Raw genomic sequence first — 56,949 nt, forward strand, 5'->3', positions numbered from 1 at the left:
CACCGCCATCACACGTCCCGGCGCTGGAAGACGACGAACGCGACGGCCAGCACCGCGGCGACGCCGAGGCACATCCCGCCCAGGTTCAGCCAGGGGTGCGGGTGGGCGGGATCCGGCACCGTCGCGAACACCGCGGCGCCGCCCAGCGTCGGCCAGAAGTCGAGGAGACCCCGGAGCCACGAGGGGAACAGCCCGGCGAGTCCGGGCACCAGCAACACGACGCCCACCAGCGTGGTGATCGCGCCGGCCGTGGCGCGCAGGATCGTGCCGAGGCCGATCGCGAGCACCGAGATCGCCGCGAGGTAGAGCCCACCGCCCACCACGGCCGAGAGCACACCGGGGTCGTCGAGCGCCGCGCTCGGCACGCCCTGAGCCGCGAGGAACGCCTGCCCGATCAGGAAGGTGGCGAACATCAGCGCCTGGCTCGCGACCACGGCGACGGCGGTGGCCACCACCACCTTGGCCGCGAGCAACCGGTGCCGGCGCGGCGTGACCGCCAGCGACGTCCGCACCAGCCCGGTCGCGTACTCGGAGGTCACGACCAGCGTCCCCAGCACCCCGATCACCAGCTGCGCCACGAGGTACGCGGTCAGGCTGCGCTCGGTCGGGTCCCAGGCCGCCTGTTCGGCGGGCGACAGGCTTCCGTACGCCTCGCCCGCCCTGCTCGTCGCCAGGACCGTGATGCCGAGCTCCACGGCGGCCAGGCAGGCGAGCGTGTACCAGGTGGAACGCAGGCTGCGCAGCTTCACCCACTCCGCGTGCAGCGCGTGGGCGAACGACGCCCGCTGTGCCGGCCGGTTCACGCCGTCACCCCCTGGTAGTCGACGCTGTCGCGGGTCAGTTCCATGAAGGCGTCCTCCAGCGACGGCCGCTGCGGGGTGAGCTCGCTGAGCACGGTCCCGTGGTAGGCGGCGAGCTTGCCGATCTCCTCGCTCGCCAGACCGGACACGACCAGCGCCGAGCCGGGCCCCTCCCTCACGGTGGCGCCCGTCCCGGTCAGCTGGAGCGCGAACGCGTCCGGATCGGCCGTGCGGACGAGGACCGTCCCCTCACCGCGGTCGCGCAGGAACTCGGCGACGCCCGTGTCGGCGATGAGCCTGCCGCGGCCGATCACGACCAGGTGGTCCGCTGTCTGGGCCATCTCGCTCATGAGGTGGCTGGAGACCAGCACCGCGCGCCCCTCGCGGGCCAGGGAGCGCATGAAGTCGCGGATCCAGCGAACGCCCTCGGGATCGAGCCCGTTGACCGGCTCGTCGAAGATCAGCACCCGCGGTTCGCCGAGCAGCGCCGCCGCGATGCCGAGCCGCTGCCGCATGCCGAGCGAGAACGTGCCCGCCCGCTTGTGCGCCACGCTCTCCAGCCCGGTCCTGGCGAGCACCTCGTTCACCCGGCGCCGAGGCAGGCCGTTGCCCGCCGCGAGCGCCAGCAGGTGATCCCGCGCCTTCCGGTCACCGTGCACGGCGCCGGCGTCGAGCAACGCTCCCACCTCGGTCAACGGCGCCGGCAGGTCGCGGTAGCGGCGCCCGCCGACCGCGACCGAACCGGCGGTGGGCGCGGCAAGGCCGAGGATCACCCTCATGGTCGTGGACTTGCCCGCGCCGTTCGGCCCGAGGAACCCCGTCACCTGCCCGGCCTCCACGGTGAACGACAGGTCGTCCACCACGGTGTCGAGGCCGTACCGCTTGGTCAGCCCTCGTACGTCGATCATCGTCATGGCACCGACCCTGGCGAGCCGGTCTGACCGATCCCTGGGAGCTCCTGTGAGAACCCGGAGAATCCCGCTCCCGATCACGGCCGCGGCGGCAGGTTCCCAGAGAACACCCAGATCCGGAGAGGTGTAGACGACCGGTCTAATCGTGCTACGGTGGTGTCATGCCGGTCAGTCAGGGCGATACCCGCCGCAGCATCCTCGACGCCGCTCAGCGGATCATGTCGCACAAGGGGTTCGCCGCGGTGGGCATCAACGAGGTCCTCCTCGAGGCCGGCGTGCCCAAGGGGTCCTTCTACCACTACTTCAACTCCAAGGACGCCTTCGGCGAGGCGATGATGCGCTCGTACTTCATCGACTACCTGGCGGACATGGACCGCGTCCTGTCCGAGCCGGGCGCGACCTCGGCGCAGCGGCTGATGAACTACTGGCGGAGTTGGCGCGAGACGCAGAGCGTCGACGACTGTCAGGGCAAGTGCCTGGCGGTCAAGCTCGGCGCGGAGGTCGCCGACCTGTCGGAGACGATGCGGCTCGCCCTGAAAGAGGGCACCACCGCCATCGTCGACCGCCTGGAACGGGTGATCGCCGCCGGCGTGGACGACGGCTCGCTCGCGGTCGACGACGATGCCTGCACCGCCGCGCAGGCCCTGTACGACATGTGGCTCGGTGCGAGCGTCATGGCCAAGATCCACCGGGACATCGGCCCCCTGGACACGGTCACGACGGTGACCCGTCGGCTTCTGCACCTGTAGCACCACCCACCGCGCTCCACGCGCGGTTTGATCATCGCCACCTAGAGACGACCGGTCTAATAGCAAATCGAAGGAGCAGCACCGTGAACGTTCTTATCGTTCTCACCTCGCACGACGAGCTCGGCGACACCGGCAGGAAGACCGGTTTCTGGCTGGAGGAGCTGGCCGCCCCGTACTACCGCTTCCGTGACGCCGGCATCGACGTCGTCCTCGCCTCACCCCAGGGCGGTCAGCCTCCGCTCGACCCCAAGAGCAACGAGCCGGCGAGCCAGACCGACGAGACCCGCCGCTTCGAAGCCGACCCGGAGGCCGTGGACGCCCTGGCTCACACCGTCCGTCTCGACTCCGTCTCCGTGGACGACTTCGACACCGTCTTCTACCCCGGCGGTCACGGCCCCCTGTGGGACCTGGCCGAGGACGCCACCTCCATCCGGCTGATCGAGACCACGCTGCGCGCCGGCAAGCCGCTCGCCCTGGTCTGCCACGCTCCCGGCGTCCTGCGGCACGCGGTGAACGAGGACGGCACGCCACTGGTGCGGGGCAGGAAGGTCACCGGCTTCACCAACAGCGAGGAGGAGGGGGTCCAGCTCACCGAGGTGGTCCCGTTCCTGGTCGAGGACGAGCTCGTGCGGCTGGGCGGCGACTACTCCAAGGGTGAGGACTGGGCGCCGTACGTCCTGACGGACGGCCTGCTGATCACGGGCCAGAACCCGGCCTCCTCCGGTCCGGCGGCCGACGCGCTCATCGAGCTCGTCACCAAGACCGCCGGGGACGACAAGGCCGGCGCGTGAGCACTCCCTGATGGTGCTGCGCTAGCAGTTCGGCCACTCTGCCGGGCTTGGGGCCTGCGCGGCCCTGGCCCGGCGGGCTCTGTGCCGCCTGGAAAGTCATCGCTGCTCCGGGCGGCGAGGTCGTCCCGGCTGCGAGTACGACTGGGTGATCGTCGCGCCTTTGTGGGAGATGGTCTGCGGAGCGTTCATCCAGGCGCTCGCGGCGCACTCTTGAGCACCCGCAGTTCGTCGGCCTCGAAGACGGCGTCAACGTGACGGACAGCAACTTCCGAGTCGCCTTGCACCGCAGGGACACGATCATCGGAGCACGCTCTCAGCCACTGGTTGCTCGGCCGCCCACCCGGCCGACATCGCCTGCTACGTCTGCTGCGGGCCGCGCAGCTGTGTGGACTGTCAGTCCACGTCAGTGAGTGCAACACCTCGGCCCCCACGTGTCGTTTCGCTTGCGCAGCACCGCACCAGGACTCCTGCGGTCGTCCGGGATGCGGATCACTGCCAGCGACCGACGACAGCTTTCGGGAGGGATCGCGAGTTCATACCGGCACCTTGACGATGAGCGCTCCGGGGTTCACCTCGACCTTCAGTGACCTGGTTGTCCCGCAGACTTCTCCGTCGACCTCGAACGGCTTGGCGCGACTGCCGCGCAACTCCAAGCGCCGGAACCGGAACCGCTCCACCGCCGGCCCGTCCACCCGGCGGGAACCGATCAGGCGACCTGCCGTGACCAGCCAACCCCTGGTGCGCACGTCGTGCAGCAGCGCCAGGTCCAGGAGCCCATCGGCGGGATCCGCCTCCGGCAGGAGAGAAACCCCGCCCTGCAAGGCGCCTATGTTGCCGACGACCGCCCCAAGGACACGGCGGGTCAACCAGGGGCCGTCGTCCAGCCGGACGGTCACCCGGCCGGCGCCCGACCTCAGACCCTTGAGAACCGCTGGTACATAGGCGGGCCACCCCAGGAGGCGCTTCATCCTGGGCGAGGTGTCGCGGACCATCTCCGCGTCCAGACCGATCCCACCCATGCCGACGAAAGGGCGTCCGTTCAGCAGGCCCATGTCGACGCGGCGATCCGCCCCGTCGAACGCCGACATGACGGCGTCCTCCGCCTCACTGCCGACTCCCAGGTTCCGTGCCACGAGGTTCCCCGTGCCGATCGGCACGATTCCCATCGCCACCCCGGTGTGCGCCAACCCGGCGGCCACCGCGTTCACCGTGCCGTCTCCACCACACGCCAGAACCAGCCGCGGGTGGTCGCGCAGGGCGAGTGCCGTCACCCCCGTCCCGGCATCGTCACGGGTGGTCTCGAACCATTCCGGCTCGCTCCAGCCGCGGTCCCGGGCGGTACGGGACACCAGGTCCCGCAATCCGGAGTGGTCCACCACGGCACCCGGATGAACGACCACCGCCATACGAAGCCCGTCGCGCCTTGGATCCACCCGAACCGCCTTCACGAGGTCGTCACCGGACCGGATGCCCTGCGGCAGGCGAACGTACACGTGGGCGATGCCGGCACGTCGATCGTCCCGAAGCACGTCACGTGATGAGAGGGCGGTGGTAGACCGCTCGTTCGGCAGATGTCGGTTGCGAAAGCGGTCTGGGGCTTGAGCGGTTGTCCGTTTCGGTCGCAGTTCGTTCCACACGGCTCGAACGCGTCGTGCGTAGCCGGGTCCACGAGGATGCTCTGCGCCGGGACGCCGTCACCACGCCAGCCGTTGAGAATCTCGTAGCCGTGGGCGTCGATGCCACCGGGCAGCGGCGGGAAGTGGATCGCAGTGTCCTTGTACTCGGAGATGATCACCACTTGTACTCGGCCGGCCACGCCCGTGTCTCATCCGTTCCCCCGACCTGGTTCGCAGCTCTCGAAACAGATCTTCGAACGTGTTGTTCCCGTACGGCGACGTGATCAGGCGAAGTCATGCACCACCGGCAGGATCGTCGCGCCGTATCGCTGACAAGGCTGCACCGTGCGACGTGTCCGATGTGGCCTCGGCTGTTCCTGCTGCAGACGTGGTCGTGGTTGCCGATTCGGTGCAGGACCGGGCCGCCTGGATGGCGAGCCGTCGCAGCGATGGCAGCCGCGCCGGGATTCCTGGCGCAGCGCGGCCAGGAGCGAGCAGTTCGACGGTCGCATGGTCCAGCCGCGCCCGCGGCTGGTTCGTCACGGCAAGAAGCTGCTCCGAACGCAGTCATCACTCCTCGTATCGTTGTGATCTCGAAGTGTGACCGCTAAGATTATTGTTCTGGGAGCGCTCCCAATCCGTCGCCGCTCGATCATCGAAGATCGGAGGCTTTGTCATGCGCACTTCCGGGTTCCTCGCCAGACGGCGCAGCTTCGTGGCCGTGATCATCGGCGCGCTGGTCTGCACGTTCCTCTGGACTCCTGCCGCGTCTGCCCACGGCACGATCGTCGGTCCGCAGACTCGGGCCTACCAGTGCTGGAAGGACTGGGGGAGCCAGCACACGAATCCGGCCATGCAGCAGCAGGACCCCATGTGCTACCAGGCATTCCAGGCCAACGCCGACACCATGTGGAACTGGATGAGCGCGCTGCGCGATGGCCTGCGCGGCAACTTCCAGGGGTCCACCCCGGACGGTCAGCTGTGCAGCAACGGCTTGTCCCGCAACAACTCGCTGAACACCCCGGGCCGGTGGAAGACCACCAGTCTCGGGGCGAACTTCGAGATGCACCTGTACGACCAGGCGAGCCACGGCGCCGACTACCTGCGGGTCTACGTCAGCAAGAACGGGTTCGACCCGGCGACCCAGCGCCTGGGCTGGGGCAACCTGGACCAGGTGGCGCAGACCGGCAGGTTCGCCCCGGCCAAGGACATCAAGTTCAACGTCCAGACGTCCGGCGCCTACCGGGGCCACCACGTGGTGTTCACGATCTGGCAGGCATCGCACTCGGACCAGACGTACATGTGGTGCAGTGACGTGAACTTCGGCTAGAAACCGATGCGTGCTCCCGAAAACTTCGGGAGCACGCATCCACTTCACAGCGCGCCGGCGGGCAGGGCCTGTTCGGCTGGATCCCGGGGACACCGCTCTGGTCGCCTTCGGCCCTCACCGGCGTCGCCCTGACCCGCTGACGCGACGGACCGGCCCGGCATGCCAACAACTCCACCGGAGCACCCAGCTCGATCAGCGGCACCGACAGCAGCGCGCCGAGGAGGAGGCTCAGGACGGCCACGACGCACAGGAGAGCGAACTCACGACGTGCTGCCAGTAGCGGCGGAGGACGGTCGATCGGGCTTCGTCGGCCACGAACCCACCTGAGTCGACGCTGCCGCAGTCGTGCCGGGCCGTACGAACCTCGCTGTGACGCTCCCGCACCATCCCCGAGCTCGGCGGCCGCAGCGAGTCAGGCGACGGGCATCACGTCGTCGCCGGAGGATCGGTGTCCTCGACCCGAGCTGACGATCACACTCGGTAAAGTCGAACCGCGGCGAGACTTGCGTCGCATCGCGCAGAGAGAGAGTCAAGTTGCGGCGCTTCGCAGAGGTTCTTCCCGCTACCCGAGTCGTGCGTCCGGCACTGGCGGCGATGGCCGTCATCGCCCTCGTCGCGGTGTCCGCCAACGGATCTCCGCGCACCGGTCCCGTTGACGCGCCGGACCTGCGGCCGCTCGCGTTTCCAGGGGCGGAGGCCGCCGAGAGTGCCGGTGCGGGTTTCAGCCTCGGCCCGCCGATCACCAGGCCGCCCAGGACGTCGTCGCCTGGTCCTTCCCAGCCCCCTGCCGCCACCAGGACGCCTCTGCCGTGGCCGGCCCCGTGGTTCGCAGCTCAGGTGGGCACCGCGACCCAGGTGATCGCGGTGGTGGGTGCGGGCGGTTCCGACGCCACGGTGTCGACGTGGCAGAAGTCCGGAAGTGACTGGACGCAGGTGTTGGGTGGTGTGGCGGCGAAGGTCGGCCCGCCTGGTATCTCGAGTTCGTACGGGGAGTCGTCGTCGGCGACGCCGGCCGGGGTCTTCGGGATCACGGGTGCGTTCGGCAGGCAGGCCGATCCTGGTACGGGTGTGTCGTACTTCCGGGCCGACAGCTCGGACTGGTGGGTCAGCGATGTCGACAGTCCTCTGTACAACACGCACCAGCGGTGTGCTCGTGGGACGTGTCCGTTCAACGAGAGCAGGTCGGAGAACCTTGCCGAACAGGGCGCGGTGTACGACTACGCGCTGGTGATGGGGGTGAACGAGCAACGTGTCCCGGGCGGGGGTAGCGCGTTCTTCGTGCACGTCACCAACGGTGCCGCGACGGCCGGGTGTGTGGCGATCCCGGCGGACGCGCTGGTGTCGATCATGCGCTGGGTCCGTCCCGGCACGGTGATCGCGTTGACGCCGAGATGATGTGGGGCGTGCGCCGGTGGCGAGCTGATGCTCGGCGTGACACCACGAGTTCAGGACGACGCGAACGGGGTTGAGGTCCTTTGTGGACTAGATGGGCAGGTCGTGCGGCACCACACCCGTGCCGGCTCCGTGACAACGGTGAGGTCTTGTCCTGTCACGTTTGCAACAGGGTGGTTGTCTCCCCGTCGTGCAGCGGATAGCGTGAAGGCCAGAGAATGATCATGTAGAGAGGCGCGTCTGCTGACCTCCGGCGGGGGAAAGCGGCTCGCGTCGGCGCTTTCGCGGTTGGCTGATGGGGGTTCGGAATGGAACGCGAGTTCGACGAGGCCGCTGACCCCGCAACCCCGCGCACCGTTGACCACGACGGCATCACGGTCGTCGCGCTCGCCGGAGAACTCGACATGAAGACCGCGAAGACCCTGCACGCGGACACCCTCCTCGTACTCGACCGGCAGCCGAAGGGGATCGTCATCGACCTCCACGAGGTGACGTTCTTCGGTTCCGCCGGCATCAGCCTGCTCGTCTCCGTTCGGAGGGAGTCCGAGCTGAAGGGCGTTCCCTTCGGCATCGCGGCGGCGAGCAAGGCTGTGACCAGGTCGTTGGCTGCGAGCGGCATGGACACGCGGCTGCCGTTGTTCCCCACCGTGGCCGATGCCGTCGCCGCCATTCGTGCTTCGCCGGCGTGATCGGCGCGCTGACACGACATCGCCCTGCCGGGCCGAGAAGCACGGCAAGCCCGTCATCGCGCTCGCCGGCACGATCAGCGAGAACGCCATGTCACCCTGCACACCGTCACGACCGCCGAGCTCCTCACAGACGCAGCGGACGCACGCTGCGGCCGCTCCTGGTCGGCGCGGCGCTCACGTGACGGTCAGCGGCGGAGCTCCTCGGCGTCGATCGGCAGGTACGTCTGCTCGTGCAGGTACCGCTCCAGCCGGTCCGCGACCTTGCGCCGCCATCGCTCGACGCTGCCGTACAGGTGCTCGAACGTCTTGGCGTCGAAGGGGATCTCGCTGCCGTGGTACCAGCTGGGGCGTCCGAGCGGGGTCGCGGCGGTGAGCGTGGAGGTGGGCACGTCGACGTGGGTGGTCCGCCAGCCGCCCAGCGCGTTGCCGTGGTCGTCGCGCAGGATCTCGTCGGTGTCGCCGGCCGTGGCCAGCACCTTGCCGGGAGCGGGCGCACGGCCGGTGCCGGACCAGTCGAGCAGCGACTGCCACAGCGCGTGCTGGACGTGGCTGTTCGGGAACGTGCTCCAGCGGGCGCCGCTGGGCAACGGGCAGTCCGCGAGCCGGTCCCGGTCGGCCTCGGACATCTCGCGGGTCTCGCGGTGGGCCATGCCGGCGACCTCGTAGAGGCGGAACGTCGCACTGTCGGGGCGGCGGTGACTGAGGCCCCTGACCTGCCCGCCGACCCCGCACCGCCGGCGGACGCTCTGGAACTCGGCCTCGCCGAGCACCTCGATCACCGGGACGTCGACGTCCGGCAGCGCGGGCCCGCCGGACGCGCCGGGCAGGTAGCCGTCGAAGGCGGGAGCACCGCCGGCGAGCCGGAGCCGGTCGTGGTGGTGGCGGAGGAACTCGCGCACGACGCCACCGGTCTGGGAGATGCCACCGAGGTAGACCTCGCGCGCCCTGATGCCGCTGCCGGGCAGTCCTTCCCGCAACGCCGCGGACACCTGGGCGAGGATCTCCGGCGACTGCGGGGTCGCGTCCCACCACCGCCGCATGAACCTGTCGTACTCCGCCACGACCTCGTCGTAGGCGGCTTCGGGCGAGAACGGGATGGTGGCGGCGAACTGCTGGGACAGCGGGCTCTCCGCGAACGTGAACGACCGGTACCGCTCGGGATCGGCACCGGCGACCAGCCCCATCGCGGAGGGTGCCTGCGAGTCGATCTCGACCCAGACGTGGTTGCCGCGCATGACGAACCGGTTGATCGCGCGCCACACCGAAGTGCCGCCCCAGATGTGGCTGGGCTCGGCGATCACGGTGCCGCTGAACCGCGCGGGGTCGGCAGGCCGGCGGATCAGGATCCTGGTGCCGTAAGGGGTTCCGGCGGCGGTGCCGGACACGAGGTACTCCTCCTGGACGTAGTCGTACCTCGCCATCCGGTCGGTGCCGTAAGGCTCCAGTACGATCGCGCTGGAGCCGGGGACGTCGGGGTGCGGGCCGGTGACGATGGCCGCGTTGACGGACATGCAGGTCCTTTCAGAGTGAGGGGGCGGCGTCGAGCAGGGTTCGCGTGTAGGCCTCGCGAGGGGAGCCGAAGACCTCGTCCCGGGAGCCGAGCTCGACCAGCGCGCCCGCCCGCATCACGGCGACCTGGTCGCTGATGAACTCGACCACCGCCATGTCGTGGGAGACGAACAGCAGCGCGAAGTTCCTGGCCTGCTGGATGTCCTTGAACAGGTTCAGGATCTGTGCCTGCACCGAGACGTCGAGGGCGGACACGGGTTCGTCGGCGACGAGGAGGTCCGGTTCGAGCGCCAGCGCCCTCGCGATCGAGACGCGCTGCCGCTGGCCGCCGGAGAACTCGTGCGGCAGCCGGCCGAGGGAGGTGCGGGCCAGTCCCACCTCGTCGGCCAGCGCGGCCGCACGCTGCCGACGTTCGGGGCGCGTGTGCAGGTCCTGCGCCCGGAACGGTTCGACCAGCAGGTCCTCCAGGGTCATCCTCGGGTTGAGGGAGTTGGACGAGTCCTGGAAGACCATCTGCATCGTCCGGCGGAACGGGCGCATCGCCTTCGGCGTCAACGAGTCCAGCGGCTGCCCCTGCACGGTCACCCGGCCGCGGTCCGGGGAGAGCAGCCCGACGGCCATCCGGCCGAGCGTCGACTTGCCGCTACCGGACTCGCCCACGAGCCCGACCGTCTCCCCGGTGTGCACCCGCAGGCTCACCTCGGTCACGGCGGCGGTGCGGCGGCGTGCGAAGAACGGGCCGGAGGAGAAGTCCTTGCCGACGCCGTCGAGTTCCAGCACCGCGGTCATCGCGCACCTCCTGCCACCGCGCGGGTCTGCTCCAGCACCGCGCGGTCGATCGTGGGGAGCCGGTCGAGCCGGCGGCCCAGCCGGGGCGCCGCGTCGATGAGCGCACGGGTGTAGGGCTGCGCCGGGCCGGCGATGACGTGCTCGGTGGGGCCCTGTTCGACGACGCGGCCGTCGTACATGACCAGCACCTCGTCGCTGTAGCGGGCGACGAGCCCGAGGTCGTGGCTGATCAGGACTAGGGCGAGGTCGAGCTCCTCGCGCAGCCGCACGAGCAGCCGCAGGATCTGCTGCTGCACCGTGGGGTCGAGCGCCGTCGTCGGTTCGTCCGCCAGCAACAACCTGGGACCGCACGAGATCGCCATGGCGATCATCACGCGTTGCCGCATGCCGCCGGACAGCTCGTGGACGTAGGCGTCGAGCACCCGCCGTTCGCGGCCCAGCCCGACCTGCTCCAGCAGTTCCAGGGCGCGGTCGCGGGCTTCGCGGCGGCTCAGACCGAGGTGGTGACGCAACGGGCGGATCATCTGGGTGCCGATGCGCAGCAACGGGTGCAGGGCGCTCATCGGTTCCTGGAACACGTACCCGATCTCCGCACCGCCACGGGCGCGTCGTCGTGCCGCCGGTTCGGTGAGCAGTTCGGTGCCGTCGAAGAGCACCGAGCCCTCCGCCGTGATCTGGGGCGGGAGGATGCCCATCACGGCCGCGGCGGTGATGCTCTTGCCCGACCCGGACTCGCCGACGACGGCGAGCGTCCGTCCGCTGCGGACCTCGAAACCGACCTCCCGCACCAGCTCGAGGTCCCCGACGCGGGCGGAGAGCCCGGACACGCGCAGTACTGGTTCAGATGTGTGCACGCCGACTCCTCAGTAGCGGATGCGCGGGTCGAGCAGCGAGTAGAGAAGGTCGATCACCAGGTTCAGCACGACGTAGACCACGGCGATGAAGAAGATGCAGCCCTCGATGACGGGGTAGTCGCGGCGCTGCACCGCGGTCAGCAGGAGCTGTCCCAGGCCGGGGATCGAGAAGATGGACTCGGTGACCACGGCGCCGCCCATCAACGAGCCGATGGTCAGGCCGACGACCGTCACCATCGGCACCACCGCCGCGCGGAAGACGTACTTGCGGATCACCGTGCGCTCGGGCAGTCCCATCGACCGCGCGGTGGTCACGAACGGCTGATGCAGCGAGTCCAGCACACCCGCCCGGCCGTACCGGAACAGCGTCGCCGCCTCCAGCAGGCCCAGCGAGATCGCGGGCAACGCCAGGTGGTGCAGGAACAGCAGCGGGTCGTCGGTGAACGAGACGTAGCCCGCCACCGGGAACACCTGCCACACCACGGCGAACACCGCGATCAGCAGGACGGCCAGCCAGAAGCTGGGCAGCGCGATGCCGATCGACGAGCCGAAGACCAGCAGGCGGTCGAGCAGACCGTGCCGGCGGGTGCCGGCCGCGATGCCGAGTGCGGGACCGATCAGCACCGCCACGGTGAGCGCGAGCACGGTGAGCTGCAGGGTGACCAGTGCGTGGTCGAACACCAGGCCCGACACCCGCTGCTCGGCGAACAGCGAGTCGCCGAAGTCGAACCGCGCGACCCGGCCGAGCCAGGCGAGGAACTGGTCCCACAGCGAGGCGTCCAGCCCGAGCCTGGTCCTGACCTCGGCGATCTCCTCCGAGGTCGCGGAGTCGCCCGCGATGGCCGCAGCCGGGTCACCGGGGGCAAGGCGCAGCATGACGAACAGCAGCACCATCGGGACGGCGACGGTGGGCAGCAGCGCACCGACACGCTTGAGGAGGTAGTTGGTCACGGGGTTCTCACTTCCTCGCCGACCGGGGGTCGAACACGTCGCGGAGGCCGTCGCCGAGCAGCACGAGCCCGAGCACGGTGGCCACGATGGCGAGCCCCGGGAACACCCCGATCCACCAGGCCGAGTAGAAGTACTGCTGGGCAGCGGACAGGCTGGTGCCCCAGCTCGGCACGTCCGGCGGCAGCCCGATGCCGAGGAAGCTCAGCGCCGCCACCGACAGCACCGTCACCGAGAACGCCAGCGCGGCCTGCACGATCGCCACCGACAGCGCCTCCGGTGCCACGTACCGCAGCAGCACCCAGCTCGTCCGGGAGCCCAGCGAGGTAGTGGACTCCACCATCGGCATCGCCTTCACCGCGAGCGCCGCACCGCGCACCACGCGGGTGACCACGGGGATCAGCACGACGGTCAGGCCGACGACCATCGTGGCGACGCCGTCACCGAGGACGCCGACCAGACTGATCACCAGCACGATCGAGGGGAACGACATCAGGCCGTCCACCACCCTCATCACCAGGGCGTCGACCCAGCGGAAGTAGCCGCACAGCACCCCGAGCAGGTAGCCGGTCAGCACGGCGATCGCGGTCGTGACGGCGCCGATGCCCAGCGAGGTGCGGGCGCCGTGGACCACCATCGTCCACAGGTCGCGGCCCTTCTCGTCGGTGCCGAACCAGTGGCTCGCGCTGGGCGGTCGCAACGTGCTGGTGGGGTCGACCCGGTAGGGGTCGCCGCCGAGCAGCGGGGCGAGCACGGCCAGGGCGATCATCAGGCCGAGCAGCGCGGCGCCCGCCATCGCGGTCCGGTCGCGCACCAGGTCCTGGAAACGTTGTCGCAGCATGGGATTCCTTCGTGCGAGAGGGCGGGACACGCCCTAGCGACCGAGCCAGACGTTGTAGAAGCCGCGGACCGTACCGAGCGCCGGCGCGAACCCGCCGATGCGCGTGCTGGTGACGGCGAGATTTCCCTCGAAGCCGAGCTTGACGAACGGGAGATCGGTCCAGACGAGCTCCTGCAGCTCGGTCCAGGCGCTCTGCCGGGCGGCGTCGTCGGCGCCGGAGAGGATGCGGTTCATCAGCGCGTTCTTCGCCGGGGTGTTCCACCAGCCGGGGAAGCCGGAGCTGAAGAACACCACCGTCAACGGGTCCGAGTAGCTGGTGCCGGTGGCGAGGAACAGGTCCCACTGCGCCGGGTCCGCGCGTCGTGAGGTGAAGCTGGTCTCGTCGGTGGCCTGCAGGGCGACGGTGATGCCGGCGGCGGCGAGCTGCTGGCGGACCAGTTCGGCGTGCGGGTCGCGGCTCGGCCGGTACAGCACCCGCAACGGCGTGCCGTCGTAGCCCGCCTCGGCCAGGGCCTTCTTCGCGCCCTCGACGTCCGGGGCGGCCTCGTAGACCTGGCTGCCCGCGGCCGAGTGCCACGGCGAGGTCTTCAGGAACATGCTGGAGTCGTCGAGGAAGTTCTCGGCCGACCCCAGGCTCTGCAGGGCGATCTGACCGGGGTCGAGTGCCCGTTGGACGGCCTGCCGGAGCTTGATGTTCGTCGCGAGGCCCTGCTTGAGGTTGAACTGCACCAGGCGGAACTGGCCACCCGGCACGACGACGGGGTTCAGCTTGTCATCACGCCGGTAGCTCGGCAGCTGGTCCATCAGCGGACCGGACGGCGCGATGTCGACGGCGTCGGTCCGCAGCTGGTTGAGGACGTTGGAGTCGTTGTAGGGCACGAACCTCACGCGGTCCGCGTACGCGGACTTCGTCCCGCTGGCCCCGTCCGACGGCTCGGTCCGCGCGGTGTAGCCGTCGAAGCGGTCGAGGACGACCTGCCGGTCCGGGACGAACTCGCGCAACTTGTACGGCCCGGTGCAGACGATGCGCGGCAGCGGCTTGTTCGACGGCACCCCGGCCACGAGGGACGCCGGCATCACGTAGGCGGCGGTGTCCGGAGTGGACAGCAGGGCGGGCACCGCCGAGCTGGGCTGCTTGAGCTTGATGACCGCGGTCAGGTCGTCGGCGGCGGAGACACCGTCGAGGATCTTGCCGAAGGTGGCGCCGGGACTGCTCCCCGCGTACCGCTTCAGCGACGCGGCCACGTCCTCGGCGCGGAGCGGCTGGCCGTCGTGGAAGGTGACCCCGGAACGCAGGCGGACGGTGTAGGTGGTGGCGCCGTCGTACCGGTAGCTCTCCGCGAGACCGTTGTGCACGCCCATCCGGGCGTCGTTCTCCCACAGGCCCTCGCACATCGTCGCGGCGGCCAGCCAGTTGCTGCGCAGCGTCGAGTACACCGGGTCCAGCGCGGTGGGCATGCTCGCGACCACCAGCTCGCCACCGCGGCGAGGGGCGGAGACGTCCACCGCGGACCTTCCGGCACAACCGGCCACTGTGGACACCAAGAGCGCTGCGGCGAGCACGTGGCGAAGCCTCTTCATCGGCACTCCTGGGAACGTCGGGCGGCGAGTGGCGCCCAGTATGCGTCCGCTCCGGCGGGGGAGAGCCGTGAGTTACCGCGGGTGCGGTAAGGGTCAGCCGACGATGCCCGCGACCAGGTCGTAGCCGATCCCGTAGAGCCTGCTGGTCTGCAGGCGGTGCTGGACGGTGCGCCCGTGCCGTGCGGACACGACCAGTCCCGCCTCGCGCAGGCGCCGCAGGTGCCGCGACACCTGCGGCTGCGTCATCCCGGTCCGCCAGGCGAGCTCGGTGGTGGTGCACTGCTCGTTGATCAGGTGCCGGCAGATCTCGAGCCGTCCGGCGTCGGTGAGCACGAGCATGCGCTCGCGGATCCTGTCGAGGGTGTCGGCTCCGCGCGGCCCGTGCTGCTCGGCCGGGTACTGGACGACGACCGGTGGCTGCCGCTGCGCCGGCCTTCCCTTCACCTTGTCGTCCTTGACCAGCAGGTGCGGGTGCGCGAGGTGGGACGGCACGAGCACCAGCCCGCGTCCGCGCACCGTCACCGCCGACTGCTGCAGCTTGCTGAACTCCACGGTGTGCTCGGCCACGTCGATGACCGAGTTCGCCGCCAGCGACCCGACCACCAGGGGCAACGGCTCCGTGCGCAGCGACGTCCCGACCCGCTCCGCCGAGCGTTCGAGGGCAGGCCGGATCCGGCGCCACAGCACGCCGAAGAACGTCTCGGAGGCGACCCGCAGCAGCCCGAGCAGCCGGCCCCGCAGCTTCTCCGGGTCCGCCACCAGTTCGGCGGCCAGCACACCGCGGCGCGTGGACCGCTCCGCGCACGCCCGGACGAAGGCCTGGGCGGAGCCGGCGTCGTCGAGCGGCCACCCGAAGTTCTGCCGCAGGCCGAAGACCGCCATCCCGGCCATCTGGACGAACTCGCCGAGGTCGAGGCCCGCGATCCCGTCGAGCTCGGCATCGAGGTCACCAGAGCCCTCCGGCTCCAGCGGGAGCAACAACCGGGTGCGGAACCGCGCCCACAACGGTGCCAGCGCCACGCAGTCCGCCGCCGCGGTTCCCGGCAGGTCGGCGAGGACCCGCCGCACCCACGCCGCCCGGTCCGGGTGGTGCTCCGGTTCCGCGAGCACGTGCAGGCACGCCATGAGCTCGGCCGCCGCCGAGCACCGGGCCGTCACCTCCGCCGGGCGCACGCCGTGCAGTCGCAACAGGACGGACATGACCGGCGAGTCTAGGCCTGACCCGGCGGCGCCGTCCGGCGAAACCCGCGAAGGGTTCGGAGGACGAGTGCCGCGTCCTGTGTGGACGAGGTCGTTCAGCGGGCTGGACGGGTCTGATCTCGGACTTCAGGCGACGGGTGGAGCCGAGGCGCACTCCTCGTCGGTGACGGGGGTCAGCCAGCGGTCGGCGTCGCGCTCGTTGAGGTCACCAGGCCGGATGACCTCGACGGGCCGCCGCGGCGCTGGCACAGGCCGACGCCCTCGGTGACGAAGACGGTCTGGCCCAACGGGTGGCGATCCCGGCGGACGCGCTGGTGCCGGTCATGCGCCGGGTCCGTCCCGGCACGGAGACCGCGTTGACGCCGCGCTGAGTCCGTCTCGCCCGTAGCGCCGACCGGACGCCGCCGACCTCGACCCCGCGCAGGTTCACCTCGGGGAAGGTGGCACCCCGCGGGTCGCCGGGGTGGCGGAGGTCCGGCGTGGGCCGGCCTGTCCTCCGAGTGCGGCACGACGCCTGCGGTTGATCGAGTTGAGGACGAGCAGCGTCAGCATCAGCAGCCCGAAACCGACGCTGATGCCGCTCAGGGCCACGATGATCGGTGGCCAGTCGCGTGCCGGTAGTGCGGTGACGGTCGTGACCAGGTCCCTGGGCGGCGGACTGGAGAAACCCGTGGACTCGGCGGGCAGCACCGCGGTCAGGGCGGCCACCGGGTTCACCATGCCGAAGCCGATCCGGTGGTCCCTGCCGGACGTGTTGCCGGGGTGCAGCGCGGTGGCCTTGAGCCGGTCCATCACCTGGCGCGCCTTGAGGTCGGGGAACCGCTCGCGCACCAGCGCGGTGATGCCCGCGACGTACGGGGCGGCGAAACTCGTCCCCTGGATCTTGCCCACGCCGTCGGCCTTCACGTTCGCGTTGGTCAGGCCGGTGCCCTTGGGGTCGACGGAGATGATCTCCTCACCGGGTGCGGCGATGCTGACCCACGGGCCCCAGACGCTGAAGCCCGACACCTCACCGGTGCGTGCCATCGACGCCACCGACAGCACGTCGTCGGCGAACCACGCGGGCGACGAGACCGAGTTGACGATCGCCGGGTCGAGGTTGTTGTTCTGCAGCGGACAGCCGGCCTTGTCGTCGAGGTTGCCGGCCGCAGTCACGATCACGGTGTTCCTGACGTCGACCGCGTACCGGATCGCGGCCTGCAGCGCTCGGTCGTCCGCGCTGAAGTCCTTGGGGGCGCCGCAGTTCGTCAGGGAGATGTTGACGACCCCGGCGCCCTGGTCCGCGGCGCGTACGACGGCCTGCGCCAGCGTCGAGACCTTGCCGGCGGACGTCCGCTTGTCCCTGGTGGCGTCACCCTTGAACTCGAAGCGGTCGCTGGTCTGGCGGATCGCGAGGATCGTCGCCCCTGGTGCGGCGCCGACGAAGTCGCCCTCGGTCCTGGCCGCCGCGGCGACGCCGGCCACCTCGGTGCCGTGGCCGTCGCAGTCGTCCGCGCCGTTGCTGTTCCCGCTGACGTACTCACCGCTGGGCACGACCCGGTCGCCGAAGCGGGGGTTGCGGGGGTCGACACCCGTGTCGATGATCGCGATCTTGACGCCCTTGCCGGTCGCGAACCGGTGTGCCTGCTGGAGGTTCAGGTGGACCTGGCCCCACGGCATGTACTCGATCAGCTCGTTCTTGGTGTCGGACTCGACGCAGCCCTTGCCGGTGGGCGTGTACGGCACGTCCGGCCCGCCCGTGTCCCGCGGCGGCGGGGTGCCGGGCGGTAGCGCCGGCGGCACCGAGTCCGGCCGGACCGCGGACGACGGCGGTGGTGCCGAAGCCGCTGGGACCGCTCCCGTCAGCAGCACCAACGCGGTGATCGCCGTCGTCGTGGCATGGCGGAACCCCGTGGTAACGATCTTCACCTGTGACCCCCCGGTCATCACCCACCGACCCCCCGATCGGTGATGAACGAAGTCCACCACGGAAAGCCCGGAGCCGCAAAAATCGAGGCGCCCCAACCTGAAACCGGCTTCAGGTAGGCGGTTTCGCGGACTCCGAGAGTGCCGGTCCGGGTTCCGGTTCCGACGCCACGGTGTCGACGTGGCAGAAGTCCGGAAGTGACTGGACGCAGGTGTTGGGTGGTGTGGCGGCGAAGGTCGGCCCGCCCGGTATCTCGAGTTCGCACGGGGAGTCGTCGTCGGCGACGCCGGCCGGGGTCTTCGGGATCACGGGTGCGTTCGGCAGGCAGGCCGATCCTGGTGCGGGGGTGTCGTACTTCCGGGCCGACGGTGCGGACTGGTGGGTCAGCGATGTCAACAGTCCGCTTGACGCCGCGCTGACCTGCGGAATCCACATTTCCGCAGGTCAGCGCGGTGTCTACGTCATAGGGATCCACTCCGTCTTCACCGTCACCGCGTCCAGCGCGTCCGGCAACGGCGTCACCCCGAGCCCCGGCCCCGTCGGCACGGTGAGGTGCCCGTCCTCCAGCACGAACGGCTCGGTGACGTCCATCTGGTAGTAGCGGTCGGACGCTGAGGTGTCGCCGGGCAGTGTGCAGCCGGGCAACGCGGCCAGGGCCACGTTCGCTGCCCGTCCGATTCCGGTCTCGAGCATGCCGCCGCACCACACCGCGATCCCGTGCGCCGCGCAGACGTCGTGGATGCGCCGGGCCTCCAGGTAACCGCCGACGCGGCCGGGTTTGATGTTGACGATCTGGCAGGCGCCCAGCTTGATCGCGTCGGCGGCCGAGGACGCCGAGGTGATCGACTCGTCGAGGCAGATCGGCGTCTGCACGACCTTCGCCAGTTCGGCGTGGGCGAGCAGTTCCTCCTCGTCCAGGGGTTGTTCGATCAGGAGCAGGTCGAACGGGTCGAGCTTGGCCAGGTGCCGGGCGTCGCCGAGGGTGTAGGCGGTGTTCGCGTCGACCTGCAGCAGGACGTCCGTGAACCGTTCGCGCACCGCCCGCACCGGTTCGAGGTCCCAGCCGGGCTCGATCTTCAGCTTGATCCGCTGGTAGCCCTCGTCGACGTAGCCGGTGACCGCGTCGAGCAGCTCCGGGATCGAGTTCATGATCCCTACCGACACCCCGCACGGCACTCGGTCGCGGACAGCGCCCAGCTCACGGCCGAACGACACCCCACGCGCGCGCAGCTCGGCGTCCAGCACGGCCATCTCCAGTGCCGCCTTGGCCATCCGGTGCCCGCGGAACCTCGCCGTCCGGTGCGCCACCGAGGTGCCGTCGATCGGTCCGGTGAGCGAGGGGACCAGGAACCGCCGCAGCACGTCCGCGCAGCCCTCCAGGTGCTCGGAGGAGTACACGGGGTCGGCCATCGCGACGCACTCGCCCCAGCCCTCGCCCTCGTCCGTGACGGCGCGCAGCAGCAGCAACTGCCGCACGGTCTGCGTGCCGAACGAGGTGCGGAACGGCGACTTCAGCGGCATCTCGACCCAGCGGAGCTCCACCCCGTCCAGCTTCACGAACTGCTCCTCTCCACGACGTACCAGCCCGACCTGTCGAACCCGGTGATGCGGGCGCCGTCGGCGAGCAGCCCGCCGAGCACCTCCCGCACGGCGTAGCGCCATTCCTGCGCGGCGGCCGGGTTCGTGGCCCGCAGCGTCTCGATGTCGGCGGGCACGGCCACGAGGACCGTGCTGCCCGAACAGACTCCGGGCACCGGCAGGCCGTCCTCGGAGATGCCGAGCCCGACCACGCCCGTCGCGCTGACGGTCCGCGGCTGCCCGGCGCACGCCGACTCGACCTCGGGTGAGGCGATCCGCCAGCGGATCAGCAGCCGGTCGGTCTCGCCGCCTCCGTTGATGTCGTCGTCCATGTGCCCGTAGAAGTCCGGCAGGTACTCGGTCGCGTCGGCTCCGAGCTTGCCCAGGTTGAAGTAGGCGTTGCGGCGCACCAGCGGGTCGAACGTCCAGGAGACCTCGCTCAGCCCGCGTTCGAGCGCCCACGTCCGCTGGTCGAGCTTGAGCGCGTAGCCGACGTTGCGGCCGCGCATGCCCGCCGCCACCCCGGCGATGTGGCTGTGCAACGCGCCGGCGGCCGGCGGCGAGCAGAACCCGATGCAGGCGCCCACCAGGGCGTCGCCGTCGAACGCGCCCGCGACGTAGCTGCCCGCCTTGGTCATCGCCCGCAGCAGCTCGGCGGTGACCGGGGGAGTGCTGTCCGAACGCCAGATCGACTCGTACAGTCGTTGCGTGGCAAGGAGTTCCGCGTAGTCCGTCAGCTGGCGGACCACCACGTCGTGTTTGACCAACGTCATGTCAGCTCCCTCACCAGCGCCGCGAGCAGCTCGGTGCGCGGGACGAGCTCCGACACCAGCACGTGCTCGTGCTCAGCATGCGCCCCGCCCCCGACGGCACCAAGCCCGTCGAGCGTCGGTACGCCTGCGCCGGCGGTGAAGTTGCCGTCGGACGCACCCCCGACCGCGGCCTGCGTGATGCCCGGCAGGAGCCTGGAGGCCAGGTCGAACAACGCCCCGGACGCCGAGAGTTCCATGGGCGGGCGGTTCGGGCCGCCGTCGACCTCGACCTTGGCGTCGTCGAGCACGGGCAGGAGCGCCTTCATGTCCTCGTCGACCCGTGACTGCTCTTCGAGGGTCCGCACGCGCACGTCCACCATGAACTTCCCTTGCGCGGGAACGGTGTTCGTGGTCGTGCCGGAGGACAGCACCGTCGGCACCACCGTGGTGCCGAGCTCCGCGTCGCCCAGCCGCGAGACCGCCAGGATCTGGTGCGCGGCCTCGATCGTGGCGTTCACCCCGCGTTCGGGCTCCAGTCCGGCGTGGGAGGCACGGCCGTGCAGCGTCACCTCGTACATCGACGTGCCCTTGCGTTCGGTCTTCAGCGCGCCACCGTCCGCAGAGCCCTCGCAGACGAGGACGGCCGCGTGCTCCACCGCCTCGGCCTCGATCAGCCCGCGCGACGACGGCGAGCCGATCTCCTCGTCGCCGGTGATGAGAACCGTGACCCCGTCGGGAGAACCGAGCGCCGCGACGGCGTGGAAGATCATCACGACACCGGTCTTCATGTCGAAGCAGCCGGGCCCGCGCAGCACCCCGTCCTCGACGCCGAACGGGATCCGCGCCAGCGTGCCGATCGGCCACACCGTGTCGTGGTGGCCGAGCAGCAACACCTTGCGCGGCCCCGAGCCCAGCCGCCAGCGCAGGTGCGTGCTGCCGTCGACCACGACCCGTTCCGGCTCGGCGCCGAGCAGCGCGGCCCCCACCTCGGCGGTGACCTCCGCGCTGCGGGCGACCGCGGCCAGGTCGGTCGAGGGCGACTCGCAGGACACGAGCCGCTCGATGTCGTTCACCAGGTTCATCAGGACACCTTCGGAGTGGCGCGGACGCCCATGTGCACGTACTGCTCCCCGGTGGGCAGCGTGTAGAACACGAGGGACGACCAGGACTTGTCGTCGGTCTCCCGGAACAGGAACGTCGAGTCGTCGACCGGCACGAGGTCGACCTGCGGCGGCTTGGGGAAGAGGCCTGCCAGCGGACCCGTGGGCGTCACGTCGAGCACCAGCCCGTTCTCGCCCTCGAGGACGTCGAGGGTGATGGAGGCCCGCTCGTACCTGCCGACGTACGGCGCGTGGTCCACGACCGGTGGCTCGGCGGCCGGCTCCGGCGGGCGCGGCATGGTGACGTCCGCCAGGTCGGCGAAGATCTCCCGGTACAGGTCGAGGTACAGCTCGCGGGCGCCGTCGCCGTTGGTCAGCAACGTGACCGCGAGGTCGTGGCCCGGCAGCAGCCGCAGGAACGCGGACTGGCCGATCGTGTTGCCGTCGTGGCCGATGAGCCGCTGCCCGTCCCAGCCGAACCGGATCCAGCCGACGCCCCACGAGTCGCCCAGCACGTTCTTGTCGGGCACGTCGGTCTGCTTCTCGGTCATGGCGGCCGCGGACTTCTCGGACAGCACGCGCGTGCCGTCCTGCGCGAGGCCTCCCGCGAGGTGCATCCGCGCGAACGCGAGCACGTCCTCGGTGGTGGAGAAGATCGTCCCGGCGGGGCCGACCGAGCGCGGGAGTGCCCACACGGGAGCGACCTCGAGCTTGCCGTCCTGCTTGACGTGACCGACGGCGGCGCGGTGCAGCAGCGCCTCCTCGGGCAACGTGCCGGTGCGGGTGAGGCCGAGCGGGGCGAAGAGCTTCTCCCGCATCGCGACGTCCCAGGTCTTGCCGGTGAGCTTCTCGATCACCCGGCCCGCGAGCACGAAACCCGCGTTGCTGTAGGAGAAGGTCGCGCCGAGCGGGTGGTTCTGGGCGGCGTCGGCGAGCAGTTCGGTGTAGCGCTCCAGGCAGTCGTCACCGCGGCCGGTGTCGGTGAAGTTGTCGCCGTCGATGCCGCTGGTGTGCGTGAGGAGGTGCCGCATGGTCACCTTCTGGCCGACCACCGGGTCGGAGAGCTTCAGTTCGGGCAGCACGTCGGTGATCGGCGCGTCGAGGTCGAGCAGTCCCTCGTCGACGAGCGTCATCACGACCGTCGTCGTCCACACCTTGCCGATCGAGCCGATCTGGAAGATCGTGTCGTCGGTGACCTCGACCCCGGTGGCCGTGTTCAGCACGCCGTAGTGCGCCTGTACCGTCTCGCCCTTGTAGAGGATGCCGAGCGCCGCGCCGGGCACGCCGTGCTTCTTCGCGAGTGCGGAAAGCCTGCGCTGCCAGTGCTTCTGGTCGAGCGGCTTGCGGTTCTCCGCGTGCTCGCGCACCCAGTCGACGACGCGGCGGTTGAAGTCCTCGCGGTGCGAGGGCTTGCCGTTGAGGATGAACAGGTGCGACTCGTCCGGGTAGAGCACGAGCTTGGCCGGCACGTCGTTCTGGCGCAGCGCGGTGAACCACTGCTCGGCCTGGCCCACGGGGCACCGGTCGTCGGACGCGCCCTGGTAGACCAGGGTCGGCGTGCGGACGTCACCGACGCGCGTCAGCGGGGACAGCTCCGCGAGGTGGTCGCCGGCGCCGCCCAGCTCCAGCGCGGTCAGGTAGTGCCCGCCGTCGGACGTGCCGGCCATGCTCGTCAGGTCGCTGACCACGCCACCGGCGACGGCGGCGGCGAACCTGGGGTCGCGGCTCGTCAGGTAGCAGGTCATGTAACCGCCGTAGCTGTAGCCGGTGACGGCGAGCTTGTCCGCGTCGGCGAGATCTTCCGCGACCAGCTGGTCGATCGGCTCGAGGAAGTCCTTCGCGTCGGCCTTGCCCCACGCGCCGAGCGCGGCCCGGTAGAAGTCCTGGCCGTAGCCGTCGCTGCCGCGCGGGTTGAGCAGCAGCACCGCCCAGCCCTGCTCTGCCAGCACCTGGTGGTAGAGGTGGACCGGGTCGGCCGTGCCGTTCCACGCGTTGTGCGGGCCGCCGTGGATGTCGAGCAGCAACGGCAACGGGCCGGTGCGCTCGGGGTCGCGGACCAGCCAGCCGTGCACGACGGTGCCGTCCGAGATCGTGAACTCGCGCTCCTCGCGGACGAACGGCTCGATCTCGGTGTGTCCGGTGTGGACGGTCGTCTCCCCGGTGTTCAGGTCGACGGTGGCGACCTCGCCGTACGAGGTGGGGCCGCCCAGGACGACGGCCGCGGTGTCGCCGGCGACCGACAGCCCTGCCACCAGACGGGAGTCTCCGCCCAGGACCAGGCGGGGAGCGCCGCCTTCGACGTCGACGGAGTAGAGCTGGGTGCAGCCTCGGTCGCGGGCGCAGAACAGCACCTCGCCACCGCGCTGGACCGGCAGGCCGCCGGGGTAGCCCGCCATGCCGGGCATGACGTTGCGATCGAGCGGCGCGGACAGGCTGCGCACCTCGCCGTCGAGCGTCAGGAGCAGAAGGTCGAGGTGCCCGGCGTCGGCGGAGGTGCGTCCGATCACGAGCAGACCGGCCTCGGTCCACGTGACCGTCGCGGCCTGCCCCTCGGCGAGGCCGACGACCCGCGGTTCCCCGCCGTCCGCGTCGACGACGTGCACCGGCGCGCGGAACGTCAGGTCGGCGTCCGCGTCCCGTGCCGCGGTGAACGCGAGCTTCGCGCCGTCCGGTGACCACGACGGGCTGTTCGCGTGCCAGTCACCGCTGGTCAGCTGCCGCACCTCGCGGGTCCCGAGGTCGAGGACGTGCACGTGGGCGCGGACGCTGCGCAGGTAGCCCGCGCCGTCGGCCTTGTGGTCGAGGCGGCTCGTGACGATCGGCGCGGAGGCGTCGGCGATGTCGACGGGTGCCGTGAACGCGAGCTTCGTGCCGTCCGCGCTCCAGACCGGCGCCCCCGCGCCGAGCGGGAGGTCGGTGAGCTTCTCCGGTTCGCCGTCGAGCAGCCAGAGCTGGGCCGGGCCGTCCTGGGCGCGCAGGAACGCGAGCCTGCCGTCCGGGGAGAAGGCCGGTGAGGTGTCGGACTTCCCCCTGGTGAGCTGCTTCGTCTTGCCGTCCACGACCTGCCAGAGCGCACGTTCGTCGCGGTCGTTCTCGCGGTCGGTGGTGCGCAGGACGTAGACGACCCTGGATCCGTCGGGCGAGATGGCGGGCTGTTCCGGCAGCGCGTGGCCGTACAGGTCCTCGATGGTGGTCACGTTGCGGATCCCCTCAGCTCGGTTCGGAACAGGTCCAGCACGTTCTGGCCCAGGACGCGGACGATGTCGTCCTCGGGCCATCCCCTCTTCTGCAGCGCCTCGGTCACCAGCGGCAGTCCCGCCGGGCCTTCCAGTCCCGGCAGGAACCGGTCGATCGGGACGCCCTCGATCTCGCCGACCTCGCAGCACGGCGGCGTGACGTCCTCCAGGACCTCCTTGACGAAGTCCGGGCCGAGGCCGACGTGCCGCACGCCCATGACGCCGGCGATGTGCTCGATGTGGTCGACCAGGCGGTCGATCGTGAAGTCGGACTCGTGCAGGAAGGGCGCGAAGAAGTTCACGCACACCACCCCGCCGGTGTCCGCGATGCCCTTCAGCTGGGCGTCGGTCAGGTTGCGGTGGTGGTCGCGCAAGGCCCGTGCCGACGAGTGGGTCGCCATCACCGGACGGGTCGAGAGCTCCAGCACGTGCTCGACGCCCGCCGCGCCCAGGTGGCTGACGTCGAAGATCATGCCGAGACGTTCCATCTCGGCGTGCGCGGCGACGCCGGCCCTGGTCAGCCTGCTGCCGGTGCCGTCCTCGCCGCTGCCGTCGGCCAGCGCGGTGCGGCCGAAGTGGGCCAGCGACGCGATCCGGACGCCCAGCCGGTACAGGGTCTCCAGCAGCTCGACGTCCTCGCCGACGCCCGGCGCGCTCTCCAGCGCGAGCACGAACGCGATCTGGCCGGCGGCCAGGGCCTCGTCGATGTCGGCGGCGTCGTGGCAGAGCCGGGTCTCGGGGCTCGCCGCGGCGACGCGGTGGGCGGCCTCGATCATCCGCAGGGTCTGCCGGAGCGCGCCTTCCGGCCGGAACACGTCGTCGACGAACACCGGCAGCACCTGCAGGTTCACCCCACCGGCGTGCAGCTGCGGCAGCCACCGCTCGCGGAAGTGCGGCACCCACCGCTCGACCGGGCGGTGCGCGATCGCGTCCAGCAGGTCGTTGTGGGTGTCCGCGACGACGCTGCGCCCGTGCAGATCGTCGATCATGAAGCCTCCAGCCTCGTGTGACGCCTCGGCGCGGCCGCGAGCAGCTCGCGCGTGTACTCGTGCCGCGGAGCCTCGAGCACCTGTCCCGCAGGTCCCTCCTCCACGATCCTGCCCTCTTTCATGACGGCGATGCGGTCGCTCACGTACCGCACGACCGCGAGGTTGTGCGAGATGAACAGCATGGAGAGGCCGAGCTGTCGTTGCAGGTCGCGGACCAGGTTCAGCACGGCGCCCTGCACGGACACGTCGAGCGCGGACGTGATCTCGTCGGCGATGACGACCCGCGGCTGACCGGCCAGCGCCCTGGCGAGCGCGACCCGCTGCCGCTGTCCGCCGGAGAGCCTCGACGGCAGCGAGGTCGCCCGGCCGGGGTCGAGGTTCACCAGTTCGAGGAGACGCGCGACCTCGGCCTTCTTGTCCTTGCGCTTCGGCATGGCCTCGGCGATCGAGTTCCCGATCGTCATCCGCGGGTCGAGGGACGAGTACGGGTCCTGGAACACCATCTGGACCCGGCCGTCGGCCGTGACGTCCCCGCTGGTGGGCTTGCGCAGGCCGACCGCCGTGGCGGCGAGCGTCGACTTGCCCGACCCGGACTCGCCGACGAGGCCCACGACCTGCCCGGACGGCACGGTGAGGCTGACGTCGTCGACCGCCGTGTGGTGGCCGAAGCGGACGGTGACGCCGCTGAAGACGAGTGCGTTCATCGGACACCTGCCAGTTCGCTCTCGGACTTCCAGCACGCGACCAGGTGGTTCGGCTGGAAGGTTGCGAGCTCGGGTTCCTGTTCCCGGCACTGGTCGTCGGCGAGGGGACAGCGCGGTGCGAACGGGCAGCCCTTGCCGATCTCGCCGGGCTCCGGCGGCCGTCCGGGGATGACCGCGAGCGGCGCGTCCCGGTCCGTGTCGAGGTCGGGCACGGCTTTGAGGAGTGCCGTCGTGTACGGGTGCCGTGCGGCCGTGAACAGCTCGTCGGTCGGCAGCTCCTCGACGATCCGGCCCGCGTACATCACGAGCACGCGGTCGCAGGTCTGCGCGACGACGGTGATGTCGTGGCTGATCAGCAGAACCGCGGCATTGCGGTCCTTCCTGATGCGCGCCAGCAGCTTCAGGACCTCCTTCTGGACGGTGACGTCGAGCGCGGTGGTGGGTTCGTCGGCGATCACGAGCTGCGGTTCGCCCATCAGCCCCATCGCGATCATCGCCCGTTGCCGCATGCCGCCGGAGAACTCGTGCGGGTACTGCTTCGCCCGCCGTCCGGGCTCCGGGATCCGCACGGCCTTCAGCCGGTCGACCGCCTTGCCGAACGCGGCCCTGCGCCCGAGCCCCTGGTGCACCTCGGAGACCTCGGCGAGCTGCCGCCCGATCCGCTTCGTCGGGTTGAACGACGTCATCGGGTCCTGGAACACCATCGCCAGCTGCGTGCCCAGTTCGCGGTCGCTCGTCTTCTCGAGCGGCTTCCCGTTGAACTGCAAAGTGTCCGCGGTGACGGTGCCGGGGTGCTCGATGAGACGCGAGACGGCCAGAGCGGTGAGGCTCTTGCCCGAACCCGACTCGCCGACCACGCCGATCATCTCTCCGTTGTGGACGGTGAACGACACCCCGCGCACCGGCGTGATGCCGCCGGGGAAGGAGACGTGCAGGTTCCGGACGGTGAGCAGCCCGTCCCCGGCCGCCTCGTCGCCGGACCGCGGCTGCGGAGCCGTCGTCGTGCGTGGCTGGTGCCGGTGGGCGGACGCGGCGGCCTCGCCGAACAGGTTGAACGCGAGCCCCGCGACCACCACGGCGATCGCCGGCCCCAGCGCGGGCGCGGGGGAGATGTAGATGCGGTTGAGGCCCTCGCCGAGCAGCCGCCCCCAGTCGTAGGAGGGAGCCTGCACCCCGATCCCCAGGAACGACAGCCCGGCGAACGCCGTGAGCGCCGACCCGGCCGCGAGCGTGGCGTTGATGACGAGCGGCTCGGCGATGTTGGGCAGGACGTGCCGCGTGAGCAGCCGGAACCGTCCGACCCCGCACACCTTCGCCGCCGCGATGAAGTCGCGTCCGCTCACCGAGGCCGTCAGCGTCTGCGTGAGCCGGGCGAACGACGGCGCGATCGCGAACGCGATGGCCAGCACCGCGCCGATCGTGCCGGTGCCGAAGATGACGGCGAAGAACAGGGCCAGCAACAACCCGGGGAACGCGACGGCGATGTTGACGGCGGACGTGACGATCCGCGCCGCCCACCTCGGCAGCACCGACGGCACCGAACCGAGGAGCAGGCCCGTCGTCACGCCGATGAGGGTCGCCAGCAGCGCGAGACCGACGGTGAGACGGGTGGCCACGAGGACCCGGTAGAAGATGTCGCGGCCGAGCTGGTCGGTGCCGAGCAGGTGGTCGGCCGACGGGCCCTGCTGGAGGGAGTCGGTGTCGATCGCGGCCGCCCGGTCGCCCCAGAGGAGAGGGGCGAAGATCGCGAGGGCGATCAGGACGGCCAGGAGGGCGGCGGAGGAGGCGCCGACGGGGGAGCGGAGGACGGCTAGGCGGCGCATGCGGCCTCCCGGGAGGCGAGGTTCGTGCCGGGGGAGCGGAGGACTGCTGGGCGGCGCACGCCGCGGTCCCCGAGTTCGGGCCGTGTGCCCAGCGGGCGCGGAACCGGGCGCATCACGCCTCCCTGATCGTCGAACGCGGATCGAGCATCGCCAGCACCACGTCCACGACCAGGTTCACCAGCAGCACCCCGGCCCCGTACACCAGCACGATGCCCTGCACCGCCGGGTAGTCCTTCTGCTGGATCGAGCCGACGATGGTCGACCCGAGCCCCGGCCACGCGAACACGTTCTCCACCAGCACGGTCCCCGCGACCAGGGCGGCGAGCATCATTCCGCCCAGGGTCAGGGTCGCCGTGACGGCGTTGGGCAGCGCGTGCCGCACGTACACGAGTCGTGCCGGCAGGCGCTTGGCCCGTGCGGTGCGCACGTAGTCGTTGCCCAGCACGGAGAGCAGCTCCACCCGCACGATCCGGGCGAGCACCGCGGCCGGGCCGATCGCGAGGGCGAGCACGGGCAGCACCCACGAGCCGGAGGCGTCGTTGCCCGCCACGGGGAACAGCCCGAGCTGCACCGCGAAGAGGCTCACGAGGCCGACCGCGAGCAGGAACTCCGGGATCGCCGCCAGGACGACGCTGGACGACGTGAACGCCAGCTCGCCGCCACGCCGGCGGCCGCCCTTGGTCAGCACCGCCATCCCTACGCCCACCGGCACCGCGACGACGACCACGACCAGGAACGCGAGCACCGCCAGGTGCACGGTGGCGGGCAGGCGGTCGCCGATCAGCGACGCCACCGGGGTGCCGCTGATCAACGACGTGCCGAACTCGCCGCGGAACAGGCCGCTGAGGTAGTGCCAGTACTGCACGGGCAACGGGTCGTCGAGGCCCAGCGCGGCGCGACGGGCCGCGACCAGGTCCGGTGGTGCCGCGAGCCCCAGGGACTCGCGGACCGGGTCGCCCGGGATCAGGTGGATCATCAGGAAGGCCGCGGTCACCAGCACCCACAGCGAGGTCAGGAACCGGAGTGCCCGCCGCCGGGCGAACGGGGCCCAGCCCGTCATGAGGCCAGCATCCGGATCGAGGTCGGGTCGAGGCTGTCGCTGATCGTGAACTTCGCGCCCTTCACGAACGTCGGCACGACGGCGTCGTAGTAGGGCACGAAGCTGGCGTCGCGGACCAGGGCGGCCTCGGCCTTGTTCCAGTGCTCACACCCCTCCGCGCCGGCCAGGGACGCGGCCTGCTTCGACGCCGCGGTGAACTCCGCGTTGTCGATGTGCCCGAAGTTCACGCCCTGCGGCGGCACCGGGCCCGAGGCGAACGGGACGAACTGGCTCGGCAGAGACAACGTCAGCGGCACCATCGACGCGTCCCACGAGCCGGTGCCGAACAACGTCTGGTTGATGCCGGCGGCGTCGGCGGGCGCGATCTCGACGCGCACGCCGATGCCCTGCCACGCCTGCTGCACCAGTTCGGCGGTCGCGGTCAGCGTCGGGCCCAGGACGGTCGGCTGGAGCAGCTTCACCGACAGCGGCTGACCGTCCTTGGTCCGCGTGCCGTCCGCCCCGGCACGCCAGCCCGCCGTGTCCAGCGCGCTCGTGGCGGCCGTCTTGTCGAAGGCGGGCACGTTCGGGCCCACGTTGTCCCCGGTGCAGGGGCGGGGTTCCACCGTCACGAGGGTCTTGGACGGCCTGCCCTTGCCATTGGTCAGCACCTTGCCGACCTGCGCGAGGTCGAGCGCCTGGACGAGCGCGCGCCGCACCGCGGGGTCCTTGCCGGGGTGGCCGTCGGCCTGGTTGAACGTCAGCGTGCCCAGCGGGGTGGCGTTGTCGACGTGGTCGAGCTTCTGGGCCAGCAGGCGTTCCTGGTCCGGGCCCGCCACGGTGGCGGCGGTGAGCTGACCGGACAGGAAGAGGTTCACCGCGGTCGTCTCGTTCGCGATCACGCGCACGACGACCTTGTCCGGCAGGCCCTGCTGGTCCTTCTGCCAGTCACCCGGGCCCCACGCGAAGTCCTTGCGCCGCTCCAGGGTGTAGTGGTCGTTGGGCACGATCTCGGAGATCTTGAACATGCCGGTGCCCTGCTCGCCCTTCGCGAGCAGCGAGCGGTCGCTCAGTCCCTTGGCGCACACGATCGGCAGCGTGCCGGCGTTGGTCAGCAGGAACGCGTCCGGCGCGCCCGAGGTCACGGTGACGGTGCGGGCCGCCTCATCCGCCGTGGCCGTGGTGCCGGGGGCGACCTGGAGACCGGCCAGCGGCGAGTTGTTCTTCGGGTCACCGACGAAGTTGATGTTCGCGGCGACGTCCGCGGCGGTCAGCGGGGCACCGTCCGCGCACGTGACGCCTTGGCGCAGCGTGAAGGTCGCCGTCGTGACGCTCGCTTCCCACTTCTCGGCGAGGCCGGAGACGATCTCGCCGCTCGACGTGCGTTCGATCAGCCTGCCGTAGAGGAACCGCCCGACCTGCCGTGCCGCTGACAGCACCGTCAGCGCGGGGTCGAGCGTCCCCGGATCGGCGCCGATGGACATCGTGAACGTCCCGCCGTCGGCCAGGTCCTGGCTGCCGGACTGGGCCGAGGTTCCGCATCCGGCCACGACCACGGCCGCGAGCAGTGCCACCGCACGCTTCATGACGTCCTCCGGATCTCGTCGACGGCGAGGCGTCCTGCCCGGCCGATCACCGCGTCCGCGGTGGGGTTGCGCAGGTCGAGCGACTGCGAGCGGGTGAACACCGCGACGGCGTAGCTGCGCCCGTCCGGGTAGGTGACGACGCCGGCCTCGTTGCGGACGGTCGGCAGCGTGCCCGTCTTGGCGGCGACCTGGACGTCGGCGGGGAAGCCCGAGCTCAGCCGGTGCGGCCAGATCTGCTGGGCCATGATCGACCGGACCCGTTCGCACGCCTCGGGTGCGGCCGCCCGGTCGGTCCAGATGGCGTCGAGCAACGTCGTGATCTCCCTCGGCGTCGAGGAGGTGGTGCGTTCCGGGTCCACAATGGACAGCTTCGGGACCAGGACCGGGTCCGTGAGCGCCTCTTCGACGTCCTCGGTGCCGAGATCGGCGACCACCGAGGCGAACAGGTCCTCGCAGCAGCCCAGGATCCGCGTCCGCGGCAGCCCGGCCACGACCGCGTCGACGGCGGCCTGCCCGACGCGGTGGAAGACGACGTCGGTCGCCGCGTTGTCGCTCATCGTCATCATGAACAACGCCAGGTCGCGCCAGCTCATCTCGACGTCGTCGGCACACCCCGCGGTGCCGATCCCGCCGATGCGGTAGCGGGACGTGACGCGCGTCCGCTCGGTCTCGTCGAGCCGTCCCGCGGCCACCTCGGCCGCGTAGGCGACGGCGACCGGGATCTTGAACACCGACGCCAGCACCACCGGTTCGTCCGCGCCGTGCCCGGACTCCCGGCCGTCCACCCCGATCTCGCGGGCGTGGACGAACCCCTCCACGCCCGCGTCGGCGAAGGCCTCCGCGATCACTGGGCGACCCGGCGGTCCGCGCGACCGGTGTGCAGGAACAACGCCCGTCCGTTGCCGTCGTCGCCGACGAACGCGTGCGGCATGTGGATGCCCATGACCGGCTCGGCGGCGACGAGGGTGTCGTCGCGCCACGGCACGAGCTCGGTCTTGCCGGCGGACTCCGGGCTCAGCTCGGCCATGATCCCCTTGGGGATGACCTCCATCCAGATCCGGCCGTCCTCGTCCTGGGTGACCACGCGCTCGCCGACCGCCGACACGTACACGCCGGTGAACCGCTCGCCGTCGACCTTCGGCGGTTCCTCCGCGGGCTCGGGCATCGCGGGCAGCTCGACGCCGGTGAGCTCGCGCAGCACGTGCCGGAAGATCGCCTGGTAGAGGTCGATGGTCTTGCCGCCGTTGGTCAGAAGTGCCACCGCGACACCGTGTTCGGGAACCAGCCGCAGGAACGCGTTCTGCCCGATCGTGCCGCCGTCGTGCCCGATGACCGTCGCTTGTGGATAGTGGAACAGCTCCCAGCCCAGGCCCCACGCGTCGCCCATCAACGCCAGGTCCGGCACCTGCACCTGGACCTTCTGCATCGCCTCGACGCTGGCGGGTGACAGGACGCCCGCACCCTCGTTCATGTGCATCCGCGCGAACTTCAGCAGGTCGCGCGGGCTCATGGCGAGCATCGACCCGGCCGGTGCGTTGGACCGCACGAGCGCCCAGACCGGTGCCAGCTGCGGCCCGGCCTCCTCGTCGTGCGTGAGGTGCCCGGCGGCGGCGCGGTGCAGGATCGCCTCGTAGGCGTCCGCGGCGGCGTGGGTCAGGCCGAGCGGCGCGAACAGGTGCTCGCGCAGGCAGTCGTCATAGGACTTGCCGCGCATGACCTCGACGATCCGGCCGAGCACGCAGTAGCCCGCGTTGTTGTAGCTGAACATCTCGCCGGGCGCGAAGAGCTGGGGCGTGTCGTGCAGCGTGGCGACGTACTTCTCCACGCAGTCGTCGCCGCGGCCGGTGTCGGTGAAGAGGTCGCCCTCGAAGCCGGAGGTGTGGTTCATCAACTGCCGCACCGTGATCCGCGCGGCGGCGTCCTCGTCGGCGATGGCGAACTCGGGCAGGTAGTCCCGCACGGGCGCGTCGAGGTCGAGCAGGTCCTCGTCGACGAGCTGCATCGCGAGCGTCGTCGTCCAGACCTTGGTGATCGACCCGATCTGGAACAGCGAGTCGGTCGTCGTCTCGACGCCGGTGTTCTTGTTGAGCACGCCGGCCGCGGCCTCGGCCACGTCGTCGCCGACGGTGACGGCCACCGCGGCGCCGGGCACCCCGTGCTCGGCCACGAGCCGCGGCAGGTTCTCCTGCAGCCAGTCGTTGATCTCGTTGAGCTTCGACATCCGCGCCTCATCCACTCGACGTGACTCCGGTCACCGGCAACGCTAGGTTCGGCGCCCGCACGACCACCTCGTCGTGGCCGACGAATCTGACCTCCGGGATCTGTCCGCGCCGACGAACCGACGCGGAGGTAGAGCCTGCTCCACCTCGGTCCGGGCAGCCTGCGTGATCGATCCGCACAGGCTCGCGGAACTAACTTCTTGGCCAGAAGTCGTTGCGAGCCAAGGAGAACGTGATGAGGGCAGACGCGCTGTCGCTGCAGGCGGTGCGGAAGGTGTACGGCTCAGGGGGCGGTGCCGTCACCGCGCTGGACGAGGTCACCGTCGCCATCCGGCGGGGCACGTTCACCGCCGTGATGGGGCCGTCCGGCTCGGGCAAGAGCACCTTCCTGCACTGCGCGTCGGGCATGGACCGGCCGACGTCCGGCCGCGTGCTGCTCGGCGACACCGACCTCGGCGGGCTGAAGGAGGCGGCGCTGACGCAGGTGCGGCGCGACCGGATCGGGTTCGTCTTCCAGGCCTACAACCTGCTGCCGTCGCTGACCGTCGAGCAGAACATCACCCTGCCGCTGCGTCTCGCCGGACGTGCGGCCGACCAGGCCTGGCTGCGCGAGATCGTCGGCCGCGTCGGCCTCGACGGACGGCTCGACCGGCTTCCAGCCGAACTGTCCGGCGGCCAGCAGCAGCGCGTCGCGATCGCCCGCGCCCTGGTCGCGCGGCCCGAGGTCGTGCTGGCCGACGAACCGACCGGCGCCCTGGACTCCCGCACCGCGCACCAGGTGCTGACCCTGCTGCGGTCCATCGTGGACGAGATGGGGCAGACGGTCCTGATGGTCACGCACGACCCGGTCGCCGCCTCTGCCGCGCACAGCGTGCTGTTCCTGGCGGACGGACGCCTGGCGGGCGAGCTGGTCTCGCCGACGCCCGAGAAGGTCGCCGAGCGCATGACGCACCTGGGGGAGTGGTAGGCCGTGCTGACCCTCGCCTGGCAGACCGTCAAGGCCCGCACCAGCGGGTTCATCGGAGCATTTGTCGCCGTCCTGTGCGGCACCGCGCTCGTCGCGGCCTGCGGGATCCTGATGGAGTCCGGCTTCCGCGGCGGCGTCCCGACCCAGCGCTACGCGGCCGCCGACGTGGTCGTCACCGGCGACCGGACCGTGCGGCCGCCCGGCGGCGACGTGATGGCGTTCGAGCACGCCGCCGAACAGCCGTCGATCCCCGCCTCGCTGGTCGCGAAGATCGCGGCCGTACCGGGGGCGCGCGCCGTCCCCGAGCAGACCTTCCCGGCCGTGGTGGTCGGGAAGGACGGGCAGCCCCTCGCGGGCAAGCCGTCCTTCGGCCACAACTGGGACTCCGCCGTGCTGGCGCCGTTCGCGCTGAAGGAGGGGAACCCGCCGCAGCGCGACGAGGTCGTCCTGGACCCGGGCCTCGCGGCCGAGGCGGGGACCGGTGTCGGGGGCGAGGTGCGGGTGATGACCCGCTCGGCCCCCGTGACCTACCGGGTCTCCGGGATCGCCGAGGCCGCCGGGGCAGCGCGCCAGGCCTCCCTCTTCTTCAGCGAGGCCAAGGCGACCGAGCTCGCCGGGAGCCCTGACCGCGTGAGCGCCATCGGCGTGCTCGGTGCCGGTGCGCAACGGATCGAGGACGCCCTCGCCGGCGACCACGTCACGGTGTCGGCGGGCGCCGACCGCAGCGCCGCCGAGTTCGACGACGTCAGCCAGACCAAGTCGATCCTCGCGATCCTGGCGGGCTCCTTCGGCGGGTACGCGGTCCTGGTCGCGATCTTCGTCGTGGCCAGCACCCTCGCTCTCACCGTCGAGCAACGCCGCCGCGAGTTCGCGCTGCTCCGGGCCGTGGGAGCGACGCCGCGGCAGGTCCGCAAGCTGATCGGCGTCGAGACCACGGTCGTCTCGGTCGTCGCCGGTCTGCTCGGCAGCCTGCTCGGCATCGCGGTGAGCCTGGGGCTGCGGGCCGCGTTCGCGAAGATCGGTGTCGTACCGGCCGACTTCGCCCTCTCGATCAGCCCGATCCCGCTGGTCGCGGCCCTGCTGATCGGCGTGGGCGCGGCCCGGCTCGCGGCCTGGAGCGCGTCGCGCAGGCCGTCGTCGATCAACCCCGTCGAGGCGCTCGGCGAGGCCGCGGTGCAGAAGCGGGACGTCGGCAAGGTCCGGCTGGCCATCGGGTGGGTGCTCGTGGCGATCGGGCTCGGCGCGACCGCGGTGCCGTTGTTCCTCGGCGGCCAGCTCGGCGCCGCGATGTCGGTGATGGCAGCGCTCGTGCTGATCATCGGGCTGACGCTCACCGGTCCGCGGCTGATCGGGGCGGCGGTGCGGGTGATCGCACCCGCGCTCGCCAAGTCCGGTGTCAGCGGCTATCTCGCCTCGGCGAACGTGTCGAGGAACTCGCGCAGGCTCGCGGCCGCCGTGACGCCGTTGATGCTGGCCATCGGGTTCGCGGTGGTGAACTACTACAGCCAGACGACCCTCACGGCCGCCGTGCAGCAGCAGACCGAGCAGTCCATCACCGCCGACCACGTGATCACCGGCGTCACGGGTGTGCCCGCCGAGGTCGTTCGCCAGATCGACGGCGGCACGGCCACGTCGCTGGTGCGCACCCAGGTGATCACCGCCAGCAGGACCGGCGACACCGTCGAGGTGCAGAGCCGCCCGGCCAACGGTCTCGACTCCAGCGCGAGCGGCCTGGTCGATCTCGGCGTCGTCTCCGGCACCCTCGACGACCTCAGGCCCGGCACGGTCGCGTTGAGCGACGCGCACGCCTCCTGGGAGGACAAGAAGGTCGGCGACGTGGTCGAGTTCTGGTTCGCGGACGGTCAGCAGGCGAAGCTCGAGGTCGTCGCCACCTACGAGCACGACCTCGCGTTCGGCGACTACGTGCTCTCCGCCGCCGACGCCCGCGCCCACACCAGGGCGGGCCTGGACAGCGCCGTGCTCGTGAAGTCCGCCGACGCCACCGCCCTCAACGCCCTGACCAGCCGTTACCCGGGCCTTCAGGTGACCGAGCGGGTGGCGGCGCAGGACCGGGCCGCCGAGCGCACCCAGTTCCTGCTCAACCTGGTCGCGGTCGGCGTCATCCTCGGCTACGTCGCGATCTCCGTGTCGAACACGCTGGTGATGTCCACGGCCGCCCGCCGCCGCGAGTTCGCCCTGCTGCGCCTCGTCGGCACCGGACGCCGTCAGATCGTCCGGATGATGCGGGCCGAGGCACTGCTCACGGTCGGACTGGCCGCGGTGCTGGGCTCGCTGGTGGCGGCGGTCCCGCTGGTGATGCTCGCGATCGGCCTCACCGGGAGTCCTCTGCCCGCCGGCCCGGTCCAGGTCTACCTGGGCTCGCTCGCCGGCGCCGCGCTGCTCGGCGTCGTGTCGATCGCGGTGTCCACCCGGTTGTCGTTGCGCCCCAGACCCATCGACGCCATCGGCACGCGCGAGTGACCGCGCGAAAGAGGCCACCCGGACCGGGTGGCCTCTTTCGGCGTCGAGGGGATCAGCCCACGGGCGGGGCCATGTCGAACCAGTTGAAGCCCTCCACCAGCACCGTGGTGGTCGACGTCGAGCCCGCCGTGGTGAGCTGCCAGCGCGTCACGGTCCGGTAGGTGCCCGGCGTGAGGCTCTCGTCGGTGTCGGTGTCCGGGTTGTCGGTCACCGGGATGTACTCGTAGACGGACCTCTTCGTCAGCGTCGCGGTGACCGTCGCGGTCGAGGACTGCGTCTTCAGGTAGTCGCCCACGCCGTGGTCGGCCGCCTTGGCCGGGTCGGTGTAGCGGACCTGCACGGTGTTGCCGCCGAACGACCCCTCGACCGCCGTCACCGTGACGAGGTGGCCGCCGCCGCGCTGCAGGCTGTTCTGCGGACCGGCCGAGTAGCGGCCGTACAGCATCTGCAACGGGCCGCGGGCCAGCTTCTTCGCCATGTCGCCGCCGAAGTCCGCGTTGCCGTGCGGGCTGATGCCCTCGGTGGCGGTGCTCCAGCCCGCGTCCCGGGCGGGCTTGGTCGCGATGGTCCACGCGGTCCGCAGGTTGCTGAGCTTCGTGCCCTTGCTCGTGTACTTCGCGTCGACGCCGATCCGCCCGATCGAGTTGGTGATGATGTTGTGGTCTGCCTGGTCGTTCGGGTCGAGGTTCTTGACCTTCGTGGTCAGCCAGCCGACCGGCGCGTTGCGGTCGTGCGCCCAGTGGTGCAGCACGTTGTAGAGCGACGACGGGCCGCAGTACGAGCCACCGTTGTTCTCCAGGCCCGCGCGGTACTGGTCGACGTCGCTGACGCCGCACTGCTTCACCGAGAAGTCGGCACCCGCGAGGTCGGCGACCTTCACGCACGGCACCGGCTGGCCGATGATCGGGTCCGCGGCGGCCACACCCGGCAGGGCGATGGTCGAGAGGGTGGCGGCGGCGATGATGGCCTGGCGGATCATGGTCTCTACCTTCCGTTCGCGGAATGCGTTGGTAGGTAAAGACTGTTCGAGGGAGAACGCGAAGGCATGAGGGATGAACCCTCAACCCCAACGGCGAGAAAGTTGGGTGTATCAGGCCATCCCCCAGGCGCCTCCGTTAGAGAACCTGCTGGATCGGGCTGGGCTGCGTGCCGAGGTGCATCGGCATCGAATGCAGGCCGTAGACGATCGAGAGCTTGCGGAACGACAGGTCGCCCGGCGCGACCGCGAGGCGCATCTCCGGGAACCGCTTGACGAGCGCCGGGTAGGCGATCCGCAGCTCCATCTTCGCGAGCTCGGCGCCGATGCAGCGGTGCGCGCCGTAGCCGAACGCGAGGTGCTGGCCCGCCGGCCGCTCCGGCACGATCACGTCCGGGGACGGGTACGCGCTCGGGTCGCGGTTGGCCTGGGACAGCGAGCAGGCCACGATGTCGCCCGCCTTGATCTTCGTCCCGGCGACCTCGATGTCGTGCCGCGCGATCCGCAGGAACGCCACCGACACGACGCTGAGGTGCCGCAGCAGCTCGTCGACCAGCCCGTTCACGGCCTTCTCGTCGCCGAGGGCCTGCTCGCGCAGGCCGGGGTCGCGCAGCATCGCGAGCGCGCCGAGCGAGATCATGCTCGCCGTCGTCTCGAACCCGCCGGTGAGCAGCCCGTCGGCGAGGCCCGCCAGCTCGTCGTCGCCGAGGTCGTCGCCGTGCTTGCGGACGAGCTCGCCGAGCAGCCCGTCGGTCGGGTTCAGCCGCTGCGCCTGCACGAGCTCGCGGAAGTAGACGATCGACTCCGACACGGCCGACAGCGACGTCGTGGCCGCACCGCCGAGGTCGAACCGCGAGACGCTGCGCCGCTGGAACTCCTCGCGCTCACTCGCGGGCACGCCCAGCAGCTCGCAGATCGTGAGTGCCGGGACCGTCATCGCGAAGTGCTCGACGAGGTCGACTGGTCCGTCCTTCATGGACATCAGGTCGAGCTGGTCCGCCACGATCTGCTCGATCCGCGGCACGAGCCGGGAGAGCCGCCGCATGGTGAACTCCGGCGTCAGCACCTTGCGCAGCCGCGTGTGCTCCGGCGGGTCGCTGAACCCGAGCCCGCCCGGTGCCTCGTCCGAGAAGAGCCCCAGCTCGCGCAGGTGGCCGAAGTCGTTGCTGAACGCCTCGGAGTCGACCAGCACCTGCTTGGACGCCTCGTACCCAGTCACCAGCCAGACCGTGACCGGCAGCGGCAGCCTCGTGACCGGCCCGTGCGCCTGCATCCGCGCCAGCTCCGGCACCGGGTCCAAGCCGTTGCGCCGCAGCGGGGCGAGCACGCGCGAGGGCACGAACCAGGACGACTCGAGGTCGAACCCGGTCTTGCTGAGGTGTGCGAGGAACCGCTTCCCCATCCACTCGGTCACGCGCGACCGGACGTCGGTCGCTGACTGAAGAACTTCCCACATGACGCGGCTGTCCCTTCGGCGGAAAGGGGGTTACGAGCTGATGATGTCCGTCGGAACGGACAATAACGACGCCACCCCCTGCTCGCGTCATCCCTGGGCCTAACGCGCCGTCATACTTTGGTCCAGATGTCGATCAGAACCAGTGCAGGCAGTGCGGAGCGCGTTCGGATCGGAACAGAGCGTCAGCCGACGTGCCCGGCGCGCCGAGCGTGCTCGGCGAGGATTCTCCCAAACAGAGCGAAACCAGGTCCCGCAGGTCCCGGGACAGGTCCGGATCACGGGTCGTTCCCACGCATTCGGCCCTCCCCGGAAGATCGGGTCTGTGACGTCGCGCACCAGGTCGCCGCCGGTGTGCCGGCCATCCGGGAAACGGCCGAACGCGGTGTGGACCACGCGGAGGAAGGCGCCCGGGTCCCCGGCGGTCGTGGAAAGGATCTTCACGCACCACAGTGGACCGGTGGAAAGTCACCGGGCACGAACACTTCTTCTGGCAAGGTGCGCACCGTGACGAGCGCTGAGGACTTCGACCGCTGGTACGCCGACCGGGCCGCGTCGCCGCTGGCCGACGACCTGGTCCGGCGGACGCTCGGCCTCCCGCCGGACCTCGACTCGACCAGCGTGCTCGGCGGCACCGGCCTCGACGAGGTCGTGGCGGCGCTGCGCCTCGGGCCCGGCCGCGTGTTGCTGGACCTAGCGTGCGGCCGGGGCGGCTACGGACTGGAGATCGCGCGCCGCACCGGATGCCGCCTGGTCGGGGTGGACTTCTCCGCCGTGGCCGTCGAGCAGGCCCGGCGGAGCAGCGGTGGTGGCGACTTCCGGGTCGGCACGCTGGCGGCCACCGGCCTGAGCTCCTCCTCTGTGGACGCCGTGCTCGTCGTCGACGCGATGCAGTTCGCGGAGTCCAAGCCGGAGGTGCTGCGGGAGTGCCTGCGCGTCCTGCGCCCCGGCGGCCGGCTGGTCGTCACCTGCTGGCAGCCGGTCGACCCCGCGGACGACCGGGTCTCGCACCGCATCCGCGACCTCGACCTCGCCCGCCAGCTCCCCGACGCCGGGTTCGCCGACGTCGAGGTGGCCGACCGTGCCGCCTGGCGGGCGCAGGAGAGGCGGATGTGGGAGGAGGCCCTCGCCACGGACGCGTCCGGCGACCCCGCGATCGTGTCGATGCAGCACGAGGCGAGGATCGTGCTCGCGACCTTCGACCGCAAGCGCCGCGTCCTCGCCACCGCGACCCGGCCGCGCTGATCAGTGGCAGTGACCCTGCCTGCCCAGGGTCCGCACCGGTCCCGCTCCCGGCCTCGTCCACTGCGGCACGGGCCTGCCGTCCTCGCCCCAGGTCGACTCGCCGTCCGCGTTGGTCCGCCAGAACCAGCCCGCATGCCGGGCCTCGGGCCACCCCTCCGGGTGCTCCTCCCACGACTCGCCGCGCCCGCGCACGGTCATGTCGAGCAGGTTCAGCGACCCGTTGATCCGCTCGGTGCCGCGACCGGTCGTGGAGTAGGTGAGGAACGTGCGGTCGCCGTCCCGCAGATAGCTGGTCAGGTACCCCATGTCGCCGCCCGCGGGACCGTCCACCCCGCGCACCGAGTACCAGGGCTGGGTGTAGCCCATGAACTCCACGAACGGCGCCACCTCGTCCCACGCGCCGGTGGTCACGATCGCGAACGAGACCCCGCGCACGTTGAGGTAGGAGGCATCGCTGAAGTGCCACGGCACGTGCGTGCAGCCCTCGCACTGCCCCTGGTGCGGCGCGCCGTCCCACCACATGTGCTTGTAGACGACGAGCTCGTCGCGCCCCTGGAACAGGTCGATGAACGGCACGGGGCCTTGGGCGCCGACGACCTCGACCTTGCCGTCGAACTCGACCATCGGCAGCCTGCGGCGTTCGGCCGCGATCGCGTCGCCCTCGCGGGTGTGGGCCTTCTCGCGGACCAGCAGCGCGTCCCGGGCCTGCTGCCAGGTGGCCAGGTCGGTGACGGGCGGTCGTCCGGTCATGATCAGTCCTCCGTGGGTGTGCGGTTGTCCTTCCACCCCTACGTCGAACCTAGGTCCGCCGTTTCGACATCTCCCGCCGAGCGGCGCCGGTGTCCACCCAGAGCTCTTTCGGTCGGCGCGGCAGCGGATCGTGGCGGAAGTAGGGCTCCCACTGACCGCCGGTCCTCGGCAGGGGCGTCGGCACGTCGTTCGCGAGCCACAGCCACAGCTCGGCCGAGATCGGCACGACCGTTCCCGGCACGGGCCACGCCTCACCGGTCTGCGGATGCCGGGGCACCAGCAGGAGGTCGGCCCGCGCCGTCCTGCCCGGCCCGGCCAGCGCCAGCGTCCTCGGAGGTCCGCCCCGAGGTGTCCGCGCGTCGAGATGGCTCTGGAACAGGTCGGCGACCGGCCCGGCCGCGGCGAGCACGGACGCGTCCTCCGCCGCCAGCAGCACGCGGGCGAGCGCGACTCCGGCCGCGATCCCGACCCGCCGGGGCCACCACAGCTCGCCCTCGGTCAGCGGCGCGCTGTCCCAGTCGTACGCCTCCCACGGCCGCACCGGTTCCGGCTCGCCGCCCATCCGCACCACACCGGGCGCGAACCGCACCACCTGCCACCGCGAGCAGTCGTCCACCCGCGTCGCGACCGGCTGCCCGCACGCGCACACGAGGTTCGGCCTGGAGCCGTCCACCCCGCAGCACCAGCCCTCGGGGTGTTCGTCCGCCCAGGACAGACCACGCACGTCACCGGGGCCCGCGAGGAACTCGCCCTGGGCGGCGTAGGTTCCCGGCGGGAGGAGGGACGGCGTGAACTCGGTGCTGTTCGCCCACTCGTAGTGCTCGTGATCAGGCCGGTCGACCTGTCTGAGCGGAACGGTCAGAGCCGCACCGCACGCCACGCACTCGAACACCACCATCGCGACCCCCCGGCACCATCATCCGGAGTCCGTCCAGCGAGTTAGCCCGATCTCCGCGCCCCGCCACCGCCGACGCAGCCACCGGTCGTGGCTCGCGACCACGATCGCCCCCGGACCCGGCCCCAGCGCGTCCTCCAACTCGTCGCACAGCGTCGGCGACAGGTGGTTGGTCGGCTCGTCGAGCAGCAGCAGGTGCGGCGGGTCCGCCACCAGCAACGCCAGCGCGAGACGGCGTTGCTGGCCGACGGACAACGTGCCGACCGCCTTGCCCAGGTCCCACTTGTGCAGCAGCCCCAACGACTCCAGCGGCACCTGCGCGACCCGCTCGGCACCGAGCGCGCGGCCGTAGATGCCTCGCGCGGTGAGACGCGGGTTCGCGAAGGACGTGTCCTGGTCCAGAAGTCCTGCGCGAACGCCGGGCTGCCGCCGCACGCCCTCGACGTCGAGCAGCCCGGCCAGCACCAGCAGCAACGTCGACTTGCCCGCGCCGTTCGGGCCGGTCACGAGCAGCCGGTCACCGTCGTGCACGTCGAGGACGTCCAGCGCCAGCCGTCCGGGAACACGGATCTCCCGCAGCGACACCAGTTCCTCGGCCTGCACCGCCACGACGTCGGGCTCGAACCGCAGGGGGCGCGGGGGAGCGGGCACGGCGTCGCGTTCCAGCTCCTCGAGGCGCCGGGTGGCGTTGCGGACGCGGCGGGAGATCTGGCTCTGCACGCGGTTCGCCCGCACGCCGTAACCCATCTTGTCGCTGTCGCGCATGGCCCGGTTCGGCGCGACGCGGCCCGCGATCAGGCCGAGCGAGTCGCGCACCGACGCCAGCTCCTCCTGCTCCTCGGCGTACCGGCGTTCCCAGCGGGCGCGGTCGGCGCGTTTCTGGCTCAGGTACTCGCTGTACGTACCGCCGAACCGCACCGGCCCGACCTCGTTGGCCCCGTCGAGGTCGACGAGGTCGGTGCACACCGCGTCGAGGAACGCCCTGTCGTGGCTCGCCAGCACGACCACGCCGGGCAACGACCGCAGCTGCGCCTCCAGGAACGCGGCCGCGTCGTCGTCGAGGTGGTTCGTCGGCTCGTCCAGCAGCAACGCGGCCGGCCGGCGGATCACCAGCGCGGCCAGGTCGAGGCGCCGCCGCTCGCCCCCGGACAACGACCCGAGCGTGCGGTCCAGCGCCACGCCGCCGAGCCCGAGTCCGTCGAGGACGATCCCGGCCCTGCGGTCCGCGTCCCAGGCCTCGTGCAGCTGGGCGAGCTCCAGGCGTTCCGAGTACTCCTCCAGGTACGCCGGATCGGCGACGAGCGCGCCCAGCCGTTCCAGCTCGGCGAGGTCCGCCCGTGCCTCGGCCAGCGCGTCGTCGAGGACCTCCGCGACGGTCGCCGCGTCCGGGAACGGCATCTTCTGGCGCAGGAACCCCAGGTCCGAGGGGCGCGTGACAACACCGCTGTCGGGCTGGTCGACACCCGCGAGCAGGCGCAGCAACGTCGACTTGCCCGCGCCGTTCTCGCCGATCAGCCCGACCCGCCTGCCGGGTGCCGCGGTCAGCGACACCCCGTCGAGCACGCGCCTGCCGCCGAACCCGCGGACCAGCTCGGTGGCGACCAGTGCCTCAGCCACGAGAGGCCTCCAGCAGCGTGCCGCCGTCGAGGCGCAGCCAGCGGTCGATCCTCACCTCGCTCAGGAACCGCTCGTCGTGGCTGACGACGACGAACGCGCCCCGGTACGCGTTGAGCGCGCTCTCCAGCTGCCCGGCGCTGACCAGGTCGAGGTTGTTCGTCGGCTCGTCCAGCAACAGCAGCTGCGGCGCGGGCTCGGCGAACAGGACGCACGCGAGCGTCGCCCGCAGCCGTTCGCCACCGGACAGCACCCCGACCGGCAGGTGCGCGCGGGCACCGCGGAACAGGAAGCGCGCCAGCAGGTTCATCCGCTCGGCGGGAGGCATCGCCGGGGCGAACGCCTCCAGGTTCTCCGCCACCGTGCGGGAGTCGTCGAGCAGGTCCAGCCGTTGCGAGAGGTAGGCGATGCGGCCGTCGGCCCGTTTCACCTCACCGCTGTCCGGCGTCAGCGAACCGTCGACCACCCGCAGCAACGTCGACTTGCCGGCGCCGTTGGGGGCGGAGAGCGCGATCCGTTCCGGGCCCCGGACGGCGAAGTCCAGGCCGGAGAACAGTTCTCGCACCCGGAGGTCCGTGCCGTGGAACAACGTGCGCCCGGCCGGCACGGCGGTCTGCGGCAGCTCCAGGCTGATCTTCTGCTCGTCCTTCAACGCCCGCTCGGCCTGGTCGAGCTTCGACCGGGCCGCGCCGAGGCGGGCCGCGTGCGTGCCGTCTGCTTTGGCCGCGGACACCTCCGCGTTGCGCTTCATGTTCCCGGCGAAGATCCTCGGCAGGCCCGCGTTGGAGAGGTTCCGCTGTGCGTTGGACGCCCGGCGCGCGGCCCGTTCGCGTGCCTGCTGCATCTCCCGCTTCTCGCGCTTGACCTCCTGCTCGGCGCTGCGGACGTTCTTCTCCGCCACCTCGCGCTCGGCCGCCACGGCCTCCTCGTACTCGGAGAAGTTCCCGCCGTAGAAGCGGACCTCGCCGCCGTCGAGCTCCGCGATCCGGTCCATCCGGTCGAGCAACGCCCGGTCGTGGCTCACCACGAGCAGGCACCCGCGCCAGTCGTCGAGCACGTCGTAGAGCCGGTGCCGGGCGTCCCGGTCGAGGTTGTTGGTCGGCTCGTCGAGCAGCAGCACGTCCGGCTGCTTCAGCAGCTGTGCCGCGAGCCCGAGCGAGATCACCTGGCCGCCGCTCAGCGTGCCGAGCACCCGGTCGAGCGCGAGGTCGCCGAGCCCGAGCCGGTCGAGCTGGGCTCGCGTGCGTTCCTCCAGGTCCCAGTCGGTGCCGATGGTGGTGAAGTGCTCCTCGCCGACGTCACCGGACTCGACGGCGGCGATGGCGCGCAGCACGTCCGCGACGCCGAGCACCTCGGCCACGGTCAGCCCGGCGGTGAGCGGGAGGTCCTGCGGGAGGTAGCCGAGGACGCCCTCGACGGAGACGCTGCCCTCGGACGGGGTGAGCGCGCCTGCGACGAGCTTGAGCAGTGTCGACTTCCCGGCGCCGTTGGGGGCGACGAGACCGGTGCGCCCGCCGGGCACCGAGACGGACAGGCCGTCGAACACGGGGGTGTCGTCCGGCCAGGAGAAGGACAGGGACGACACGACGATGAATGCGTCGGACATGGGTGGTGAGACCTCGGGATGTGCCGCGCGCGGAACGACCACGCGTGTGTGGAAAAGGGGACGACGAAACGGCCACCTGACTTCGATGGCCTGTCACATCCAGGGCTCACCCTGAGATGTCGTCTTCACCCACCAGCACGTCGAGCTCCTCCAGGAGGCGGTTGATCTCTCCTTCCACGGTAGCAGCGCTCCCCGGGTTCCGCCGCCGGGGTTTCGGGGGACGACCGCCCAAGTGGACATTCGGCGCACGGCGGCCGGCATCGACGTCCGGGAGCTCACGCCGCGGGCGCGCGTGGCACCGTAGAGGTGTGACGGTTCTCGAGTTGCTGCGCGAGCGCAGACGGCAAGGAAGCACGCCCGGGCAACGGAAGGACGACGCGCGCCTGGTCCTGCTGGTCGAAGGCGGCAGCTCGCGCGGCGTCTACTCGAGCGGCATGACCGTGGCGATCGAACGCCTCGGGCTGCTGCCGTTGTTCGACGCGGTCTACGGCAGTTCGGCGGGATCGCTGAACGCAGCCTGGCTGCTGTGCGGCCGCGCCGACCGCAGCAAGCACGCGTGGTGGGACCCGGCCGTCATGCGCACGACGATCAACCCCCGCAGGGCGTTCACGCGCCGGCCCGTCGTGGACACCCACCACCTCGTCCACACGATCTACACGCAGGTCGTGCCCATGGGGTTCCAGGAGATCGTCGACAACCCAGTCGAGTTCCACCCGATGACGACGGACGGTCTCACCGGCGAGCCGGTCGACCTGCACGGGTACGTCCGCGACACGCTGAGCGTGCAGACCGCCCTGCGGGCCTCGGCCGCCATGCCGTTCCTCGCAGGGAATCCGGTGGTGATCGACGGCCGACCGTACGTCGACGCCGGGCTGAGCGAGACGATCCCGATCCGCACGGCGGTGGAGCAGAAGGCCACGCACGTCGTGGCCCTGCGGACCCGGCGCGAGGACGAGTCCACGGGCACGCCGCCGTCCCGTGGTGAACGGCTCGTGCTCTCGCGCTGGTTCGCCCGGCACGCGCCGGGAGTGGCGGCGAGCTGGCTCGGGCGGGAGGCGATCCGGGCGCAGGACGAGGAGCTGCTCGCGTCGCACCCGGCGTGCCTGCAGATCAGGCCACCCCTCGGGAGCGCGGTGATCGGCCGCACCGAACGGCGGCCGCGGGTCATGCAGGACGCCCTCGACGTGGGGGTGGAGGCCGCGATGCGCCATCTGGCCAACGGGCACTTGTGACGGCGGCCCGGGAGCCCTACGGTATCGCAACAACCTGTTGCGAATTGGAGGGCTGCCGGTGGCGGGGCGACCGCGGGATCCCGAGCTCGAACAGCGGTTGCTGGCGACCGCGTGGTCGCTGCTGACCTCGAACGGCTACGACGCGCTGACGTTGACGCAGGTCGCGGCCCAGGCGGGCGCGCACAGGACCGACGTCTACCGGCGCTGGCGCAGCAAGGTGCGGCTGGTCGCGGACGTGCTCGACGTCTACCTGCCGCCCGTGCCGGACCCGGACACCGGCACGCTGCACGGTGACCTCAGGGCGTTCGTGGAGGACCTGGTCCGGGCCTGGAACGAGTCGTGGAACGACGGCCTGGTCGGCTTCCTCGCCGATCTGCGCGGGGACGCCGAGGCCGAGCGGACGTTCCGCGCGCTGGTCTCACGCCGGTCGCAGCCGCTGGTCGACGCGATCGCACGCGCGGTGCGGCGCGGGGAGATCACCGAGGTACCGGAGCTGTCGCTCGTCGGGAACATGCTCGAAGGCCCGTTGATGCACCGGCGCATGTTCGGGGGCGAGCCGCTGACGGCCGCGGAGCTCGACGTCGTTACGTCGTCGGTGCACCGCCTGCTGACCGGGACGTCGGTGAAGCCGTGAGCCTGCACGAACTCACGGCGGCGCAACAGCTGAACGCCCTGCGCACCAAGGAGATCAGCTCCCGCGAACTGACCGAGCACTACCTCGCCCGCATCGAGCGGCACGCGGACCTCGGCGCGTTCGTGACGCTCAACGAGGCCGCGCTCGACGAGGCCTCACGTGCGGACGAGCGGCTGGCGCAGGGGGATCAGGCCGCACTGCTCGGGCTGCCGCTGGGCATCAAGGACCTCGCCGCGACGGCCGGGATCCGCACCACGTTCGGCTCGGCGGCGCTGGTGGGGTTCGTGCCGCCGGAGGACTCGTGGACGGTCGGACTGCTGCGGCGGGCCGGCGCGGTCGTGGTGGGCAAGACGAACACCTCGGAGTTCGGCGCCACCTGCTACACCGAGAACGACGTCACGCCGAGCCCGGCCGTGACGCCGTACGCCCCTGCGCGGTATTCGAGCGGGTCGAGCGGAGGCGCGGCGACGGCGGTCGCGGCGGGACTGCTGCCCGTGGCGCACGCGAGCGACGGCGCGGGGTCGATCCGCACGCCCGCGGCGACCTGCCACCTCGTCGGGATGAAGCCGAGCCGAGGCCTGGTGAGCCCGGCGCCCGCCACCTCGTTCCTCGTCGCGAGCACCGAGGGCCCGATCGCGCGCACCGTCGGGGACGCGGCGCTGCTGCTGGACGTGATGGCGTCGCCCGCGCCCGGCGACCTCTACGGGTGGCGCCACGAGGGCGGCTTCTCCGCGGTGCTGGACCGCCGGCTCAGGGTCGCGTTGTGGACGGACACCGGCACCGGCGAGGACACCGACCCGCAGGCGGAACTGGCCGTGCGGCGCACCGCGGACGTGCTCACCGGACTGGGTCACGAGGTGCGGGAGATCCCGCTGCCCGCGCGCTGGGACGAGGCCGTCGGCCGCGCGGTCCTGGCCTGGTTCGCCTACCAGGTGGGCGCCGTGGCCCGGCTGATGGTGCCGCCGGAGCGAACGCACCTGCTGCGGCCGTACTCCCGCCACCTCCTCGACGTCAACGAGACGTTGTCCGCCAACGACGTCGTCTCCGCGCAGACGCTGCTCGCCCGCTACGCCAGCACGTTCCTGGCCGCCGTCGACGACTACGACGTCGTGCTCACGCCGACGACGAACGGCCCTCCCGTCCCGATCGGCCACTACACCGGCGACGAGGCCGACCTGATGCTGAGGTGGTCCTGCCACACGCCGTGGGCGAACCTCGCCGGAGTCCCCGCGATCTCCCTCCCGTCGCACGTGGACGCCGATGGTCTGCCACACGGCGTGCACCTCGTGGGCAAGGCCCGCCGTGACGCCGAACTGCTCGCTCTCGCCGCACAGCTGGAAAGAGCGGCGCTGTGGGACGAGCTCCACCCGCCGAGCTGGCACCGTTGAAAGGCGTCGTGATGCAGGAGAAGAACATCACCCTGCCCGACGGCCGGACGATCCGCGCGGTCACGGCGGGGGAGGGCCCCGGGCCGTTGGTGGTCTTCGAGGCCGGGATGAGCGCGCCCGGTTCGTCGTGGATCCACACGCAACGCGAGGTGAGCGTGCGGTACCGCACGCTGTCCTACGACCGCGCGGGCTACGGCGGCAGCGACGTCGACCCGCACGACCGCACGCTCGACCGGATCGTGGACGACCTGACGGCGTTGCTCGACGCTCTCGGCGAGACCGCTCCGGTCCTGCTCGTCGGGCACAGCTGGGGCGGGCCGATCATCCGGGTGTTCGCCGACCGGTACCCGGACCGCGTGGCCGCGATGGTGTTCGTGGACGCGACCATCGCCGAGGTCATGTCCTCGCGCAACGCCAAGGTGGCGGCGAGGTTCTTCGGTTTCATGGCGCTGGTGGCGCGCGTGGGCGGCAAGAACCTGATCAAGAAGCAGGCGTTCCGCAACGGCGTCTCGCCCGAGATCTCCGCGGCCGACGTGGAGACCATGACGGGGGACTACGCGACCGTGCGGGCCATGAGGGCGGGCAGCAGGGAGGCCGCGCAGATCACGTCCGCGCTGCCCGTTCTGCGGCGCGTGCAGGAGAAGGGCACGCCGGACGTTCCGGTGGTGTGCCTGCAGGCGGGGCTGGTCGAGCGGGGGATGGCCAAGGGGCGCCCGATGTTCAACCACCACACGGGCGCCCTGATGGACGCCGCCCCGCAGGGCAGGTTGATCGTCGTCGAGGGCGCAGGGCATCTCATTCCGCAGGAAAGACCGGCGGTGGTGCGGGACACCGTCTTCGGCGTGGCCGAACAGCTACCTTGAGCGCGTGGACTTCGACGAGTACCGGAAGTACGACGCCACCGGGCTGGCCCGGCTCGTCGCGGACAGGCAGGTGTCCGCGGCCGAACTGCTGGCGGTGGCGAGGGAACGCGCCGCCGAGGTGAACCCGCGGCTCAACGCGATCGTCCGGGACGTCCCCGCCGAGCCGTCGGACGACCTGACCGGACCGTTCGCCGGGGTGCCGTTCCTGATCAAGGACCTCGGCCAGGACTACGCGGGCCTGCCGACCTCGAACGGGTCGCGCTCGCTGAAGAACCTGGACGTCGCCGCCCACTCGACGGTCGTGCGGCGGTGGGTCGACGCCGGCCTGGTGATCTTCGGCAAGACGAACCTGCCGGAGTTCGGCGCGAAGGCGATCAGCGAGTCGTCCGTGTGGGGTCCCGCGCGCAACCCGTGGGACCTCGACCGCACCCCCGGCGGGTCGTCCGGTGGGTCGGCCGCCGCGGTCGCCGCCGGGATCGTGCCGTGCGCGGGCGCGAACGACGGCGGTGGCTCGACCAGGATCCCCGCCGCGTGCTGCGGGCTCGTCGGCCTGAAGCCGGGGCGTGGCCTCACGCCGTTCGGCCCGGAGACCGCCGAGATGATGCACGGAGCGGCGGTGCAGGGCGTCGTCTCGCGCACGGTCCGCGACACGGCGGCGATGCTCGACGTCATCTGCGGTGGCGAGCCCGCCGGACCGTACTCGCCCGCGCTGCCCCCGGAGCCGTTCGCCTCGTACGTCGGCCAGGCGCCCGGCAGGCTGCGGATCGGCGTGCGGGTGCCGTCGGCGATCAACCCGGCGCCGCACGCCGAGGCGGTCGCGGCCGTCGCGTCCGCCGTCCGCGTGCTCACCGAGCTCGGCCACGAGGTCGAGGAGCTGCCGCAGGCGCCGTTCGACGACGCCGCGCTGGCCAAGGACTTCCTGCTGACGTGGTTCGTGAACCTCGCGTGGAAGGTCGCCGACGCGAAGCGCCTGACCGGGGCGCCCGACATCGCGTTCGAACGCGACACGCTGCTCATGGCCGCGCTCGGACGGGCCACGAGCAGCGTCGACTACGTGGACGCGGTGCAGCGGCGGCACGAGCACACCCGCCGCCTCAGCACGTACTTCGAGTCCTACGACCTGCTGCTGACGCCGACGCTCGCGACCCCGCCGCCGAAGGTCGGCCAGTTCGACCTGCCGGTGTCGTTGCAGCGGGCGACCGACGTGCTGCTGAAGACGGGCACGGCCCGGTTCCTCAAGCACACCCGGATCGTCGAGGACATGATCCGCGACAACCTCGGCTGGGTGCCGTACACGCAGCTCGCGAACATCACCGGCCGGCCCGCGCTCTCGCTGCCGCTGCACTGGACGGCGGACGGGCTGCCGCTCGGCGTCCAGTTCGTCGCGCCGCTCGCGGGGGAGGCGTTGCTGATCAAGCTCGCGGCGCAGCTCGAGGAGGCGCTGCCGTGGTCGGACCGGTTCCCGGTCATGAGCTGAGGAAGCGCAGCAGTTCGCCGGTGACGAACTGCGGGTTCTCCTCGACGAGCCAGTGCCCGGCGTTCGGGACGTCGAGCGTGCGCACGATGTTCGTCACCCGCGGGGCCACCGTGCCCTTGATCGCCTCGGCCTGGCCTTCCGCGGCCATGACCAGGGCCGGGGCCTGGACGGGCTTCGCGGTCTCGGTGTCGCGGACGTCCTGGTCGAGGGCTCGGTAGAGCTCGAAGCCGCTCTTCAGGTTGGTGCCGTACGTGCGGGCGTACTCGTCGATCTCCTTGTCGTCGAACGGGGACTTCGTCGACGTGCCGCCGAAAGCGCTGCCCTGGAAGGAGACCTGCGGGTAGAAGAGCCTCAGGTAGTCGCGGACGTCGTTCTGGACGACGGCCTCGGGCACCTGTGGCTGCGAGTGGAACGCGATGTGCCAGCTCAGGCCGCGGTAGGTGCGCGCGTCGATCGCCGGGCCCGGCAGCGGCAGGTCGAGGTAGCCGAGGCGCGCGGTGTCCTCGGGGAACTGGCTGGCGTACTGGAACGCGACCGCGGCGCCGAGGTCGTGGCCGATGACGGACGCGTCCTCGAGGCCGAGTTGGCTGGTCAGCGCGTGGACGTACCGCGCGAGCGTGGCCTTGTCGAAGCTCTTCGGCGTGCCGGTGCCGTCGCCGAGACCGGGCAGGTCGAGGGCGTAGACGGTGTGGCGTTCGGCGAGCGCGGGCATGATCGGCCACCAGCCGTACCAGGTCTGCGGCCAGCCGTGGATCAGCACGACGGGGCTGCCGGTGCCGCCCTTGACGTAGTGCATCCGCAGGCCGTCGACGTCGGCGAACTCGTGCCGGAAGGTCTTCTGGAACACCGGGTCGTTCTCGGTGACGGTGGCGTGCGACGGGGTTTCCGCGGTGGAGCAGGCGGTGATCATGAGCAGTAGTGCGAGTACGAGGCGTTTCATGCCATCAGCTTCGAACGCGGTTGCTGTTTGTGGCACGAAAACTTGCCAGTGTGGCAAGCTCGGGCGCGTGAACACCGAAGACGTTCTCGACGGGGTGGGCCCGCGGCTGCGGACGTTGCGCCGGCACCGCGGCATCACCCTGGCCGACCTCGCGACGACCACCGGGATCTCCGAGAGCACCCTGTCCCGGCTGGAGAGCGGGCAGCGCCGGGCGACGCTGGAGCTGCTGCTGCCGTTGTCACGGGTCTACGACGTGCCGCTGGACGACCTCGTCGGCGCCCCGCGGACCGGCGATCCGCGCATCCACCTCAAGCCGATCCACAAGTACGGCATGACGTTCGTGCCGTTGTCTCGCAGGCCCGGCGGGGTGCAGTCGTTCAAGATGCTCATCCCGGCGGTGCCGGAGCCGCTGGAGCCCGCCCTGAAGACGCACGACGGGTTCGAGTGGCTCTACGTCCTCAACGGACGGCTGAGGCTGGTGCTCGACGACCTCGACCTGACGTTGCCGCCCGGTGAGGCCGCCGAGTTCGACACCGGGAAGCCGCACTGGCTGGGCAGCGCGGACGGCGGCGCGGTCGAGCTGCTGATCCTGTTCGATCCCCAGGGGGTGCGCACGCACGTCCACGCCGACCGGATCAGCTCCGGTTGAGGCGCACCGTGCCGACCACCCCGGCGAGTGCGACGACCGCAGTGACCACGCCGTACCCGATCGCCGTGGTCACCGCGCCGGCGACGCCGATGAAGAGTCCCGCGACGATCGCCGCGCTGCCCATCGCGAGGTAGCCGACGAAGAAGATGGCGGTGAACAGCCCGGCGCGCTCGTGCGGAGCGACCTCGGGCACGAGTCCGCGGGTGGTGCCGGCGAACGAGGCACCGATGCCACCACCGCCGACGATCGCCGCGGCCCACAGCAACGGCAGCGAGGTGGCGCCGATGCTGCCGACGAAGAGGACCGCGCCGACGACCATCGCGACCGTGCCGCCGAGCCGCAGCCGTGGCGCCTTCACACCGCTCGAGAACGCGGAGGCCACAGTGGACGCTCCGAGTGCCACGAAGGCCAGCAGCGAACCGACGATGGGGCTCTTCACGGCGAACACCGCGACGAGCAGCGCGGGCACCAGTCCCATGAACGCCGTCATCGTCATGAACCCGCCGACGATGCCCGGGACCGAGGTCCAGTAGAGCCTGCGCACCTGCGCGGGCAGCGAGATGCGGGGATTCAGCGACGCCACGGCGCCGGGCTTGCGCGTGGCGGTCTCCGGCGTGAAGACGGCGAAGAGCGTCCCGGCCGCCATGACGACGGCGAGCACCAGCCACACCTCGAACGCCGCGTTGGTCGCGAACTCGGCCAGCAACCCCGCGAAGAGCGCGCCGATCGCCAGCCCGCCCAACGGCGCCATGCTCGTCATCTGCGCGCCGAGCTTCTTGAACCGTTCGGGCGCAAGCTCGACAACAGCAGCACTGAGCGCACTGGAGGCCGCGCCGGTCGCAACACCCTGCACGACCCGTGCGGCGATGACCCAGCCGATGCTCGGCGCGTACAGGAACATCACCATCGCGACGAGGTCGATGGCCAGCGCCGCGATCATCAACGGCCGCCGCCCCACGTAGTCCGACAGCGATCCGATCACGAGGATCGAGACCAGCAGCGAGAAGGCGTAGATGCCGAACGCGAGCGTCAGCACCCACGGCGCGAACCCCCATTGGTGCTGGTAGATCGGCAGCAGGGGAGTCGGCGCGCCGGCCGCCACGAGGATCGCGACCATCGCGGCCGAGATGCCCGCGAAGCCGACGCCGCGAGACAGCAGAGGCCTGCGCACGGCCGTGTCGGTGCGTTCGAGCAATGCGGTCATCGCACTTCCTTCCGGGTTGGTGCGACGACGGTAAACCTGCTCGCTTCGTTTTTGCAAGTGAGCTTTAAGTCATGAAGCTAGGTAGCTTTGAGCAAGCTTGCTATGGTTTGGACGTGAAGCGACGTGACTTCGGCCAGTACTGCGGCCTCGCCCGCGCGCTGGAACTGGTGGGCGAGCGGTGGGCGTTGCTGATCGTCCGCAACCTCATCGTGCGGCCGCGCCGGTACACGGAGCTGCAGACGGGCCTCGCCGGCATCCCGACGAACGTGCTGGCCACGCGCTTGAAGGAGCTGGAACAGGCAGGCATCGTCGAACGCCAGGTGGCTCCCGCCCCCGCGCGCGGCGTCGTCTACGCCCTGACCCCGGTCGGCCAGTCGCTGGAACCGGCCCTGCTGTCGCTGGCCCGCTGGGGCGCGACGCAACTGGGCGAACCGCAGGAAGGCGACGTCGTCACGCCGGAGGGCATGGTGCTGAACCTGCGCGCCGTGTTCCAGCCCGGCGAGGCGGCAGGCCTGACAGCGTCGTGGGAGGTCCACGTCCGCGACGTGGTGGTGCACGCGGTGGTGGACGACGGCGCGTTGCGCACCGGTCTCGGCCCCGCGCCTGTCGGGCCTGATCTGACCATCACCGTGTCGCTGGACGAGGACGTGCTGCCGGCCTATCGCGCGATCGTGGGGGCGATGCGGGACGGCGAGGTCGAGTTGAGCGGTGACCGGAAGCTGCTCGGCACGTTCCTGCGGGTGTTCACCGTTCCACGCGTGGGCTGAGCTCGACCGAGCCCGACAGGATCAGGCCTGCGGCGATCAGCAGGGCGTGGGGGACCAGCAGTCCGGCGGCGACCAAGGTCAGTGCGACCAGGTGGAAGGGCCAGGTCCGGGTGCGACGGGTCGGCTTGCGGCCGGTGGTCGTGGGGGTCATCGGGCGCCTCCTGGAGGTCGAGGGCGTCAAGCTCCATCGTGCGTCCGCTTTGTCTGTTCGACGATCCGTCGCGGCACCCAACCAGGGCCGGTTCCGGGTGCTGGTGCGCGCTGCTCGTGAGTGGTGGCCCTACCTCGGCCCTGTCGAGCGCGACCCACCTCACTCCGCCGGGCGTGACCCTGCCCACCCCGAGCCCTCCCGCACCCCGCCGACCGGCACACCTGCCGCACCCCCGCGAACATGGGTGTTGCCACGGATGGACACGTGGTGCCCTCGCCCGTCAGCCTCGCAGGCGTGGCGGGAGGTGATCACGGAGAGGCGGCGCGCGTGTCGTTGTTCGGGCGGATCTTCCTGCTCAACGCCCTGGTTCTGGTCATAGCGGCCATATTGCTGGTGTTCGGGCCCGCGACGGTGTCGACGCCGGCACCTTTGCGCGAGGTGCTGGTGCTGGCGGCCGGGCTGGTGGTGATGCTGATCGCCAACGCCGTGCTGATCCGGGTCGGGCTGGCGCCGCTGGGCAGGCTGACGCGGGCGATGACGACGATCGACCTGCTCAAGCCCGGGCCTCGGCTGCAGGCCACCGGGCACGGGGAGATCGCGGAGCTGATCACCACGTTCAACAGCATGATCGATCGGCTCGAGACCGAGCGGGGATACAGCTCGGCGATCGCGCTGTCGGCGCAGGAGTCGGAACGGCGGCGGGTGGCGCAGGAGCTGCACGACGAGGTCGGGCAGTCGTTGACGGCGGTGTTGCTCAGCCTCAAGCGGGTGGCGGACCAGTCGCCGCAGGAGACCCGCGAGGAGCTGCTGCAGGTGCAGGAGACCACGCGCAGCACGCTCGACGAGATCCGGCGCATCGCGCGGCGGCTGCGGCCCGGCGTGCTGGAGGAGCTGGGACTGGTGAGTGCGCTCAAGGCGCTCACCAGGGAGATCGGCGAACCGGCCGGGCTCACGATCAAGCGGAGGTTCGACAAGAACCTGCCCGAGCTCGACGCCGAGACCGAGCTGGTCGTCTACCGGGTCGCGCAGGAGGGTCTCACCAACACCGTCCGGCACGCGAAGGCCGACGAGATCGAGCTCAGCCTGACGGCGCGGACGTCCGGAGTGGAACTGCGACTGCGCGACAACGGCCGGGGGATCGGCGACAGCCAGGAGGGCGCGGGGATCCGGGGCATGCGGGAACGCGCGCTGCTGGTCGGCGCCGACCTGAACGTGGGGCCGACGACGGCCGGCACCGAGGTCCGGCTGGTCGTCAAGGCGAAGGGAGCGAGCGAATGACCGTGCGCATCCTGCTCGCGGACGACCACGCGCTCGTCCGCCGCGGCGTCCGGATGATCCTGGACAACGAACCCGACCTCGAGGTCGTCGGCGAGGCGGGCGACGGGGCCGAGGCGATCAGCAGGGCCAAGCAGGACAAGCCGGATCTGGCGATCCTCGACATCGCCATGCCGCGGCTCACGGGGCTGCAGGCCGCGCGGGAACTGTCGAGGCTCCAGCCGGACCTCCGCATCCTGATCCTCACCATGTACGACAACGAGCAGTACTTCTTCGAGGCGCTCAAGGCCGGCGCGTCCGGGTACGTGCTCAAGTCCGTCGCCGACCGCGACCTGGTGGAGGCGTGCCGCAGTGCCATGCGCGGCGAGCCGTTCCTCTACCCCGGCGCGGTGAACTCGCTGATCCGCAACTACCTCGACCGCGCCAGGGAGGGCGGTGGCTTCCCGGCCAAGGCGATCACCGACCGCGAGGAGGAGATCCTCAAGCTGGTCGCGGAGGGCCACTCCTCCAAGGAGATCGCGGACATGCTCGTGATCAGCGTCAAGACCGTCGAGCGGCACCGGGCCAACCTGCTGCAGAAACTCGGGCTCAAGGACCGCCTCGAGCTCACCCGGTACGCGATCCGCGCCGGGCTCATCGAACCCTAGGACACTCGAGTGAACGTCGAAGTGACGCCCCTGCCCGGCATAGGGGTCAGGCAGGACTTCTCCATCCGTTCCGGCCGCCGGATCGGCGTGATCTCCTACCGTGACGGCAAGTTCGAGCTGATCATGTCCAAACAGGACGATCCCGACTCGACGGCCGCGTCGATCCCGCTCACGCCGGAGGAGGCGGGCACGCTCGCCGGGCTGCTCGGGGCGCCGCAGCTCGTCACGACGCTCGAGAGGCAGCACGCTGACATCGCCGGGATCACGACCCGCCAGCTGCCGGTCACCGCGTTCGCGGCCCGCACGCTCGGTGACACAGCGCTGCGCACCCGCACCGGCGCGTCCATCGTCGCGGTCGTGCGTGCGGGCAACGCGCATCCGTCGCCCGGCCCCGACTTCCTGTTCGAGAACGGCGACCTCGCGGTCGTCGTCGGCACCGCGGACGGTCTCGATGCCGCCGCGGACATCCTGACGGGCGGCTGAGCCAGTGCACGACACCACGATCGCGCTGATCCAGCTGGGTGCGGTCTTCTTCGGCCTGGGCCTGCTCGGCCGCGTCGCCTGGAAGTTCGGCATCTCGCCCATCCCGCTCTACCTCGTCGGCGGCCTCGCGTTCGGCTCCGGCGGGCTCATCCCGCTGCACGGCATCGAGAACTTCACCCACCTCGCCAGTGAGATCGGCGTGGTGCTGCTCCTCCTCCTGCTGGGGCTCGAGTACTCGGCGTCCGAACTCACCACCGGCCTGAAGAAGTCGTGGATGGCCGGTGTCCTCGACATCGTGCTCAACGCGGCACCCGGCGCGA

Annotated in this window: 53 protein-coding genes and 1 pseudogene (2 of these 54 cut by a window edge); 19 read left to right on the top strand and 35 right to left on the bottom strand. The window is 71.0% G+C overall.

What is annotated here, in order from left to right:
• The 3 genes in view from ACWF7A_RS09165 to ACWF7A_RS09175 are tightly spaced (each overlapping or abutting the next) and all read right to left on the bottom strand, a layout consistent with a single transcriptional unit that may run on beyond the window.
• Positions 1-9, bottom strand: the 5' portion of a protein-coding gene (locus tag ACWF7A_RS09165) for a streptophobe family protein (protein ID WP_452249917.1). Its footprint begins 1,122 nt before the window's first position; only the first 9 of its 1,131 coding nucleotides appear in the window; the start codon lies at positions 7-9; its stop codon lies beyond the left edge, outside the window.
• A complete protein-coding gene (locus tag ACWF7A_RS09170) occupies positions 9-803 on the bottom strand; it encodes an ABC transporter permease (protein ID WP_452249918.1) in 795 nt (264 codons plus the stop codon). The genes ACWF7A_RS09165 and ACWF7A_RS09170 overlap by 1 nt, the downstream gene beginning before the upstream one ends.
• Positions 800-1,708: an ABC transporter ATP-binding protein gene (locus ACWF7A_RS09175; RefSeq protein ID WP_452250157.1), complete on the bottom strand. Its 909-nt coding sequence runs from the start codon at positions 1,706-1,708 to the stop codon at positions 800-802. The genes ACWF7A_RS09170 and ACWF7A_RS09175 overlap by 4 nt, the downstream gene beginning before the upstream one ends.
• A gap of 164 nt (positions 1,709-1,872) precedes the next feature.
• On the opposite strand from ACWF7A_RS09175, the gene ACWF7A_RS09180 reads away from it, so the two are divergent.
• Together ACWF7A_RS09180 and ACWF7A_RS09185 are read left to right on the top strand one after the other, a co-directional pair.
• The gene (locus ACWF7A_RS09180; protein ID WP_452249919.1) at positions 1,873-2,460 is read left to right on the top strand and encodes a TetR/AcrR family transcriptional regulator; all 588 of its coding nucleotides are present in this window, start codon (positions 1,873-1,875) and stop codon (positions 2,458-2,460) included.
• 83 nt (positions 2,461-2,543) lie between these two features.
• Positions 2,544-3,251 (top strand): type 1 glutamine amidotransferase domain-containing protein, encoded by a 708-nt coding sequence (locus tag ACWF7A_RS09185; protein ID WP_452249920.1) that lies wholly within the window; start codon positions 2,544-2,546, stop codon positions 3,249-3,251.
• A gap of 533 nt (positions 3,252-3,784) precedes the next feature.
• Here ACWF7A_RS09185 and ACWF7A_RS09190 read toward each other — a convergent pair.
• Positions 3,785-4,657, bottom strand: a complete 873-nt coding sequence (locus tag ACWF7A_RS09190; RefSeq protein WP_452249921.1) for a diacylglycerol/lipid kinase family protein — start codon at positions 4,655-4,657, stop codon at positions 3,785-3,787.
• Positions 4,658-4,695: 38 nt separating this feature from the next.
• Positions 4,696-5,046 carry a hypothetical protein gene (locus tag ACWF7A_RS09195; RefSeq protein ID WP_452249922.1) on the bottom strand — a complete coding sequence of 117 codons (351 nt, stop codon included), beginning with the start codon at positions 5,044-5,046 and terminating at the stop codon, positions 4,696-4,698.
• 497 nt (positions 5,047-5,543) lie between these two features.
• Here ACWF7A_RS09195 and ACWF7A_RS09200 point away from each other — a divergent pair, with 497 nt between their 5' ends.
• The 3 genes from ACWF7A_RS09200 (at position 5,544) to ACWF7A_RS09210 (ending at position 8,278) form a co-directional block, all read left to right on the top strand.
• Entirely contained in the window at positions 5,544-6,197 is a 654-nt protein-coding gene (locus ACWF7A_RS09200) for a lytic polysaccharide monooxygenase auxiliary activity family 9 protein (protein WP_452249923.1), read from the top strand.
• A gap of 573 nt (positions 6,198-6,770) precedes the next feature.
• A complete protein-coding gene (locus tag ACWF7A_RS09205) occupies positions 6,771-7,592 on the top strand; it encodes a L,D-transpeptidase family protein (protein ID WP_452249924.1) in 822 nt (273 codons plus the stop codon).
• Positions 7,593-7,897: 305 nt separating this feature from the next.
• Positions 7,898-8,278: an STAS domain-containing protein gene (locus ACWF7A_RS09210; RefSeq protein ID WP_452249925.1), complete on the top strand. Its 381-nt coding sequence runs from the start codon at positions 7,898-7,900 to the stop codon at positions 8,276-8,278.
• A 185-nt stretch (positions 8,279-8,463) separates the two neighbouring features.
• Here ACWF7A_RS09210 and ACWF7A_RS09215 read toward each other — a convergent pair whose 3' ends face one another.
• The 21 genes and pseudogenes from ACWF7A_RS09215 to ACWF7A_RS09315 all read right to left on the bottom strand — a co-directional run bounded on the left by ACWF7A_RS09215 (position 8,464) and on the right by ACWF7A_RS09315 (position 32,934).
• Complete coding sequence (locus tag ACWF7A_RS09215) at positions 8,464-9,789, bottom strand: alpha/beta hydrolase domain-containing protein (protein ID WP_452249926.1); 1,326 nt, start codon at positions 9,787-9,789, stop codon at positions 8,464-8,466.
• A 10-nt stretch (positions 9,790-9,799) separates the two neighbouring features.
• Positions 9,800-10,576 carry an ATP-binding cassette domain-containing protein gene (locus ACWF7A_RS09220; protein ID WP_452249927.1) on the bottom strand — a complete coding sequence of 259 codons (777 nt, stop codon included), beginning with the start codon at positions 10,574-10,576 and terminating at the stop codon, positions 9,800-9,802.
• Positions 10,573-11,430, bottom strand: coding sequence for an ABC transporter ATP-binding protein (locus ACWF7A_RS09225; protein ID WP_452249928.1), 858 nt, complete (start codon positions 11,428-11,430; stop codon positions 10,573-10,575). The genes ACWF7A_RS09220 and ACWF7A_RS09225 overlap by 4 nt, the downstream gene beginning before the upstream one ends.
• Positions 11,431-11,439: 9 nt before the next feature.
• Entirely contained in the window at positions 11,440-12,381 is a 942-nt protein-coding gene (locus tag ACWF7A_RS09230) for an ABC transporter permease (RefSeq protein ID WP_452249929.1), read from the bottom strand.
• Positions 12,382-12,388: 7 nt separating this feature from the next.
• Complete coding sequence (locus ACWF7A_RS09235; RefSeq protein WP_452249930.1) at positions 12,389-13,219, bottom strand: ABC transporter permease; 831 nt, start codon at positions 13,217-13,219, stop codon at positions 12,389-12,391.
• Between the two features lie 33 nt (positions 13,220-13,252).
• The gene (locus ACWF7A_RS09240) at positions 13,253-14,800 is read right to left on the bottom strand and encodes an ABC transporter substrate-binding protein (RefSeq protein ID WP_452249931.1); all 1,548 of its coding nucleotides are present in this window, start codon (positions 14,798-14,800) and stop codon (positions 13,253-13,255) included.
• A 93-nt stretch (positions 14,801-14,893) separates the two neighbouring features.
• The gene (locus ACWF7A_RS09245; protein ID WP_452249932.1) at positions 14,894-16,000 is read right to left on the bottom strand and encodes a DUF5937 family protein; all 1,107 of its coding nucleotides are present in this window, start codon (positions 15,998-16,000) and stop codon (positions 14,894-14,896) included.
• A gap of 126 nt (positions 16,001-16,126) precedes the next feature.
• Positions 16,127-16,249 carry a hypothetical protein gene (locus ACWF7A_RS09250; RefSeq protein ID WP_452249933.1) on the bottom strand — a complete coding sequence of 41 codons (123 nt, stop codon included), beginning with the start codon at positions 16,247-16,249 and terminating at the stop codon, positions 16,127-16,129.
• Between the two features lie 177 nt (positions 16,250-16,426).
• The gene (mycP, locus tag ACWF7A_RS09255; RefSeq protein WP_452249934.1) at positions 16,427-17,908 is read right to left on the bottom strand and encodes a type VII secretion-associated serine protease mycosin; all 1,482 of its coding nucleotides are present in this window, start codon (positions 17,906-17,908) and stop codon (positions 16,427-16,429) included.
• A gap of 109 nt (positions 17,909-18,017) precedes the next feature.
• Positions 18,018-18,302 carry a hypothetical protein gene (locus ACWF7A_RS09260; RefSeq protein ID WP_452249935.1) on the bottom strand — a complete coding sequence of 95 codons (285 nt, stop codon included), beginning with the start codon at positions 18,300-18,302 and terminating at the stop codon, positions 18,018-18,020.
• Between the two features lie 60 nt (positions 18,303-18,362).
• Positions 18,363-19,463: an o-succinylbenzoate synthase gene (gene menC, locus ACWF7A_RS09265; protein ID WP_452249936.1), complete on the bottom strand. Its 1,101-nt coding sequence runs from the start codon at positions 19,461-19,463 to the stop codon at positions 18,363-18,365.
• On the bottom strand, positions 19,460-20,257 hold the full coding sequence (locus tag ACWF7A_RS09270) for a GNAT family N-acetyltransferase (protein WP_452249937.1): 798 nt from the start codon (positions 20,255-20,257) through the stop codon (positions 19,460-19,462). Before ACWF7A_RS09270 ends, menC begins: the two co-directional genes overlap by 4 nt.
• Positions 20,254-21,318, bottom strand: coding sequence for a M20 family metallopeptidase (locus tag ACWF7A_RS09275; protein ID WP_452249938.1), 1,065 nt, complete (start codon positions 21,316-21,318; stop codon positions 20,254-20,256). Before ACWF7A_RS09275 ends, ACWF7A_RS09270 begins: the two co-directional genes overlap by 4 nt.
• Entirely contained in the window at positions 21,318-24,533 is a 3,216-nt protein-coding gene (locus ACWF7A_RS09280; RefSeq protein ID WP_452249939.1) for a serine hydrolase, read from the bottom strand. Before ACWF7A_RS09280 ends, ACWF7A_RS09275 begins: the two co-directional genes overlap by 1 nt.
• Complete coding sequence (locus ACWF7A_RS09285; protein WP_452249940.1) at positions 24,530-25,561, bottom strand: dipeptidase; 1,032 nt, start codon at positions 25,559-25,561, stop codon at positions 24,530-24,532. The genes ACWF7A_RS09280 and ACWF7A_RS09285 overlap by 4 nt, the downstream gene beginning before the upstream one ends.
• A gap of 8 nt (positions 25,562-25,569) precedes the next feature.
• Positions 25,570-26,265 (bottom strand): annotated as a pseudogene (locus ACWF7A_RS09290) (ABC transporter ATP-binding protein); the annotation flags it as partial.
• Positions 26,262-28,088, bottom strand: a complete 1,827-nt coding sequence (locus ACWF7A_RS09295) for a dipeptide/oligopeptide/nickel ABC transporter permease/ATP-binding protein (protein ID WP_452249941.1) — start codon at positions 28,086-28,088, stop codon at positions 26,262-26,264. The pseudogene ACWF7A_RS09290 and the gene ACWF7A_RS09295, both read right to left, overlap by 4 nt.
• Before the next feature lie 112 nt (positions 28,089-28,200).
• Positions 28,201-29,148, bottom strand: coding sequence for an ABC transporter permease (locus ACWF7A_RS09300; protein ID WP_452249942.1), 948 nt, complete (start codon positions 29,146-29,148; stop codon positions 28,201-28,203).
• Complete coding sequence (locus ACWF7A_RS09305; RefSeq protein ID WP_452249943.1) at positions 29,145-30,713, bottom strand: ABC transporter substrate-binding protein; 1,569 nt, start codon at positions 30,711-30,713, stop codon at positions 29,145-29,147. The genes ACWF7A_RS09300 and ACWF7A_RS09305 overlap by 4 nt, the downstream gene beginning before the upstream one ends.
• Positions 30,710-31,561, bottom strand: a complete 852-nt coding sequence (locus ACWF7A_RS09310; RefSeq protein ID WP_452249944.1) for a serine hydrolase — start codon at positions 31,559-31,561, stop codon at positions 30,710-30,712. The genes ACWF7A_RS09305 and ACWF7A_RS09310 overlap by 4 nt, the downstream gene beginning before the upstream one ends.
• Positions 31,558-32,934, bottom strand: a complete 1,377-nt coding sequence (locus ACWF7A_RS09315) for a serine hydrolase domain-containing protein (RefSeq protein ID WP_452249945.1) — start codon at positions 32,932-32,934, stop codon at positions 31,558-31,560. Before ACWF7A_RS09315 ends, ACWF7A_RS09310 begins: the two co-directional genes overlap by 4 nt.
• Positions 32,935-33,167: 233 nt before the next feature.
• Between ACWF7A_RS09315 and ACWF7A_RS09320 the strand changes: the two genes are divergently transcribed.
• The gene (locus tag ACWF7A_RS09320; RefSeq protein WP_452249946.1) at positions 33,168-33,899 is read left to right on the top strand and encodes an ABC transporter ATP-binding protein; all 732 of its coding nucleotides are present in this window, start codon (positions 33,168-33,170) and stop codon (positions 33,897-33,899) included.
• A 3-nt stretch (positions 33,900-33,902) separates the two neighbouring features.
• On the top strand, positions 33,903-36,380 hold the full coding sequence (locus tag ACWF7A_RS09325; RefSeq protein ID WP_452249947.1) for an FtsX-like permease family protein: 2,478 nt from the start codon (positions 33,903-33,905) through the stop codon (positions 36,378-36,380).
• 52 nt (positions 36,381-36,432) lie between these two features.
• Here ACWF7A_RS09325 and ACWF7A_RS09330 read toward each other — a convergent pair whose 3' ends face one another.
• Entirely contained in the window at positions 36,433-37,359 is a 927-nt protein-coding gene (locus ACWF7A_RS09330; RefSeq protein WP_452249948.1) for a hypothetical protein, read from the bottom strand.
• A 136-nt stretch (positions 37,360-37,495) separates the two neighbouring features.
• On the bottom strand, positions 37,496-38,812 hold the full coding sequence (locus ACWF7A_RS09335; protein WP_452249949.1) for a cytochrome P450: 1,317 nt from the start codon (positions 38,810-38,812) through the stop codon (positions 37,496-37,498).
• 504 nt (positions 38,813-39,316) lie between these two features.
• On the opposite strand from ACWF7A_RS09335, the gene ACWF7A_RS09340 reads away from it, so the two are divergent.
• Positions 39,317-40,054, top strand: coding sequence for a class I SAM-dependent methyltransferase (locus ACWF7A_RS09340; RefSeq protein WP_452249950.1), 738 nt, complete (start codon positions 39,317-39,319; stop codon positions 40,052-40,054).
• Here ACWF7A_RS09340 and ACWF7A_RS09345 read toward each other — a convergent pair whose 3' ends face one another.
• Genes ACWF7A_RS09345 through ACWF7A_RS09360 form a run of 4 tightly spaced genes read right to left on the bottom strand, consistent with a single transcriptional unit; the run spans position 40,055 to position 44,919 of the window.
• The gene (locus ACWF7A_RS09345) at positions 40,055-40,804 is read right to left on the bottom strand and encodes a DUF899 family protein (RefSeq protein WP_452249951.1); all 750 of its coding nucleotides are present in this window, start codon (positions 40,802-40,804) and stop codon (positions 40,055-40,057) included.
• A gap of 49 nt (positions 40,805-40,853) precedes the next feature.
• A complete protein-coding gene (locus ACWF7A_RS09350; RefSeq protein ID WP_452249952.1) occupies positions 40,854-41,702 on the bottom strand; it encodes a hypothetical protein in 849 nt (282 codons plus the stop codon).
• Positions 41,703-41,720: 18 nt separating this feature from the next.
• A complete protein-coding gene (locus ACWF7A_RS09355; protein WP_452249953.1) occupies positions 41,721-43,316 on the bottom strand; it encodes an ABC-F family ATP-binding cassette domain-containing protein in 1,596 nt (531 codons plus the stop codon).
• Positions 43,309-44,919: an ABC-F family ATP-binding cassette domain-containing protein gene (locus ACWF7A_RS09360; RefSeq protein WP_452249954.1), complete on the bottom strand. Its 1,611-nt coding sequence runs from the start codon at positions 44,917-44,919 to the stop codon at positions 43,309-43,311. Before ACWF7A_RS09360 ends, ACWF7A_RS09355 begins: the two co-directional genes overlap by 8 nt.
• A gap of 308 nt (positions 44,920-45,227) precedes the next feature.
• Here ACWF7A_RS09360 and ACWF7A_RS09365 point away from each other — a divergent pair, with 308 nt between their 5' ends.
• From ACWF7A_RS09365 to ACWF7A_RS09385, 5 genes are read left to right on the top strand one after another with little or no spacing between them, the layout of a single operon-like run.
• Positions 45,228-46,151, top strand: a complete 924-nt coding sequence (locus tag ACWF7A_RS09365) for a patatin-like phospholipase family protein (RefSeq protein ID WP_452249955.1) — start codon at positions 45,228-45,230, stop codon at positions 46,149-46,151.
• Between the two features lie 58 nt (positions 46,152-46,209).
• Positions 46,210-46,785 carry a TetR/AcrR family transcriptional regulator gene (locus tag ACWF7A_RS09370; RefSeq protein ID WP_452249956.1) on the top strand — a complete coding sequence of 192 codons (576 nt, stop codon included), beginning with the start codon at positions 46,210-46,212 and terminating at the stop codon, positions 46,783-46,785.
• The gene (locus tag ACWF7A_RS09375) at positions 46,782-48,173 is read left to right on the top strand and encodes an amidase (protein ID WP_452249957.1); all 1,392 of its coding nucleotides are present in this window, start codon (positions 46,782-46,784) and stop codon (positions 48,171-48,173) included. Before ACWF7A_RS09370 ends, ACWF7A_RS09375 begins: the two co-directional genes overlap by 4 nt.
• Positions 48,137-49,036 (top strand): alpha/beta fold hydrolase, encoded by a 900-nt coding sequence (locus tag ACWF7A_RS09380; protein ID WP_452249958.1) that lies wholly within the window; start codon positions 48,137-48,139, stop codon positions 49,034-49,036. Before ACWF7A_RS09375 ends, ACWF7A_RS09380 begins: the two co-directional genes overlap by 37 nt.
• A gap of 4 nt (positions 49,037-49,040) precedes the next feature.
• Entirely contained in the window at positions 49,041-50,513 is a 1,473-nt protein-coding gene (locus ACWF7A_RS09385) for an amidase (protein ID WP_452249959.1), read from the top strand.
• On the opposite strand, the gene ACWF7A_RS09390 is transcribed toward ACWF7A_RS09385, so the two are convergent.
• Positions 50,503-51,453 (bottom strand): alpha/beta fold hydrolase, encoded by a 951-nt coding sequence (locus tag ACWF7A_RS09390; RefSeq protein ID WP_452249960.1) that lies wholly within the window; start codon positions 51,451-51,453, stop codon positions 50,503-50,505. The two genes, ACWF7A_RS09385 and ACWF7A_RS09390, sit on opposite strands and share 11 nt — an antisense overlap.
• A 67-nt stretch (positions 51,454-51,520) precedes the next feature.
• Between ACWF7A_RS09390 and ACWF7A_RS09395 the strand changes: the two genes are divergently transcribed.
• Complete coding sequence (locus ACWF7A_RS09395; RefSeq protein WP_452249961.1) at positions 51,521-52,102, top strand: helix-turn-helix domain-containing protein; 582 nt, start codon at positions 51,521-51,523, stop codon at positions 52,100-52,102.
• Here the strand turns inward: ACWF7A_RS09395 and ACWF7A_RS09400 are convergent.
• A complete protein-coding gene (locus ACWF7A_RS09400) occupies positions 52,089-53,306 on the bottom strand; it encodes an MFS transporter (protein WP_452249962.1) in 1,218 nt (405 codons plus the stop codon). The two genes, ACWF7A_RS09395 and ACWF7A_RS09400, sit on opposite strands and share 14 nt — an antisense overlap.
• A gap of 113 nt (positions 53,307-53,419) precedes the next feature.
• Between ACWF7A_RS09400 and ACWF7A_RS09405 the strand changes: the two genes are divergently transcribed.
• Entirely contained in the window at positions 53,420-54,073 is a 654-nt protein-coding gene (locus ACWF7A_RS09405; protein WP_452249963.1) for a winged helix-turn-helix transcriptional regulator, read from the top strand.
• On the opposite strand, the gene ACWF7A_RS09410 is transcribed toward ACWF7A_RS09405, so the two are convergent.
• A complete protein-coding gene (locus ACWF7A_RS09410) occupies positions 54,051-54,224 on the bottom strand; it encodes a hypothetical protein (protein WP_452249964.1) in 174 nt (57 codons plus the stop codon). The two genes, ACWF7A_RS09405 and ACWF7A_RS09410, sit on opposite strands and share 23 nt — an antisense overlap.
• A 294-nt stretch (positions 54,225-54,518) precedes the next feature.
• On the opposite strand from ACWF7A_RS09410, the gene ACWF7A_RS09415 reads away from it, so the two are divergent.
• The 4 genes in view from ACWF7A_RS09415 to ACWF7A_RS09430 are tightly spaced (at most 9 nt apart) and all read left to right on the top strand, a layout consistent with a single transcriptional unit that may run on beyond the window.
• A complete protein-coding gene (locus ACWF7A_RS09415) occupies positions 54,519-55,502 on the top strand; it encodes a HAMP domain-containing sensor histidine kinase (protein WP_452249965.1) in 984 nt (327 codons plus the stop codon).
• A complete protein-coding gene (locus ACWF7A_RS09420) occupies positions 55,499-56,146 on the top strand; it encodes a response regulator (RefSeq protein WP_452249966.1) in 648 nt (215 codons plus the stop codon). The genes ACWF7A_RS09415 and ACWF7A_RS09420 overlap by 4 nt, the downstream gene beginning before the upstream one ends.
• Before the next feature lie 9 nt (positions 56,147-56,155).
• Entirely contained in the window at positions 56,156-56,629 is a 474-nt protein-coding gene (locus ACWF7A_RS09425; protein ID WP_452249967.1) for a cation:proton antiporter regulatory subunit, read from the top strand.
• A 4-nt stretch (positions 56,630-56,633) separates the two neighbouring features.
• Positions 56,634-56,949, top strand: the 5' end (the start) of a protein-coding gene (locus ACWF7A_RS09430; protein ID WP_452249968.1) for a cation:proton antiporter. It continues 863 nt past the right edge of the window; 316 of the gene's 1,179 nt are visible here — the first part of the coding sequence; it begins with the start codon at positions 56,634-56,636; its stop codon lies beyond the right edge, outside the window.

The sequence above is a fragment of the Lentzea sp. NPDC055074 genome (genome assembly GCF_053608005.1).

Excerpts from the sequence above, each read along its gene's own strand:
- ACWF7A_RS09175 (WP_452250157.1), bottom strand. The coding sequence starts at position 1,708 with ATGATCGACGTACGAGGGCTGACCAAGCGGTACGGCCTCGACACCGTG.
- ACWF7A_RS09180 (WP_452249919.1), top strand. The coding sequence starts at position 1,873 with ATGCCGGTCAGTCAGGGCGATACCCGCCGCAGCATCCTCGACGCCGCT.
- ACWF7A_RS09190 (WP_452249921.1), bottom strand. The coding sequence starts at position 4,657 with ATGGCGGTGGTCGTTCATCCGGGTGCCGTGGTGGACCACTCCGGATTG.
- ACWF7A_RS09200 (WP_452249923.1), top strand. The coding sequence starts at position 5,544 with ATGCGCACTTCCGGGTTCCTCGCCAGACGGCGCAGCTTCGTGGCCGTG.
- ACWF7A_RS09210 (WP_452249925.1), top strand. The coding sequence starts at position 7,898 with ATGGAACGCGAGTTCGACGAGGCCGCTGACCCCGCAACCCCGCGCACC.
- ACWF7A_RS09215 (WP_452249926.1), bottom strand. The coding sequence starts at position 9,789 with ATGTCCGTCAACGCGGCCATCGTCACCGGCCCGCACCCCGACGTCCCC.
- ACWF7A_RS09220 (WP_452249927.1), bottom strand. The coding sequence starts at position 10,576 with ATGACCGCGGTGCTGGAACTCGACGGCGTCGGCAAGGACTTCTCCTCC.
- ACWF7A_RS09235 (WP_452249930.1), bottom strand. The coding sequence starts at position 13,219 with ATGCTGCGACAACGTTTCCAGGACCTGGTGCGCGACCGGACCGCGATG.
- ACWF7A_RS09240 (WP_452249931.1), bottom strand. The coding sequence starts at position 14,800 with ATGAAGAGGCTTCGCCACGTGCTCGCCGCAGCGCTCTTGGTGTCCACA.
- ACWF7A_RS09245 (WP_452249932.1), bottom strand. The coding sequence starts at position 16,000 with ATGTCCGTCCTGTTGCGACTGCACGGCGTGCGCCCGGCGGAGGTGACG.
- ACWF7A_RS09270 (WP_452249937.1), bottom strand. The coding sequence starts at position 20,257 with ATGACGTTGGTCAAACACGACGTGGTGGTCCGCCAGCTGACGGACTAC.
- ACWF7A_RS09275 (WP_452249938.1), bottom strand. The coding sequence starts at position 21,318 with ATGAACCTGGTGAACGACATCGAGCGGCTCGTGTCCTGCGAGTCGCCC.
- ACWF7A_RS09285 (WP_452249940.1), bottom strand. The coding sequence starts at position 25,561 with ATGATCGACGATCTGCACGGGCGCAGCGTCGTCGCGGACACCCACAAC.
- ACWF7A_RS09295 (WP_452249941.1), bottom strand. The coding sequence starts at position 28,088 with ATGCGCCGCCTAGCCGTCCTCCGCTCCCCCGTCGGCGCCTCCTCCGCC.
- ACWF7A_RS09300 (WP_452249942.1), bottom strand. The coding sequence starts at position 29,148 with ATGACGGGCTGGGCCCCGTTCGCCCGGCGGCGGGCACTCCGGTTCCTG.
- ACWF7A_RS09305 (WP_452249943.1), bottom strand. The coding sequence starts at position 30,713 with ATGAAGCGTGCGGTGGCACTGCTCGCGGCCGTGGTCGTGGCCGGATGC.
- ACWF7A_RS09315 (WP_452249945.1), bottom strand. The coding sequence starts at position 32,934 with ATGTCGAAGCTCAACGAGATCAACGACTGGCTGCAGGAGAACCTGCCG.
- ACWF7A_RS09320 (WP_452249946.1), top strand. The coding sequence starts at position 33,168 with ATGAGGGCAGACGCGCTGTCGCTGCAGGCGGTGCGGAAGGTGTACGGC.
- ACWF7A_RS09330 (WP_452249948.1), bottom strand. The coding sequence starts at position 37,359 with ATGATCCGCCAGGCCATCATCGCCGCCGCCACCCTCTCGACCATCGCC.
- ACWF7A_RS09335 (WP_452249949.1), bottom strand. The coding sequence starts at position 38,812 with ATGTGGGAAGTTCTTCAGTCAGCGACCGACGTCCGGTCGCGCGTGACC.
- ACWF7A_RS09345 (WP_452249951.1), bottom strand. The coding sequence starts at position 40,804 with ATGACCGGACGACCGCCCGTCACCGACCTGGCCACCTGGCAGCAGGCC.
- ACWF7A_RS09350 (WP_452249952.1), bottom strand. The coding sequence starts at position 41,702 with ATGGTGGTGTTCGAGTGCGTGGCGTGCGGTGCGGCTCTGACCGTTCCG.
- ACWF7A_RS09360 (WP_452249954.1), bottom strand. The coding sequence starts at position 44,919 with ATGTCCGACGCATTCATCGTCGTGTCGTCCCTGTCCTTCTCCTGGCCG.
- ACWF7A_RS09390 (WP_452249960.1), bottom strand. The coding sequence starts at position 51,453 with ATGAAACGCCTCGTACTCGCACTACTGCTCATGATCACCGCCTGCTCC.
- ACWF7A_RS09400 (WP_452249962.1), bottom strand. The coding sequence starts at position 53,306 with ATGACCGCATTGCTCGAACGCACCGACACGGCCGTGCGCAGGCCTCTG.
- ACWF7A_RS09410 (WP_452249964.1), bottom strand. The coding sequence starts at position 54,224 with ATGACCCCCACGACCACCGGCCGCAAGCCGACCCGTCGCACCCGGACC.
- ACWF7A_RS09420 (WP_452249966.1), top strand. The coding sequence starts at position 55,499 with ATGACCGTGCGCATCCTGCTCGCGGACGACCACGCGCTCGTCCGCCGC.